The sequence below is a fragment of the Candidatus Omnitrophota bacterium genome (genome assembly GCA_026387175.1).
Lineage (GTDB): Bacteria > Omnitrophota > Gorgyraeia > 2-01-FULL-45-10 > 2-01-FULL-45-10 > CAIMPC01.
Genome location: JAPLME010000012.1, coordinates 1 through 57,671 on the forward strand (window position 1 = coordinate 1; position 57,671 = coordinate 57,671).

General features: G+C 47.7%; 61 protein-coding genes, 6 tRNA genes, 1 other RNA gene and 1 pseudogene (1 of these 69 running past the window's edge). 32 read left to right on the top strand and 37 right to left on the bottom strand.

Annotated features, from left to right (window positions below):
- A pseudogene (locus NTY76_07235) lies at window positions 1-147 on the top strand (triose-phosphate isomerase).
- An 891-nt stretch (window positions 148-1,038) separates the two neighbouring features.
- Here the strand turns inward: NTY76_07235 and arsB are convergent.
- From arsB to NTY76_07305, 14 genes are all read right to left on the bottom strand, one after another.
- Window positions 1,039-2,079, bottom strand: a complete 1,041-nt coding sequence (gene arsB, locus NTY76_07240) for an ACR3 family arsenite efflux transporter (GenBank protein MCX5678883.1) — start codon at window positions 2,077-2,079, stop codon at window positions 1,039-1,041.
- A 24-nt stretch (window positions 2,080-2,103) separates the two neighbouring features.
- Window positions 2,104-2,910, bottom strand: coding sequence for a hypothetical protein (locus tag NTY76_07245; protein ID MCX5678884.1), 807 nt, complete (start codon window positions 2,908-2,910; stop codon window positions 2,104-2,106).
- Window positions 2,911-2,917: 7 nt separating this feature from the next.
- A complete protein-coding gene (locus tag NTY76_07250) occupies window positions 2,918-3,607 on the bottom strand; it encodes an aromatic aminobenezylarsenical efflux permease ArsG family transporter (GenBank protein ID MCX5678885.1) in 690 nt (229 codons plus the stop codon).
- Window positions 3,607-4,032 (bottom strand): nitrophenyl compound nitroreductase subunit ArsF family protein, encoded by a 426-nt coding sequence (locus NTY76_07255; protein MCX5678886.1) that lies wholly within the window; start codon window positions 4,030-4,032, stop codon window positions 3,607-3,609. The genes NTY76_07250 and NTY76_07255 overlap by 1 nt, the downstream gene beginning before the upstream one ends.
- Before the next feature lie 15 nt (window positions 4,033-4,047).
- Window positions 4,048-4,407, bottom strand: coding sequence for a heterodisulfide reductase subunit A-like protein (locus NTY76_07260; protein MCX5678887.1), 360 nt, complete (start codon window positions 4,405-4,407; stop codon window positions 4,048-4,050).
- A gap of 1 nt (window position 4,408) precedes the next feature.
- The gene (locus NTY76_07265) at window positions 4,409-4,624 is read right to left on the bottom strand and encodes a ferredoxin family protein (protein ID MCX5678888.1); all 216 of its coding nucleotides are present in this window, start codon (window positions 4,622-4,624) and stop codon (window positions 4,409-4,411) included.
- Window positions 4,625-4,636: 12 nt separating this feature from the next.
- Complete coding sequence (locus NTY76_07270) at window positions 4,637-4,873, bottom strand: thioredoxin family protein (protein ID MCX5678889.1); 237 nt, start codon at window positions 4,871-4,873, stop codon at window positions 4,637-4,639.
- Between the two features lie 16 nt (window positions 4,874-4,889).
- Window positions 4,890-5,360, bottom strand: a complete 471-nt coding sequence (locus NTY76_07275; GenBank protein ID MCX5678890.1) for a universal stress protein — start codon at window positions 5,358-5,360, stop codon at window positions 4,890-4,892.
- A 1-nt stretch (window position 5,361) separates the two neighbouring features.
- Window positions 5,362-5,526: a hypothetical protein gene (locus tag NTY76_07280; GenBank protein ID MCX5678891.1), complete on the bottom strand. Its 165-nt coding sequence runs from the start codon at window positions 5,524-5,526 to the stop codon at window positions 5,362-5,364.
- A gap of 6 nt (window positions 5,527-5,532) precedes the next feature.
- Window positions 5,533-6,300 carry an arsenite methyltransferase gene (arsM, locus tag NTY76_07285; protein MCX5678892.1) on the bottom strand — a complete coding sequence of 256 codons (768 nt, stop codon included), beginning with the start codon at window positions 6,298-6,300 and terminating at the stop codon, window positions 5,533-5,535.
- 15 nt (window positions 6,301-6,315) lie between these two features.
- Window positions 6,316-7,620: a permease gene (locus tag NTY76_07290; GenBank protein ID MCX5678893.1), complete on the bottom strand. Its 1,305-nt coding sequence runs from the start codon at window positions 7,618-7,620 to the stop codon at window positions 6,316-6,318.
- Window positions 7,617-7,922, bottom strand: coding sequence for a DUF134 domain-containing protein (locus NTY76_07295; protein MCX5678894.1), 306 nt, complete (start codon window positions 7,920-7,922; stop codon window positions 7,617-7,619). Before NTY76_07295 ends, NTY76_07290 begins: the two co-directional genes overlap by 4 nt.
- 69 nt (window positions 7,923-7,991) lie before the next feature.
- Window positions 7,992-8,984: a hypothetical protein gene (locus NTY76_07300; GenBank protein MCX5678895.1), complete on the bottom strand. Its 993-nt coding sequence runs from the start codon at window positions 8,982-8,984 to the stop codon at window positions 7,992-7,994.
- The gene (locus tag NTY76_07305) at window positions 8,977-10,284 is read right to left on the bottom strand and encodes a replication-associated recombination protein A (protein MCX5678896.1); all 1,308 of its coding nucleotides are present in this window, start codon (window positions 10,282-10,284) and stop codon (window positions 8,977-8,979) included. The genes NTY76_07300 and NTY76_07305 overlap by 8 nt, the downstream gene beginning before the upstream one ends.
- A gap of 47 nt (window positions 10,285-10,331) precedes the next feature.
- Here NTY76_07305 and ssrS point away from each other — a divergent pair.
- Window positions 10,332-10,494, top strand: a non-coding RNA gene (gene ssrS, locus NTY76_07310) — 6S RNA.
- 2 nt (window positions 10,495-10,496) lie between these two features.
- On the opposite strand, the gene pheT is transcribed toward ssrS, so the two are convergent.
- The 22 genes from pheT to rpmH all read right to left on the bottom strand — a co-directional run bounded on the left by pheT (window position 10,497) and on the right by rpmH (window position 24,843).
- Window positions 10,497-12,536 carry a phenylalanine--tRNA ligase subunit beta gene (gene pheT / locus NTY76_07315; GenBank protein ID MCX5678897.1) on the bottom strand — a complete coding sequence of 680 codons (2,040 nt, stop codon included), beginning with the start codon at window positions 12,534-12,536 and terminating at the stop codon, window positions 10,497-10,499.
- On the bottom strand, window positions 12,536-13,564 hold the full coding sequence (gene pheS, locus NTY76_07320) for a phenylalanine--tRNA ligase subunit alpha (protein ID MCX5678898.1): 1,029 nt from the start codon (window positions 13,562-13,564) through the stop codon (window positions 12,536-12,538). Before pheS ends, pheT begins: the two co-directional genes overlap by 1 nt.
- Before the next feature lie 2 nt (window positions 13,565-13,566).
- Window positions 13,567-13,914, bottom strand: a complete 348-nt coding sequence (gene rplT, locus NTY76_07325) for a 50S ribosomal protein L20 (protein MCX5678899.1) — start codon at window positions 13,912-13,914, stop codon at window positions 13,567-13,569.
- 25 nt (window positions 13,915-13,939) lie between these two features.
- Window positions 13,940-14,140, bottom strand: a complete 201-nt coding sequence (gene rpmI, locus NTY76_07330; GenBank protein ID MCX5678900.1) for a 50S ribosomal protein L35 — start codon at window positions 14,138-14,140, stop codon at window positions 13,940-13,942.
- A 36-nt stretch (window positions 14,141-14,176) separates the two neighbouring features.
- On the bottom strand, window positions 14,177-14,686 hold the full coding sequence (gene infC / locus NTY76_07335; GenBank protein ID MCX5678901.1) for a translation initiation factor IF-3: 510 nt from the start codon (window positions 14,684-14,686) through the stop codon (window positions 14,177-14,179).
- A 20-nt stretch (window positions 14,687-14,706) separates the two neighbouring features.
- Entirely contained in the window at window positions 14,707-16,422 is a 1,716-nt protein-coding gene (gene thrS / locus NTY76_07340) for a threonine--tRNA ligase (protein ID MCX5678902.1), read from the bottom strand.
- Window positions 16,423-16,448: 26 nt separating this feature from the next.
- Window positions 16,449-16,535 (bottom strand) — tRNA-Leu (locus NTY76_07345).
- Window positions 16,536-16,617: 82 nt separating this feature from the next.
- Window positions 16,618-16,694 (bottom strand) — tRNA-Val (locus NTY76_07350).
- A gap of 45 nt (window positions 16,695-16,739) precedes the next feature.
- Window positions 16,740-16,814, bottom strand: a tRNA-Cys gene (locus NTY76_07355).
- A gap of 26 nt (window positions 16,815-16,840) precedes the next feature.
- Window positions 16,841-17,299 carry a DUF1559 domain-containing protein gene (locus NTY76_07360; GenBank protein ID MCX5678903.1) on the bottom strand — a complete coding sequence of 153 codons (459 nt, stop codon included), beginning with the start codon at window positions 17,297-17,299 and terminating at the stop codon, window positions 16,841-16,843.
- Window positions 17,300-17,318: 19 nt separating this feature from the next.
- On the bottom strand, window positions 17,319-17,975 hold the full coding sequence (locus tag NTY76_07365; GenBank protein MCX5678904.1) for a phosphopantothenoylcysteine decarboxylase: 657 nt from the start codon (window positions 17,973-17,975) through the stop codon (window positions 17,319-17,321).
- The gene (locus NTY76_07370) at window positions 17,972-18,517 is read right to left on the bottom strand and encodes a hypothetical protein (protein ID MCX5678905.1); all 546 of its coding nucleotides are present in this window, start codon (window positions 18,515-18,517) and stop codon (window positions 17,972-17,974) included. Before NTY76_07370 ends, NTY76_07365 begins: the two co-directional genes overlap by 4 nt.
- Window positions 18,514-18,717, bottom strand: coding sequence for a DNA-directed RNA polymerase subunit omega (rpoZ, locus tag NTY76_07375; GenBank protein MCX5678906.1), 204 nt, complete (start codon window positions 18,715-18,717; stop codon window positions 18,514-18,516). The genes NTY76_07370 and rpoZ overlap by 4 nt, the downstream gene beginning before the upstream one ends.
- Window positions 18,710-19,309: a guanylate kinase gene (gmk, locus tag NTY76_07380; protein MCX5678907.1), complete on the bottom strand. Its 600-nt coding sequence runs from the start codon at window positions 19,307-19,309 to the stop codon at window positions 18,710-18,712. The genes rpoZ and gmk overlap by 8 nt, the downstream gene beginning before the upstream one ends.
- Entirely contained in the window at window positions 19,306-20,184 is an 879-nt protein-coding gene (locus tag NTY76_07385) for a YicC family protein (GenBank protein ID MCX5678908.1), read from the bottom strand. The genes gmk and NTY76_07385 overlap by 4 nt, the downstream gene beginning before the upstream one ends.
- A gap of 12 nt (window positions 20,185-20,196) precedes the next feature.
- Entirely contained in the window at window positions 20,197-20,694 is a 498-nt protein-coding gene (locus tag NTY76_07390; GenBank protein MCX5678909.1) for a nucleoside-diphosphate kinase, read from the bottom strand.
- Window positions 20,695-20,746: 52 nt separating this feature from the next.
- Window positions 20,747-21,622: a ParB/RepB/Spo0J family partition protein gene (locus NTY76_07395; GenBank protein MCX5678910.1), complete on the bottom strand. Its 876-nt coding sequence runs from the start codon at window positions 21,620-21,622 to the stop codon at window positions 20,747-20,749.
- The gene (locus tag NTY76_07400; protein ID MCX5678911.1) at window positions 21,622-22,449 is read right to left on the bottom strand and encodes an AAA family ATPase; all 828 of its coding nucleotides are present in this window, start codon (window positions 22,447-22,449) and stop codon (window positions 21,622-21,624) included. Before NTY76_07400 ends, NTY76_07395 begins: the two co-directional genes overlap by 1 nt.
- Before the next feature lie 101 nt (window positions 22,450-22,550).
- Window positions 22,551-24,128, bottom strand: coding sequence for a membrane protein insertase YidC (yidC, locus tag NTY76_07405; protein MCX5678912.1), 1,578 nt, complete (start codon window positions 24,126-24,128; stop codon window positions 22,551-22,553).
- Window positions 24,129-24,134: 6 nt separating this feature from the next.
- Window positions 24,135-24,353 (bottom strand): membrane protein insertion efficiency factor YidD, encoded by a 219-nt coding sequence (gene yidD, locus NTY76_07410; protein ID MCX5678913.1) that lies wholly within the window; start codon window positions 24,351-24,353, stop codon window positions 24,135-24,137.
- Window positions 24,350-24,709, bottom strand: a complete 360-nt coding sequence (gene rnpA, locus NTY76_07415) for a ribonuclease P protein component (GenBank protein MCX5678914.1) — start codon at window positions 24,707-24,709, stop codon at window positions 24,350-24,352. The genes yidD and rnpA overlap by 4 nt, the downstream gene beginning before the upstream one ends.
- A complete protein-coding gene (rpmH, locus tag NTY76_07420; GenBank protein MCX5678915.1) occupies window positions 24,706-24,843 on the bottom strand; it encodes a 50S ribosomal protein L34 in 138 nt (45 codons plus the stop codon). Before rpmH ends, rnpA begins: the two co-directional genes overlap by 4 nt.
- A 239-nt stretch (window positions 24,844-25,082) precedes the next feature.
- On the opposite strand from rpmH, the gene dnaA reads away from it, so the two are divergent.
- From dnaA to NTY76_07515, 19 genes are all read left to right on the top strand, one after another.
- Window positions 25,083-26,456, top strand: coding sequence for a chromosomal replication initiator protein DnaA (gene dnaA, locus NTY76_07425; GenBank protein ID MCX5678916.1), 1,374 nt, complete (start codon window positions 25,083-25,085; stop codon window positions 26,454-26,456).
- Window positions 26,457-26,626: 170 nt separating this feature from the next.
- Entirely contained in the window at window positions 26,627-27,724 is a 1,098-nt protein-coding gene (gene dnaN, locus NTY76_07430) for a DNA polymerase III subunit beta (GenBank protein MCX5678917.1), read from the top strand.
- Window positions 27,696-28,040 carry a DciA family protein gene (locus NTY76_07435; protein MCX5678918.1) on the top strand — a complete coding sequence of 115 codons (345 nt, stop codon included), beginning with the start codon at window positions 27,696-27,698 and terminating at the stop codon, window positions 28,038-28,040. The genes dnaN and NTY76_07435 overlap by 29 nt, the downstream gene beginning before the upstream one ends.
- Window positions 28,037-30,517: a DNA topoisomerase (ATP-hydrolyzing) subunit B gene (gene gyrB / locus NTY76_07440; GenBank protein ID MCX5678919.1), complete on the top strand. Its 2,481-nt coding sequence runs from the start codon at window positions 28,037-28,039 to the stop codon at window positions 30,515-30,517. Before NTY76_07435 ends, gyrB begins: the two co-directional genes overlap by 4 nt.
- An 80-nt stretch (window positions 30,518-30,597) precedes the next feature.
- Window positions 30,598-33,195, top strand: a complete 2,598-nt coding sequence (gyrA, locus tag NTY76_07445; protein ID MCX5678920.1) for a DNA gyrase subunit A — start codon at window positions 30,598-30,600, stop codon at window positions 33,193-33,195.
- Window positions 33,196-33,201: 6 nt separating this feature from the next.
- Window positions 33,202-33,279 (top strand) — tRNA-Glu (locus NTY76_07450).
- Between the two features lie 113 nt (window positions 33,280-33,392).
- The gene (nagA, locus tag NTY76_07455; GenBank protein MCX5678921.1) at window positions 33,393-34,478 is read left to right on the top strand and encodes an N-acetylglucosamine-6-phosphate deacetylase; all 1,086 of its coding nucleotides are present in this window, start codon (window positions 33,393-33,395) and stop codon (window positions 34,476-34,478) included.
- 4 nt (window positions 34,479-34,482) lie between these two features.
- Window positions 34,483-36,345 (top strand): glutamine--fructose-6-phosphate transaminase (isomerizing), encoded by a 1,863-nt coding sequence (gene glmS, locus NTY76_07460; GenBank protein MCX5678922.1) that lies wholly within the window; start codon window positions 34,483-34,485, stop codon window positions 36,343-36,345.
- 5 nt (window positions 36,346-36,350) lie between these two features.
- Window positions 36,351-37,013: a 16S rRNA (cytidine(1402)-2'-O)-methyltransferase gene (gene rsmI, locus NTY76_07465; protein MCX5678923.1), complete on the top strand. Its 663-nt coding sequence runs from the start codon at window positions 36,351-36,353 to the stop codon at window positions 37,011-37,013.
- A complete protein-coding gene (locus NTY76_07470) occupies window positions 37,014-38,105 on the top strand; it encodes a glycosyltransferase family 4 protein (protein MCX5678924.1) in 1,092 nt (363 codons plus the stop codon).
- Between the two features lie 167 nt (window positions 38,106-38,272).
- Window positions 38,273-38,815 carry a bifunctional pyr operon transcriptional regulator/uracil phosphoribosyltransferase PyrR gene (gene pyrR / locus NTY76_07475; protein MCX5678925.1) on the top strand — a complete coding sequence of 181 codons (543 nt, stop codon included), beginning with the start codon at window positions 38,273-38,275 and terminating at the stop codon, window positions 38,813-38,815.
- Between the two features lie 15 nt (window positions 38,816-38,830).
- Window positions 38,831-39,784, top strand: coding sequence for an aspartate carbamoyltransferase catalytic subunit (locus NTY76_07480; protein ID MCX5678926.1), 954 nt, complete (start codon window positions 38,831-38,833; stop codon window positions 39,782-39,784).
- A complete protein-coding gene (locus NTY76_07485; protein MCX5678927.1) occupies window positions 39,784-41,079 on the top strand; it encodes a dihydroorotase in 1,296 nt (431 codons plus the stop codon). Before NTY76_07480 ends, NTY76_07485 begins: the two co-directional genes overlap by 1 nt.
- Window positions 41,076-41,873 carry a dihydroorotate dehydrogenase electron transfer subunit gene (locus NTY76_07490; GenBank protein MCX5678928.1) on the top strand — a complete coding sequence of 266 codons (798 nt, stop codon included), beginning with the start codon at window positions 41,076-41,078 and terminating at the stop codon, window positions 41,871-41,873. Before NTY76_07485 ends, NTY76_07490 begins: the two co-directional genes overlap by 4 nt.
- 2 nt (window positions 41,874-41,875) lie before the next feature.
- A complete protein-coding gene (locus NTY76_07495) occupies window positions 41,876-42,787 on the top strand; it encodes a dihydroorotate dehydrogenase (protein MCX5678929.1) in 912 nt (303 codons plus the stop codon).
- Between the two features lie 3 nt (window positions 42,788-42,790).
- Entirely contained in the window at window positions 42,791-43,504 is a 714-nt protein-coding gene (pyrF, locus tag NTY76_07500) for an orotidine-5'-phosphate decarboxylase (protein MCX5678930.1), read from the top strand.
- Entirely contained in the window at window positions 43,501-44,070 is a 570-nt protein-coding gene (gene pyrE / locus NTY76_07505; protein MCX5678931.1) for an orotate phosphoribosyltransferase, read from the top strand. Before pyrF ends, pyrE begins: the two co-directional genes overlap by 4 nt.
- A gap of 15 nt (window positions 44,071-44,085) precedes the next feature.
- Window positions 44,086-44,160 (top strand) — tRNA-Val (locus NTY76_07510).
- A 174-nt stretch (window positions 44,161-44,334) separates the two neighbouring features.
- Entirely contained in the window at window positions 44,335-44,577 is a 243-nt protein-coding gene (locus NTY76_07515; GenBank protein ID MCX5678932.1) for a GIY-YIG nuclease family protein, read from the top strand.
- Here NTY76_07515 and NTY76_07520 read toward each other — a convergent pair.
- Complete coding sequence (locus NTY76_07520; GenBank protein ID MCX5678933.1) at window positions 44,567-46,132, bottom strand: DEAD/DEAH box helicase; 1,566 nt, start codon at window positions 46,130-46,132, stop codon at window positions 44,567-44,569. The two genes, NTY76_07515 and NTY76_07520, sit on opposite strands and share 11 nt — an antisense overlap.
- Window positions 46,133-46,335: 203 nt before the next feature.
- On the opposite strand from NTY76_07520, the gene lpxD reads away from it, so the two are divergent.
- From lpxD to NTY76_07575, 11 genes are all read left to right on the top strand, one after another.
- A complete protein-coding gene (lpxD, locus tag NTY76_07525; GenBank protein ID MCX5678934.1) occupies window positions 46,336-47,334 on the top strand; it encodes a UDP-3-O-(3-hydroxymyristoyl)glucosamine N-acyltransferase in 999 nt (332 codons plus the stop codon).
- A gap of 53 nt (window positions 47,335-47,387) precedes the next feature.
- Window positions 47,388-47,464: transfer RNA gene (locus tag NTY76_07530), tRNA-Asp, on the top strand.
- A gap of 433 nt (window positions 47,465-47,897) precedes the next feature.
- Window positions 47,898-48,518 (top strand): hypothetical protein, encoded by a 621-nt coding sequence (locus NTY76_07535; protein MCX5678935.1) that lies wholly within the window; start codon window positions 47,898-47,900, stop codon window positions 48,516-48,518.
- Between the two features lie 78 nt (window positions 48,519-48,596).
- Window positions 48,597-49,691 (top strand): DUF262 domain-containing protein, encoded by a 1,095-nt coding sequence (locus tag NTY76_07540; GenBank protein MCX5678936.1) that lies wholly within the window; start codon window positions 48,597-48,599, stop codon window positions 49,689-49,691.
- Window positions 49,691-50,149, top strand: a complete 459-nt coding sequence (locus NTY76_07545; protein ID MCX5678937.1) for a HEPN domain-containing protein — start codon at window positions 49,691-49,693, stop codon at window positions 50,147-50,149. Before NTY76_07540 ends, NTY76_07545 begins: the two co-directional genes overlap by 1 nt.
- Before the next feature lie 166 nt (window positions 50,150-50,315).
- Window positions 50,316-50,861: a hypothetical protein gene (locus NTY76_07550; GenBank protein ID MCX5678938.1), complete on the top strand. Its 546-nt coding sequence runs from the start codon at window positions 50,316-50,318 to the stop codon at window positions 50,859-50,861.
- A 102-nt stretch (window positions 50,862-50,963) separates the two neighbouring features.
- The gene (locus tag NTY76_07555; protein MCX5678939.1) at window positions 50,964-51,317 is read left to right on the top strand and encodes a hypothetical protein; all 354 of its coding nucleotides are present in this window, start codon (window positions 50,964-50,966) and stop codon (window positions 51,315-51,317) included.
- Window positions 51,318-51,533: 216 nt separating this feature from the next.
- Window positions 51,534-54,554: an autotransporter domain-containing protein gene (locus NTY76_07560; protein MCX5678940.1), complete on the top strand. Its 3,021-nt coding sequence runs from the start codon at window positions 51,534-51,536 to the stop codon at window positions 54,552-54,554.
- A gap of 236 nt (window positions 54,555-54,790) precedes the next feature.
- Window positions 54,791-55,768: an omptin family outer membrane protease gene (locus NTY76_07565; GenBank protein MCX5678941.1), complete on the top strand. Its 978-nt coding sequence runs from the start codon at window positions 54,791-54,793 to the stop codon at window positions 55,766-55,768.
- 222 nt (window positions 55,769-55,990) lie between these two features.
- A complete protein-coding gene (locus tag NTY76_07570; protein ID MCX5678942.1) occupies window positions 55,991-56,998 on the top strand; it encodes an omptin family outer membrane protease in 1,008 nt (335 codons plus the stop codon).
- Window positions 56,999-57,068: 70 nt separating this feature from the next.
- On the top strand, window positions 57,069-57,671 hold the 5' portion of the coding sequence (locus NTY76_07575; GenBank protein MCX5678943.1) for an ABC transporter permease. 1,419 nt of this gene lie beyond the right edge of the window; the window shows 603 of its 2,022 coding nt (coding positions 1-603); it begins with the start codon at window positions 57,069-57,071; the stop codon falls past the right edge of the window.

Consider the following 57,671-nt stretch of genomic DNA (forward strand, 5'->3'; position numbering starts at 1 on the left):
GAAGAGTTTGCAAAGAAGATGAGGATCATGTATGGCGGATCGGTTACACCGGAAAGCGCTGAGGGACTCTTCAGTCAGCCTGACATCGATGGTTTCCTGATAGGCGGAGCGAGCCTTAGAATAGAAAGTTTTGCCAGTATAAGCCAGACTGTTAATAAGTCAGGCCCTAAAGAAGGCAGGACTCCTATCGTAGCGGCCAATTGGAAGGCAACAGCTCAAAAGCAGAGAGATTCGCTGGAAGAGTTTAACGCAAAGCTCTCCAGCCTCGACCTCAAGCAGGTCAATGTTGTTATGGCACTGCCTTCTGTATTGCTTGCTCAGGCGAAAGAGATGGTCAAACCTCAAAACTCTTCGGCCGTAAAAGCAGCACCTGATGTTGCAGTTGATGCTATTATAAAGGAAATCGCTGCAATGGATTCACTCGCCAAGATAGCCGGCGTGGAAGTTGCGCCGCCCAGCGAACGGTATAACCTGCTCGTTACCTCAGAGTTCTTCGCCTCAGGAGAGTTAGAAAAACATAGGCTAATGTATGGGGACAGGTTTGACCTTGATAAAATAAGCGGCACATCTCATAAGCAGCTTGTTAATAATATATTGGGAAAAGCCGGCAATAGAGGGGCTAAAACAATAGCTCTTATTCCGAATGATTTGCCGGACGAGGAGCTTAAAAGGTTAACAGATGCCGGAATAAGATTTATGGGAGTTAATACCGCAGATCTTGTAAAAGCTCAACATGCCCCTGACGCTGACCCTGCTTACAGGAAAAAATTCCAGGTCGATACTTATGCGATGATGCTGCTTTTACGGCATATCGATAAGAACACATCCGCGGACTCTTCTATTTACAGCCTATTAAGGTTCTATCTGAAATCTCATTTTACTTTGCCGGAAGGAGTTACGGTAGATGATTACATAAAGGCCATTATCGTTAATGATGATGTCAGATACCTTATTAGAGGATGTCTGGCATACAGGCCTATCGAGCAGTATGATCTGCCTGATTATAATAAGGTCGCGGCATCGTTGATATCGGCGTAATTAAAAATATTTATTTTTGAAATAGCGCGCCGCGTTCACCAGGCTGATCAATACCGGCACCTCCACCAGAGGGCCGATCACCGCGGCAAATGCCGGGCCTGAATTGATACCAAAGACCGCGACTGATACCGCTATCGCCAGCTCGAAGTTGTTGCTCGCAGCGGTGAATGCCAGTGTAGCGGTCTTGGCATAACCGGCCTTAAATCTCCTGCCCATATAAAAAGACACCAGAAACATCAGCACAAAATAGATGAGGAGCGGGAGGGCTATCCTGATCACATCGAGCGGAATCTTTATTATATACTCGCCCTTAAGAGAGAACATTACCACTATGGTGAATAAGAGAGCCGCTAAGGTTATCGGGCTTATTTTCGGAATAAATTTACCTTCGTACCATTCTTTACTCTTTAATTTTATAAGGACCAGCCGGGTTAACATCCCCGCAATAAACGGAATACCCAGATAGATAAAGACGCTCTTCGCGATCTGGGCAATGCTGACGTTTACCGCGACGCCCTTTAACCCGAAATATGGCGGGAGCACTGTAATAAACAGCCAGGCATACGCCGAATATAACACCACCTGGAATAAGGAGTTAAAAGCGACGAGCCCCGCGCAATATTCTGTATCGCCCCCGGCGAGTTCATTCCAGACGATCACCATCGCGATACAGCGGGCAAGTCCTATCATGATTAGCCCCACCATATATTCCGGGTAGGCTCTCAGGAATACCACCGCCAGTATGAACATAAGGATTGGGCCGATGATCCAGTTTTGAACGAGTGAGAGAATAAGGATCTTGGCATTCTTAAAGACTCTCCCCATCTCTTCATATTTGACCTTTGCCAGCGGCGGATACATCATCAATATAAGGCCTATCGCGATGGGAATATTGGTAGTGCCCACCTGAAACCTATTCCAAAAATTTACTACCTGCGGGTAGAGAAATCCGGAAACGACGCCGGCGGCCATCGCCAGAAATATAAGCGGGGTAAGAAACCTGTCCGATAGCGATAATTTCTTTATGTCTCTTTCCGGCATTGCAATCCTCCCCATTCAATATGATTAAACACCCAGTGCTGCTATCATTTCTTGCATGATATTTTTGTTTTCAGCAAATTTTGTGTCAGTAAATAAAAGCTTACAGTTGCTTAGCCTCTGCTCTCCCAGGAGCAATTTGACTGCAAATGCAAGACAAGTTGCCTCACTACAAACCCTACAATTTGTTTTGGGAAGCCAGCCGTAAATCTGAAGAGCGGTTACCTTAATCTTCTCTTCGTAGTTCGGTTTTATACTATCCCTACGGCTATGTATATCATTGATGAGCCTCTTAACCTCATCCAACACCATCCATGCATTGATAATGTCATCCGCCTTGGCAATGGTTACTTTAATGTTATATAGGTTGATAAGACGGCGTTCTTTGGCATAGGTCAGCGTAGAAGCATTTTTATTGTATGAGGCCCCTTTCATTACCGCGTTAATATAAGGTAAAAGCCCTGATATATCTCTATCAAAATACGCAATTAGCCGTATCTTTTTCTCATCGGCCATACATGGCGAGACATAACACAGGGTGATGCTCTTTAAAAATTCACCATCTGTATCCGGCGCTTTATAGTTCCGCGCCTTTTTAAAAAAATCTTCTTCGTAGTCCCGGTGTAGGAAATTATAATAACCGCTTATAGAGGCCCCTTCGTCGATAAGCGTCCGGCAGATTTTCTGGCGCTCGAGTTCAGGCACCACAACCGCCAAGGTAGAAATATGCTTAAAATCTATGGATCTGCCAACCAAGATTCTCTGCGCCTTTAGACCTTCACCCTGATTAGGAAAAATTATAATCTCGTAATCTTTGTCTTTTTCTATTTCCAAGCAAACCTCAGAAAAGCTTTAATATATAAATGCCGGTATAATATATTCCCACTAAAATGAATATCGCGCCAGTGATTATTCGCATGTAATATTCTAACCTCGTCAGGCCATGGAACCAACGGCTCAATGAGGTAACGCCTGCGGCAATCGCGATAGCAAGCGCTAGCACCGGCAGACCCGTTCCTATCCCGTAAATGAATGGCAGGGCTGCCCCGAATTTAGATTGAAGCGCAAGCGGTATTAGGCTGCCGAAGAAAAGCGCCGCCGACACGGGGCAAAAGGCCAGAGCAAATATCGCTCCCAATAGGAATGCCCCGGGAACACCGGCTTCGACAAGCTTATTATGATGTTTCTGGGAAAGCGATAATCCCGGAAAATTTATCTTGATCACGTCTAATAAAATTAATCCCGTGACGATCAGGATAGGCCCCAACGCTTTTACCATATACTTCTGCAGGAATTGCGCTACTTGAGGAATGCTTAGAATAGAGTTTATAAGAATAAATCCAAGTATCGCGTAAGTGACCATCCTCCCCACGGTATAAGCGATACCGGATAGTAAAACAAAAAACGGATGGGTTACCTTTTTAGCTAAAAATGATATGGCCGCTATATTGGTGGCTAGCGGACAGGGACTGATGGAGGTAAGTATGCCCAGCCACAGCGCGGTAATATATCCTGTAAGGATATCGGGCATTATAATTCCTTTAAATATTTTGAGACTTCGTCTTTAATATAAGCTTTGAATTTTTTGCCGTCCCCCAGATAATCCCATACCTTCGTAAGATTTGCGGACTTTGCCTCTTTTCCGTCCTTGATTAACGACAGCACGACGGACTTGGTGAATAGCTGATACTCGGCCGCGAAATGCTCATTACCTTTAACATCCAGATTTACCACCTGAAGATTCAGCGTGCCATTCTTCTCGTCATCTTTAAAATATTCGTCGAGGGCTTCTTTTGTCCACTTTTCCATGTTGTAACAATTGGCGCAGCGAAAATTCGTGTGAAAATAATAGGCAATAACACGATTAGCCGGCTCGTTGCCGGAACCTTGCGGGAAGGCGGAATTACTGCAAAGAAAAATCGCTAAAACAAGCAATAATGTGAAAATTTTACGCATCCAATCTCCTCTTGGTTATGGATTATTTTTTATCACTTCCTTTATGGCCGCTACCGCTTCTTCGGTGGTCTTATTCCTTATATCAAAGGCGATATGCTTGGCCTTATCAAAGCCAACCGCCTCAAATGCATCGCGGAACATCTTCTGCTGCATCAATGGATCGCAAGCCGCGACATATAGCTTATCTATATCCTTGTTATCCAGTAAAATCTTAAGATATTGGTCCCCGTCATCCGCACAGAGCTGGGGGTGTAAAGAAACAAAGTCCACGAGTTTTTCCCTGCGGACAGCGTTTAAAACTTCTATGGTATCCATTTTTTTAAATGACGGGCAGGTGCCCTGACAGACACAAAGAATTAAGCCTTTTTTAGCCATTCTATTTGCCTCCTTTTTTATCGCCGAAAAAAGTTATCGTTTTCTGATCGCATATTTTGCCGCATCCCTTGCACAATTCGACGCAGTTTTCAGGATGCGCTACTTTCGGTTTTCCATCCGGGCCTATTTCGAATACCCCGTGAGGGCAGAAATTATAACACTGCATGCATCCGGTGCATTTTTCATAAGCAATTATCGGATACCAGTTTTTTGCCATATTAACGCTCTCTTACTTTGTAGAAAGCCATTTCTTTATCTCATCCGGCGCGGGGACCCTGCCCGCGGTTTTAACTTCCCCATTTATAACAATCGCAGGCGTTGACATAAGGCCGTAATCCATGATTTTCTGTATGTCCTCGACTTTGACTATCTCCGCATTAACGCCCGATTCTTTCACCGCGGCCTGCGCGTTCTCATATAATTTTTTACATTTCGGGCAACCCATGCCCAATATCTCTATCTTCATATATTATCTCCCTCGCTTATAACGGTAAAAATCTGCACTTCTTATGCTTCACGATCAGGACGGCGCATTCGGCTTTCCGGGAAACCTTGTCAGCGGTGGAGCCTAAAAACATGTGTCTCAATTCGCTCCTGCCATGGCTGGAGATTACGATCAAATCCATGCTCTTATCTTTCGCAAACTTCACAATCTCCACAAAAGGATGCCCTTCCTTAATAATTGCCCCGGCAAATATTTTTTTTGGGATATATGATTTAAATCTCTCCAAATGTTCCTTTTTTTCAGTTACAAACTCCTTATGAAACCGGTCACAGTATTTCTCAAGGGACGGATGGTTTTTATGGAGTTGCTTCATGTGAAACATATCTTCTTCAATATGTAAAAGATATATCTTTCCTTTGCAACATTGCGCAAGCTCTATAGCCGCCTCTAAGGCCTTCTTGGAAAAATGCGAGAAGTCTATCGGAACCAATATCTTCTTAAATCTCATATTATCCCCTTTCCCGCCTCATCTTTGAGGCGTTATCTCTATCGATTTCTTTCTTTATTACTTCTTCGACAAAAGTCAGCGCTGCCGCTTCATCCCGGTCAACCACAATCTGCTCAACCCTAAGCAGATCTTTCTCGCCGAGACTGATGAGTTTCTTTTCCTTCATACGACCTTATGGTTTGCGCGCATATATTTTGACGCTTGTTATGGCCGAAATATCGATTCCGGCTTCGACCAGATAATCATCCTGGCTCATAACTTTTATATCCTGAAAACCCGCTTCTTTTATATGCTTAAGGTAGTCCTCTTTCTTTACAGCGCCTGCGATACAACCGACATATGCTTCAATCGATCCCTTGATTCCAGATGGCAGGTCTTTCACGAGCACAAGATCCGATACTATGAGCCTTCCGCCGCGCTTCAAGACACGGAATGCTTCCTTAAATATTTTTTCTTTATCAGGCGAAAGATTAATAACACAATTTGATATGACTACGTCTACGAAGTTGTCTTCTACCGGCAGGTTCTCTATATCGCCTAATCTAAATTCCACATTTACATAATTACCTTTTCGGGCATTTTCTTTGGCGCGCTCAACCATTTCGGGCGTCATATCTATGCCTATTACTTTTCCGCTTTTACCGACTTTGGCCGCTGCCAGGAATGCGTCAAACCCGGCGCCGGCGCCTAAATCAAGTACCGTTTCGCCTTCTTTTAAGGTCGCTATGGCGACTGGGTTACCGCAGCCAAAACCCAGATTCGCCCCTTCCGGAACAGCACTCATTTCAGAATCACTATAACCGACCTTTCTACTGATCTCTTTTGCTTGGTCTGTTCCGCAGCAACAAGAACTCGCAGGGCAACAAGATATGCTTCGTGACAATGCTTTCGCGTAACCATCCTTGACAATCTTCTTGATCTCTTCAGCTTTTCTTTTCATGTTTTCTCCTATATCTTAATGTATCATCAGCCCGAAAATATATCCAACTATGGTTGAAAATCCGATTGTGAGCGCGCAAAAAACGAAAGTCTTGCGCCACCCGATAATTTTGTTTATAACCAAAATACTCGGTAGCGACAATGCCGGGCCCGCCAGAAGCAGCGCAAGCGCCGGGCCCTTACCCATTCCCAGGCGCATTAACATTTGCGTAATCGGTATTTCGGTCAGCGTCGCAAAGTACCATAGCGCGCCTATAGTGGATGCGGCAAGGTTCGATAAGAATCCATTGCCCCCCACAAAAGTCGCAACGCCCTTCTCCGGAAGGATGCCGCCGATGAATCCCGTTACGAAGACACCTCCGAAGAGGAGCGGAATGATCATCATTCCAAAATCCCATGTCGCTGTCATCCACTCCTTGATCTCTGCGCGAGTAAACCATTTCTTGAGCATAATAAGTATGGCCAGCAGCATAAGCGCCGCCAGATACCACTTTATGGCATTGACCCTCATAACGAAATTATCCTCGGCTTTCGTTTGTGCGATATCTGACCGGTTGATGCGTATGCTATCGACGGCCATCTTTCCATCCGGCGCATAAGGCTTAACCTCGATAAAGTCCTGCGTAGAATACTGAACACTTGATTTCATCACAGCGCCATTCTTCAGCGTGATCGTAACTTCGTTTGTATTGTACCAGTCGCTGAAGACGAGGAACATTATCATGCAGAGAAAGTATAGTCCGGTCTTCCAGAGCGATCTTGCGGGTTTCGGCGCGCTCGGCATAGCAATAGCCGCTTTGTTACGAACGTGTTCCGACTTCCTGAATATAAATGCCATGGAAAGGCCTATAATAAAGGCAAAGCCGATTGCGCCTATCGCTCGGGCAAGCCCGATATCAAACCCTAGAACACGCGCTGAAAGAAATATCGCCATGATGTTTATGGCCGGGCCTGAATATAGGAAGGCGCTCGCGGGCCCGAGCCCCGCACCCATAGTATAGATACCGGCAAACATAGGAAGTACGCTGCACGAACAAACGGCGAGAACAACTCCAGAAACAGACGCTACCGTATAAGCCAGCGGACGATTCGCATCGGGCCCCAGATACCGCATTACGGAGGCCTGTGACAGGAACGTCGATATCGCGCCCGCAATGAACATGGCCGGCACAACACAAGCCAATGTATGGTTAATGATATACCACTGGAGAAGCTTAAATGCTTCAAAGATAGCATTAGATACCCTGGTATTACCCAGAGGCAAGAAATACATAATAATGAATATGCCGGCAATCCAGTAAAGCTTTTTTATGTCCTTCACCCTGTTCTCCCCTTTATTACTTTGCAGCATCCGCCCTCGATTCTGATGGCTTTAATATTGACTAAAGCATCAGCAATCTTTTTATGTGCGGATGCCTCTATTCTTGAAAATGTCGGCCTCGATATCTTAAGCCTTTTTGCAGCGTCTATCTGATGCATTCCTTCGAGAGATGAGAGGCGTATTGCCTCAAACTCGTCAAGCGTCAAATAAACATTTCTTAATTTACTCAACGGCTTGCATAACGGCTTAAAACATCTTTCCTGCGGTGCGCATTTGATCCATCTGGTCTTTTTTGGCCTCAAGTCAATTCCCCTTTATGAACGTATGTTCATTACTATGATAGCACATCGCGTATTAGTGTCAACAAATTTTTATATTCTTATTTTTTCGATCTCTTCAATTGGGGAGGCTTTAACTGTGAGGATTTGTATATCTTTTGATCCCTGATGCCAGCAGAGGACATTAAGGGCCTTTTCGTCTCGATACTTAGTGTGCTGGGAAACTATCCCGGCTGAACGCTTTATCATCTCTTCGCTGGATGGCCCCTTGAGGATCGAGAATGGCCCTTCATGGTCTTTCATCCTGAAACATATGTCATCTTTTTTTATAAGGCCGCCCAACTCGTTATTTTCTTTATCGTTTCTGCCTATTATGAGTTTTGTAGCTTCACCAAGACGGAAATGCCGGCCTATCTTAAGAAGCCTTAATCCATCCACAGTCAACCCTTCATGAGCTATAAGATCCCTGACGCGCTTTGTAAATCCGGGATCGGTGAGAAGACAGCCGCCGGAGGGATTCGGATACTCTTTGATCCCGAATTTTGCCGCCAGCGCGAATTGCGGTTTTCTGCTGCGCCCGCGGATATCGAAAAGCCTCTCCCTATCGATGATGCCTTCCTGCTCGGGAAGTGTCGGCGGAAGAAGCTTGGCGCTGAGCGGCCTGAGTAATATACCGCGGACCCCGGCGTTCTTCTCGATAATATTCAGAGCGTCTCTTCTCTGAGACATCGGCCGCTGGCCCAGGACCTCGCCTGTTACAAGAAACGACGCGCCAACGCTGGGCATATATTCTTTCGCCTTTTTAAGCATAAATATTTTACAGTCGATGCACGGATTTATATTCGCACCATAGCCATGCTCGGGTTTCTTGAATATCTCGAGATACTCGTCCGTTACGTCGAATACTTTAAGCGGGATGCCGAGCATCTCGGCCGCCTTCACCGCGGCGATGGGTCCTCCTCCGCACATGGCAAATTCAATAAAGTAGCTGACGCATATGACTTCGACGCTGAGCTCCACCATGAGCTTCGCCGCCAGTATACTGTCCAGCCCTCCCGACAATAGCGCAATAGCTTTCTTATTCATTTCCCTTCAGCTTTTCCAGCCACTCCTTGATCTTGGCTTCATAACCCATCGTCGTCGGGATATAATATTTCTTATCTGAGGGCTTGTACTCCTGTTTCACGTGATGGTCCTTAAAGTCATGGGCGTATTTGTAGCCCTTGCCGTGGCCGAACGCCTCTCCATCTAGTGACGCGTCTTTCAGGTGGTCCGGTACTTCGAGCACCTTGCCCTCTTCGACATCTTTGAGCGCCGTCTCTATGCCCATATACGCCGCGTTGGACTTTGGCGCGCATGCGACGTATACCGCGGCTTGTGCCAGAGGTATCCTCGCTTCGGGCATCCCGACGAACTCGGATATCTGCAGCGCCGCGTTCGCTAATATAAGCGCCTGCGGATCCGCGTTGCCTACGTCCTCCGCCGCGCATATCACAATGCGGCGGGCGATAAATCTCGGGTCCTCACCTGCATAGATCATCTTCGCGAGCCAGTAGAGCACGGCATCGGGATCGGAGCCGCGCATCGATTTAATGAACGCGGAGATGGTGTCATAATGCCCGTCTTCATCCTTATCGTAAACGACCGCCTTTTTCTGTATCGACTCCTCCGCCACTTTAAGCGTGAAATGTATCGTCTTCGATTTCCCCGCCGGAGTGGAGAGCGCGCCAACCTCCAGAGCCCCAAGCGCGCGCCTGGCGTCCCCTTCGGAAGTCTTGGCCAGATGCTTGAACGCATCGTCATCCATCTCGACGGGTATCTTGCCGAGACCCATCCCCGTGTCCTTGAGCGCACGTTTTATTATATTGATAACGTCAGTGTCCTGTAATTTTTTGAATTCAAATACCTGTGAGCGTGAAAGAAGCGCGCTGTTAACATAGAAGAATGGATTGTGGGTGGTGGTGCCGATAAGGACGGGATTGCCCGCTTCGACATCCGGCATCAGGACATCCTGCTGAGCCTTATTGAAACGATGTATCTCGTCGATCAGAAGGATGGTCCGCCCCTGGCCGAGCGCCTCTCTCTTCTTCGCGTTGTCTATGATCCGGCGCATGTCGGCAACGTTATTTGAAGCCGCGTTAATGCGTTCGAAATGCGATTTGGTCTTTTCGCTGATAATAAGCGCAAGCGTCGTCTTGCCACAACCGGGCGGCCCGTATAATATCAACGATGATATCTTGTCCGTTTCGATAAGGCGGCGGAGCAATTTACCTTTGCCGAGTATCGATTCTTGCCCGACAAAATCATCGAGCGTCCTCGGCCTCAACCGCGAGGCAAGCGGCTCATGACTCTTATCTTTAGGTTTAGTATTTTCGAATAGATCCATTGAGTTTGCTTTTACAGAATTTTGTGATATACTTTAATCGAACAAAAGAATCCCTGCGATCGGACGCGATTTCGATCGAATAATCTTGAACCTTTAGCATTAAATAAGGGAGCCTAACTAAGTGTACGCCTCGGCGTATGCGCGAGGGCACCCACCTGTTATAAACAGGATCAAGATAATTCATATCTCAACGCCGATTGCGGGGATTTTTATTACCTGAGTTTCGCGCCAAATTTCGCTTCAAGCTCGCCCAGCATCCTGCCGTGAACGTTCAGTATCTCTTTTTCTTCGAGAGTTTTGGCCGGGTCACAATATTCAAGCCTGTATGTAAGGCTCTGCTTTCCTTCGGGGACTTGTTTGCCTTCATATCTGTCTATTAGCCTGGCATCTTTCAGAACGACAGCGCCGGCGGCTTTCATCACCGACATAATCTCTGAATTCAATATTTCCCTCGCTACCACTATCGATATGTCCCTGTAGACGGATGGATATTTTGATAGCTCCGCGAAGCGTTTTTCCATTCTCACATGTTTTAATATGGCATCCAGATCGACCTCGAGCAGATAGACTTTATCTTTTATATCAAATTCATGAAGCACCTTCTGAGAGATCAGGCCCATTACGCCGACCGCCTCTCCGGCAATGTGGATTTGAGCGCATTCCGACCGTGAAAAGCCGTTATTTAACACTCTTGAAAACTCCACCGCCTCTATCCCGAGTTCCGAATAGAGCGTCTCTACGATCCCTTTCAGTTCGAAAAAGTCCGCCTGGACCGGTTTTACCACCCAGCCCGTAAAACTTTGCCCGGTGATCGCGATCGCGAGATTTTTTTTCTCGCCGAATTTTTCGTCTTTTTTAAAATATACGTTGCCGATCTCGAATAATTTTAAATCTTTTGTCTTTCTATTGATGTTCCACATGACAGCGTTAAGCATGCCGGGAATGAGGCTCGGTCTCATGGCTTCCTGTTCGGTCGTAAGCGGATTGGAAATGCTTACCAGCGAATCGGTCCGGACGCCGGAGGATATTATGGCCTTCTTGTTTAACAGGCTATAGGTCATGATCTCGTCGGCACCGAGAGCGGCCAGGCATTCTCTTACTCTGTTCCGCACTACCATATCCTGATCCATCCGCATCGGCTGCTCGACTATCTTGGGCAGCGTCACAGGTATTTTGTCATATCCATAGATCCTCGCGATCTCCTCTATAACGTCGACTTCCGTCCTAAGATCGCTCCTGAAATTAGGGGCCTCGAGTTTCAGCTTTTTTCCGGACGAGGATTTAACGTCCATCCCCAAAGCAAGGGCCGTCTTCTTAATAAGTCCTGCTGATATATCGGTCCCGAGGAGCTTGTTCACTCTGCCGGGCCTGATATCTATTATATTCTTCTTCGCCTCCCTGGCGCCTATATCTATAAACGCTCCAGCTTCGCCGCCGGCAAGTTTCATAATAAGCTCGAGTGCCCTATTGGACGAATAGACTATATTTTCAATATCTACCCTGCGCTCGAAACGGTAGCTGGACTCGGTCGCGATGGCAAGCTTTCTTGAAGTCCTTCTTACCGATACCTGATCGAAATATGCCGCCTCAAGCAATATATTTTTCGTGGAGCCGGTGACTTCGGTATTCAACGCGCCCATAACACCCGCTATGGCTATCGGCGACTTGCTGTCCGCTATCACCAGCATCGACTTATCGAGCGTCTTCTCCGCTCCGTCTATTAAAATTATCTTTTCGCCCTGAAGGGCTTTCCTGATTATAACCTCGGAACCTGTAATTTTATCGAGATCGAACGCATGCATCGGCTCGCCGGTCTCGAAGAGGCAAAAGTTCGTAATATCGACTATATTATTAACGCTCCTGAGGCCCATCGCCTCGATGCGGACTTTAAGCCATTGAGGAGACTCGCCGACCTTTACATTTTTTATAATTCTGGCCGTATATCGCGGGCATAGGCCCCTCTCTTCAACCCTTATCTTTGCGCCCCGGCCGCCGGATGCTTTGACCTTCACCTTTGGGATAGACGGGATATTAAGCTTTCCGCCGGTTAGAGCCGCTACTTCGCGCGCCACGCCTATCACGGAAAGCCAGTCCGGCCTATTCGCGGTTATCTCCAGCTCAAAGATATGGTCGCTCCCAAGGGCTTTAACGGACTCTACGCTTAACCCCGCCATCGTCAGCGCCTGGGCGAGCCTGTCCGGCTGAAGCCTCACATTCACATATTCTTTTAGCCAATTATATGAAATTCTCATTAAAATTGCCTCAGGAACCGGACATCGTTTTCGAAGAAGAACCTTATATCGGTCACGCCATATTTCAAAATAGCTATCCGTTCGACTCCCATGCCGAAAGCAAAACCCGTGACCTTCTCCGGATCATATCCTACCGCTTCGAATACCTTCGGGTTGACCATCCCGGCCCCCATTATCTCAAGCCAGCCCTTGCCGCCGCACATGGAGCAGCGCTTTTCGCGCGGTTTGCCGCCGCAAACTATGCATGAGATATCTACTTCGGCGCTCGGCTCCGTGAACGGGAAGAAGCTCGGGCGGAATCGCATACGCGCTTCGGGGCCGAACATCTGGCGCGCAAATGTTGTCAGGGTGCCCTTCAGGTCCGAGAACTTAATATCGTCCCCTACGACGAGCCCTTCCACCTGGTGGAACATAAATGAATGGGACGCGTCAGTAGCATCGGGCCTGAATACGCGTCCGGGGACAATTATAGCGAAAGGGGGCTTATTCTTCTCCATGAAACGCGTCTGGACCGGAGAGGTGTGGCTCCTTAAAAGCGTCTTCTTCTCGAAAGAGACGTAGAATGTATCAAAGGCGTCCCGTGAAGGATGCTCAAGCGGAATATTAAGCGTTTCGAAGTTATAATGTTCAGTCTCGATCTCCGGCCCCTCGACCACCCTGAAACCGAGAGAGATGAAGAGGGCGTTTATCTCGTTTATCGTTTTAGTTATAGGATGGATGCTGCCGATGCGCCGGGAAGCGCCCGGAAGCGTCACATCTATAGATTCTCCCGCTTCTTCAGCGCCTGAGGTAAGCGCAGCCTTCTCGTCGAGCGACCTCGTAACATCTTCTTTCAGAACATTTATGAGCCTGCCGACCTCAGGCCTCTCTTCGGCCGAAACAGAGCCCATCTGCTTAAAGAGCTCCGTTATTATGCCTTTTCGCCCAAGGTACTTCACCCTTAAGCTTTCAACGGCATCTTTACCGGCCTGGCAGGCGCCGATTTCTTTCAGCGCCTCTTCTGAGATCAGCCTTATTCGATCTTTCATGGCTAAATCTTAACGGCTTCTACCAATTTCGCGAATACCTTCTTATCGGTAACGGCAATGTCCGCAAGAACCTTCCTATCGAGAAGGACCTTTATCTTATTGAGGCCCGCTATGAACCTCGAGTATGATATGCCGTTCTCTTTACAGGCGGCATTGATCCTGGCTATCCAGAGTGACCTGAAGTCTCTCTTCCGCGCCTTGCGGTCCCTGTAGCTGTACATCATTCCCTTCGCCACAGATTCTCTGGCGCGTTTCTGGAAACGTGACCTTCCGCCCCACTGGCCCTCGGCTGCTTTCAATACTCTTTTCCTGCGCCGTCTTGCCGCGACAGCATGTTTGACTTTTGGCATTACTTATTCCTCCTGGTAATTACTGCTATGCTCCGTAAGGCAGTATCTTGCGTATCGACTTCATCTCGCCTTCCGCGATCGCCGCGGGCCTTCCCATATGCCTTTTTCTCTTCGGCGTTTTCATCATCAAGAGATGGCCCCTGCCAGCCCTGAAATGCTTTCCTTTACCTCTTTTTGAAATCCTTATTCTCTTCTTCGCGCTCTTGTTTGTCTTTAGTTTCGGCATCTCTTCTCCTTGCGCTATCTATATTAAATTTTAGCCTTACTTTGCCCTTATCACCATCCCGATGATGCGGCCCTCGAGCCTTGGGGCTTCTTCGATTTCACCTATCGCCGATATGTCGCTCGCCAGCCTGTCGAGAATCTTGCGCCCGAGATCTATATGGGACATCTCGCGGCCCTTGAACATCATCGTGACTTTGACCTTATCTCCGCGTTTCAGAAAGTCCTGCAGATTGTGGAGCTTGAACTGATAATCATGCTCGCCGATCTTCGGGCTCATCCTCACTTCCTTGATATGTATAACGCGCTGTTTCTTACGGGCTTCCTTCTCCCTCTTCTCCTGCTCGTATTTGTACTTAGAGTAATCTATTATTCTGCATACGGGAGGTACGGCAGTCGGCGCTACCTCGACGAGGTCGAGCCCGGCTTCCTCCGCGCACCTTATCGCATCCGGCGTGGCCATAACTCCCAGCTGCTCTCCGGCCTCGCCCACCACCCTAACTTCCCTTACCCGTATCCTGTTATTTATTCTAAGCTCTTGTCTTGCGATACCCGATCACCCTTCCTTTCTTATTTGACTTTCTCCTGCACCTCTTTCTTCATCATCTGAATAAACTCATCTATCATAAGGCGGCCCATCTCTCCCTGAGCTTTCGACCGCACCGAAAGCGATTCATCGGCTGCTTCTTTTTCGCCCACGATCAGCATATAAGGCACCTTCTCCACTTCCGCGTCGCGGACCTTTTTCTGGAGCCTTTCATTCCTGTGGTCGAGCTCCGCGCGAAAACCGTTCTCGGTCAACATCCTCTCCACTTTCTTCGCATAGCTGATCACTTTCTCCGAAACCGGTATTATGATCACCTGCGTCGGGGATAACCATAGCGGCAGCGCCCCGGCAAAATGCTCAATGAGCGCTCCGGTAAATCTTTCGAGAGAGCCCAGGATAACGCGGTGCAGCATTATCGGCCGGTACTCTTTTCCGTCCTCGCCTATATATTTGAGATCGAATCTCTCCGGCAGCGCGAAGTCACATTGTATGGTCGCGCATTGCCATTCACGCTTTAAAGCGTCTTTTAACTTTATATCTATCTTAGGGCCGTAAAAAGCGCCGTCGCCTTCATTAACGCTGTATCTTATGTATTTTTTCTTTAACGCGCTTGAGAGCGCGTGATGCGCGGCGTCCCAGTCTTCGTCGTTCCCGATCGATTTAGCGGGCCTGGTCGATAGCTCGACCACGAAATCCTCGAAACCGAAGACATTTAACGTGTCTATTACAAAATCTATCACCTTTATTATCTCATCTTCCACCTGTTCCCTGAGGCAGAATATATGGGCGTCATCCTGCGTAAATCCTCTTACGCGCAATAGGCCGTGCAGCACTCCCGATTTTTCATTCCGGTAAACCGTGCCCAGCTCAAAATATTTTATCGGCAGGTCCTTGTAGCTCCTTGTCTTGGATTTATATACGAGTATATGGCCGGGGCAATTCATCGGTTTTATCGCATACTCCTGCCCCTCTATCTTAAATGTATACATATTCTCTTTATAATATTCGAAGTGCCCCGACTGTATCCATATGTCGCTCTTCATCACATGCGGGCCGACCACTAACTGATAGCCGCGTTTTAAATGTTCTTTCCTTATATAATCCTCGATCAGGCACCGGAGCATCGCGCCCTTGGGATGGTAAAGGACAAGCCCGGGGCCCACCTCTTCATTAAAGCTGAAATATTCGAGCTGTTTGCCGAGAACCCTGTGGTCACGCTTGCGGGCCTCTTCCATAAGGGTCAGGTAGTTGCCGAGAGCTTCCTCTGTCTCGAAAGCCGTGCCATATATCCTCTGCAACATAGGGTTGGTCTCTATGCCGTGCCAATAAGCTCCCGCGATAGACAATAGTTTGAATGCTTTGACTTGTCCGGTCGACTCTATGTGCGGTCCGCGGCAGAGGTCAACAAAATTACCGTCTTTATAAATACTGACTTTCTCGTCCGGTATCTCTTTTATCAGTTCGAGCTTATACTTTTCACCCTTTTTCTTAAATAGCTTCGCCGCTTCTTCCTTGGTCAGTTCCGAATGTTCAAACTTATAGTCCGCCCGGATTATCTCGAGCATCTTCTCCTCGATCTTTTCCAGGTCCTCGGGCTCAAAAGGTTCCGCTTTATCGAAATCGTAATAGAACCCGTCGGCGATCGAAGGGCCAATGCCGAGCTTAACGTCCGGCCATAATACCTTCACCGCCTGCGCCATAATATGCGATGTGCTGTGCCTTAATATATTTAAGTCCATAAGTTCCTTGTCTTGGCAAAGTAAAATGGTGCCGGGAGAGGGGGTCGAACCCACATGGCCTTGCGGCCGAGGGATTTTAAATCCCTTGCGTCTGCCAATTTCGCCATCCCGGCTGACTTTTCCTGCGCAGTAGAGGACTCGCTTCGAGTCCTCCCGAGCTTACCATATAAAACAATTGTCAAACTACAGTTAATATGGTGGGCAGTAGAGGACTCGAACCTCTGACCCCCACGATGTCAACGTGGTGCGCTAACCAACTGCGCTAACTGCCCATGCTACACTTATTGATATGTCCCGCAGCAAACTCGGTGCAAAATTGGAGGCGGCTTCCGGATTCGAACCGGAGAATAGGGGTTTTGCAGACCCCTGCCTTACCACTTGGCTAAGCCGCCGTAAAGTTGTTTGGCGGACAGGCCCTCTAGCGTGCCGCGCCCGCCGCCCATTCGACGGAACCATCCACTCTCAATACGTTCCTGCCTCTTTTCTGGTGGTTCCCGTCGAGGTCTTCCACTATAATCTCTTTAAGCGGCGAAATCTCTGTGAGCCCGAATGTATATTTATATTCGGGTTTTTCTTTAGTGCCTATATTTTTAGTCGCGGGGCAATCGAAAACATTCTCCGCATCCACATATCGCGGATAAAGCTCACCCAGCGCGCCCGGAAAAGAATCATTATGGTCCGCGGCATATGCGTGAAGGCCCAGGCTTATCTTTCTCAGATTATTGGCGCAGCCAAACCTGCGCGACCTGGCCTTCGCCATATTCACAAATGGTGTAAGGGCCCCTATTATTAATAAAAATACCGAGACTACCGCGACAAGCTCTATAATGGTAACCCCTTTATTCTTAGTATGTTGTACCAATAAGACGCTTCTCATATAGTCCCCAAAATTTTTACTATATATTAAAACTTAATATCTTGTCAAGGATAATATGGGACAGCTCTCTCTTGTACCGATTGCGCACCCTGATCTTGTTGCCCAGCTTGTCTATTATCACTATATCCGATCTATTATCGCCGAATACGCGCGAACGCCTGTTTAAGGAGTTTGCCACAATTATATCGGCATTTTTACCCAGGAGCTTCTTCAAGGCGTTCTTCTCGAGGTTTTCTGTCTCGAGAGCGAATCCCGCCACCACCCTGCCAGCCTTATGAGCGCATATCTCGCTCAATATATCCGGGTTCTCTACCAGTTCGAGAGTAATTTTACCTAAAGAGCGCTTGATCTTGCGCGAGGAGGCTTTTTTCGGCCTCCAATCGGAGACTGCGGCGGCCATTATCACGTAATCCGCCCCCTTAAGCTCCGAGAGCGCCGCATTTCTCATTTCGAGGGCGCTCTCCACGCCTATGAGCTTAACTCCTTGCGGCGCTTTAAGATGCGTCGGACCGCTCACAAGTGTGACGCGCGCTCCCCGCCTTACCGCTTCACCGGCCAATTCATATCCGAAAATTCCTGTGGAATAATTCGATATGAACCGCACAGGGTCTATCTTCTCTCGTGTGGGCCCTGCGGTTATGAGTATGGAGGGTCTTTTTTTGACGATGGCGCTCACTTCGCCAGCCTTTTCGCTTCCGCCAGAATATCGGCTAAATCTGCTATATGGCCCATGGCTTCACATCCGCAGGCCAGATGCCCTTTTATAGGGCCTATAAAATGATACCCTATCTTTTTCAATTTCGCTATATTCTCCTGGACGATCCTGTGCTCATACATCTTATCGTTCATGGCAGGCGCTATCAAGACGGGGGCATCGGAAGCGAATACAGTGCATGTCAATATATCATCGCATATACCTGAGGCGAGCTTCGCTATTATGTTTGCCGTAGCGGGCGCTATCAATATGAGGTCCGCCTCTTCAGCCAGAGATGTGTGGACGGGATTCCACTCCTCGGGGCTTTCAAACATATCCATAATCACTTTATTTTTTGAAAGCGTCTGGAGCGTGAGCGCCGTTACAAACTCTTTTCCTTCTTTAGTAAGCAGTATCCTGACATTAAAGCCCTCTTTTTTAAGCAGGCTTGTCAGTTCGCATGCCTTGTAGGCGGCGATCGAACCTGTAACGCCAAAAATTATGGTCTTTTTATCTTTTTTCACTTGCCTGGATTTATTTTGTAGGATATTTTACCCTGTGATATCTCTTCTATGGCCACGTTCATCGCCTTGGCATTAGGCGGCGCATCTATGAGCCTTGCCGCGCCCTCGCTAAGCTCTATAGCCCTTCGGGAAGCCAGTATCACCAGCTTATAAGAGCTTCCTGTTTGATTAAAAAGATGCGCTATATCAACTTTATGCATTCTTCGTCTCCTCCAATTCCTTTATCACTATTCTTTTAAGGGTTTTGTAAGCGTCTTCCAGCTTATCATTTACTATCCTGTAATCGTATCTGCGCTTGTAAGCCATCTCTTTTTTGGCCAGCGACAGCCTTCTCTCCACGGCCGCAGGTGTTTCCGATCTGCGCAGATTAAGCCGGGTTTTCAATGCTTTTATCGACGGCGGTAATATAAATATCAGGACGCTGTTCTTCGGGTATGAGCGCCTGATCTTCATCGCGCCCTTAACATCTATGCTAAGGAGAACGGGTTTGCCTTTGGCGAGGTTGGCCTTTACGAATCTCGCGGGCGTTCCATAGAGGTTGCCGAAATTCTCTTCATGCTCCAGAAAGGCCCTCTTCGTCACCATCCCGAGGAAGCGTCTTCTCGAAACGAAGAGATAGTCGATGCCTTCTCTCTCCCCGGGCCTGGGATGCCGGGTCGTCATCGAAATCGAATTAGCGAGCCCGAACCCATCCCTTAGAAGCCTGTCGCAGAGCGTAGTCTTGCCGCACCCCGATGGCGCGGATATTACGAACACTTTGGCTTTGTGGCTTCGGATAGCAGATCTTCTCACTCTAGGTTCTTCGCCTGTTCCCTGATCTTTTCTATCTCGCTCTTTATCTCGATGACATTCTTTGAGATCTTGAAATCGCTCGCCTTGGAGCCTATCGTATTTATTTCCCTGTGAAGCTCCTGCGCTATGAAGTCCAGCTTCTTCCCGACCTCTTCGCCGGAGGATAGTGTCTTGCTGAAATTTTCCAGATGATTTTTAAGCCTGGTGATCTCTTCTGAGATATCGCAGTTCTTCGCGAATATAGCCACTTCCATCTCGAGCCTGCCTATATCGATATCGCGCCCGCCGGTCAGCGCCTTTACCCTCGTCTCAAATCTCTTACGGTATTCGTCGATATTAAGGTGCGCCCTTGACCTTATCGAAGCGAGCAGCTTCAGTATCTTCTTCACTCTCGTCGAAAGATCGATCGAAAGCGCCTTTCCCTCCTTGGCCCTGTCTATAACAAGGTTCCGCATGGCATTCTCGATAGCGGACTTTACCTTTGGCCAGGCTTTCGCGAGATCCCCTTCCCCTGCCTCATAATTCAGGACTCCGGGTAACGCCACTAATTCTTTTATTGTTATATCTCCGGAAAGGCCGAGATGCTTCTTCAGCTTAATAAGTTCGTCGTGATAATTTCTCGCGGCTTCCTTATTTATGGCGAAACGCTCGTCCTTTAACAATGTCCCGTCACATGTTAAATTAAGGCTGACCTTGCCGCGCATGATCTTTTTCTGAAGGACTTCCTTTATCTTCTCTTCGAAGACAGCCAGATTGCTCGGGAGTTTAATGGCCGCATCAAAAAATTTGTGGTTCACCGTCTTTATCTCGACGGAGATTTTACCGTTTTTGACTTTAACGGCTCCCCTGCCGAAACCTGTCATCGATCTTATCATCGTTTGTTCCCTTTAAGCCCAGACTCTTTTTTCGATCGTCGCTTTGACCTTTTTCGACGGGTAGAGGTCCGTTATTATCTCATCCGGTGAAAACCAGAGCTTTATTTCCCTCTCCGCTTCCTCGAGATTGGCCGACGCGTGGATAACGTTTTCGTAAACACCCTTCGTCGTGATGCGCCCGTAAGCGCCCCTTATCGATATGGGGTCTGCCTCTTCCGGGTTCGTGGCGCCGCAGATCTTCCTTACTTTCCCGATCGCGTCATCGCCCCAGTAGACAAGCGCCATCACTTTTTTCTTGTGGTAGGCCCCCATGATATATTTGATGAGGTCCGTGAAAAACGGCTTGTCTTTCAATAATGCGTAGTGCTGCTCCGCAAGCTCTTTAGATACCTGGACGATCCTGCACGCGACTATTTCGAGTTTCGTTTCGGACAGCCTGGTGAGCACGTTACCCGTAAGGGATTTACTCAATCCATCGGGCTTGATCAATACTAACGTCTGTTCTGCCATAATCTCCTCTCTATGTTTATTATTATATCTTAATCAATTTGAGGGGTCTTCGTCAAGGCTTTTTCGTGTTAAGCATATCCAGTATGCGGTTCATATCATCGGTCGAATAGTATTCTATCTGGATAACTCCTCGTTTTTTACCGTGGGTTATGCGGACGCGCGTCCCGAATAGCTGCTGCAACTGGCTCTCAATATCTATTATGCTCTGATCCTTCCTTATCTCCACCGCAGGCTTAGCCCCGCTCATCCTGCGGGCAACCAGGCATTCGGTCTCTCTGACCGAAAGGCCTTTTTTAACTATCAGGTTGCAGACCCTCAGCTGATCTGTTTCCGCCGGAAGCGACAGGATCGCTTTAGCGTGCCCGGCAGTTATAATGTTCTTTGAAATATAGTCCTGTATCTTCTTCGGCAAGCCCAATAGCCTTATAGTATTAGCTATTGTCGAGCGGTCCTTGCCGAGCGCTGTGGCGATCTTCTCCTGCGTGAAATTAAAATCCGTGATGAGTTTCTGGAAAGCGAATGCCTCTTCTACGGGATTTAACTCTTCGCGCTGTATATTCTCTATAAGCGAAATCTCCACCATATCGATATCGGTGACATTCCTCACTATAGCGGGTATCTTCTCTATCCCTATCGCCCGCACCGCCCTGAGACGCCTCTCTCCCGCTATCAGTTCATATCCATCCGCTGTCTTCCTGACCAGGACGGGCTGGATAACCCCTTTTTCTTTGATAGAGCTTATAAGCTCGTTTAATTTTTCCTGATTAAAATCCGTACGAGGCTGATATTTATTAGTTGTGATCCGCGCAGTATCTATATGCAGGATCTGTTCATTGCCTGACTGCTTCAGATTGGCAGAAGATGCTGATACAACTGCAGTCGGCGTCAATAGCGCATCTAAACCCCGGCCCAATGCTCTCTTTTCCATTATTTAACCTCCGCTTCACTAATATTCTGCAAGTTATTGCTACTATTGAAGTTATCTTTCATTTCTTTCTCAACGCCTAACAATTCATTTACAAAATCCTGATATTTCTGGGCACCAATAGAATGCTTATCATAAAGCGCTATTGGTTTGCCAAAACCAGGCGCTTCAGTAAGCTTAACATTTCTTGGTATAACAGTATTATAGACCTTGCCTTTGAAAAAATTCCTCGCTTCATTAATCACTTCATTTGTTAAATTTGTCCTGAAATCTGCCATTGTAAGCAGAACACCTTCGATATTTAAAGCAGAATTTATGTTTTCCTTAACAAGGTTTATTGTATTAACTAACTGGCTGAGGCCCTCCAAGGCATAATATTCACATTGTACCGGTATCAGGACAGAATCTGCTGCAGCAAGCGCATTTATCGTTAAAAGTCCAAGCGATGGAGGACAGTCTATTATTATGAAATCATATTCGGGGAGTATAGCCGCTATTGCTTTTTTCAGCTTGTATTCTCGCCCCATTATACCTACAAGCTCTACTTCCGCGCCGGTTAAACTCAATGTGGAAGGGATAATTGAAAAATGATCTATACCACTGCTTATTATAATAGATCTGGGGTCAGCATCTTCGATAAGCATTTCATATACACTTGCTTTGATATTATGCTTATTTATACCGAGACCGCTGGTGGCATTACCTTGGGGATCTATATCTATAAGTAGGGTTCTTTTGCCTGAAAAGGCTAAAAATGTGGCAAGATTAATAGCAGTTGTCGTCTTCCCGACACCGCCTTTTTGATTGCATATAGCGATTGTTCTAGACATTCGTATTAATTTTCCACGTGGAACAATAATAACTTATTGGAAATTTTTATACTCTATTTCTCAAAAGTCTACACTATATTAGCTAAAAAGTCAAGGTTATGCTAACTATTCTTAGCTAACGAGGCCTGCTCGGTTATTGTTAATAAAGTGTTAACAACCCAATATAAAACAAGCCCCGATGGCATACTGTAAAATATAAAGCCGAATACTATCGGCATGATAATCAACATCATCTTTTGCTGCTCTTTTTGCTCAGCCGTAACGGCACTGCCCATCGTCTTAGTGGAGATCTTCTGCTGCATAACCATGGCCGCTACCATTATGATAGGAAGAATATTTATGCTATTGCCGATTAAGGGCAGAGTAAAGGGCAGCCTGACCGCATCCGGGGAGGACAGATCTCTTATCCAGAAGAAACTTGCATTACGCAGCTCTATGGATTTCATCAGCGCTGAATACAAAGCTATGAATATCGGCATCTGGAGCAGTATTGGCAGACAGCCGCTCAATGGGTTAATCTTATATTTCTTATATAACTCCATTATCGCCTTATTCAATTTATCCGGGCTATCCTTATACTGCTTCTTCAGCTGTTCCATTTGAGGATGTAATTCTTGCATCTTCTGCATGGACTTAAAGCTTTTTACAGTGAGGGGGAATAGAATGATATTCAAAAACACCGACAGCAATATTATCGAAAATCCCCAGCTGCGTGTTACAAGATGAAAAAATCCCATTACAGTTATCATTACTTTGCTTATTCCGCCGAAGAATCCATAATTAACCGTTGTCTCAAGCCCATAATTCAGTTCCTTCAATGCGGGTATACTGCTTGGCCCTGCATATAGAACAAACTTATTATCTATGAAAGAATTTGGCTGAATAGTAACAGCATCTGTATCTATCCCCATCACCAGGGCGCCGCTTTTACCCTCGCTATAAAATTGGGATTTGGTGGATATGAATGGTTTCAGCACGAGCGAAAAATATTTATTTTTAAGAGTTGACCAGCCTACGATCCCTAAATTAATTATACGCTGGCCCGGCTTCGGCCTTTTAAAGCCCAGTGTCTTACCGTTTATATCAGCAGTGACTTCAACAAATCTCTTATCCTGATTATTAACTTCGGATATGCCGGCGCCTCCTATTATCCTATAACTAAATTGTTTTGACGATCCCGAGATATTTTTTACTAAAATGTCTAAACCTATGCCGTGCTTAGACTTATATAATGTGTACCTTTTTGTTATTTCAAGATCGCCCGTTCTAAGAATATAAGTCACCGTCTCTCCGGAGACCTGTGATGAGTAAAGAGCATTATCTATATCGGTATTAGTTACGCTACTGATATTTAGCAAGTATTCTGCCGGGTTAGTTAATTTTACCAAATCTAAGTTTTCAGTTGAATTAGATGCTTTAAAGTCTTTAAGCCTGATCTTCTTTATCGCGCCGCCTATATTACTGAATGTCAATATGTAGGTGCCGGTTTCGGCTTCGAGCTCTTTTTCCTCGACGCTAGGAGTAACTTGCTGTATAATTCCGGCATCTTTGGCAGGTTCTGCCGCTACCGGACTGGCTGCTTCGCGTGGCGGCACAGTAACTGGTTTGGGCGATAGAAATTGGAAGGTCACAACGATAAGAACCGATAGTGCTATGGCTAATATCAGCCTTTTTTCCATTTTAGCTTACCTTACTGGATCGTAGCCGCCTTGTGAAAATGGATGACAGCGCAGTATCCTTTTTAATCCCTTAAATGATCCGGAGAATATTCCGTATTTTTCGATCGCTTCTATAGTATATTCTGAGCAGGATGGGTAGAACCTGCAACATTGTATGTTCATGGGCGACAAATACTTACGATAAAACTTCAAAATAGAAATTGCGCCGATTTTTAAATATCTCATAGCAGAATCCCGGCTTCTTTCGCCAATGCTAAAAAAACACAACCGATCTCCTTACGCAAAAACTTCTTTTCGGGGCCCTTCCTTACGATCACTACCATATCAAAGGCCGGTTTGAAGATCGGTTTATTTTTTCTATAAACTTCGCGGAAAGACCTGCGGATGCGATTGCGAATGCAGGCTCGCCTTACATTCGCGGAACTTATCGAAAAACCCATACGGTTGTAGGCTAAGCCGTTGGGCATTATCGACAGAATGAAACCGTTTTTTCTGAAAGACCTGCCTTTTTTATATACCGCCCTGAACTCCCTCGACTTTAAAATATGCTCTTTTTTCCTGAAAGTCTCGTCGGAGATCATACGGTAAGCTTATGGCGGCCTTTTCTCCTTCGTCTCTTTAATACTTCCCTGCCCCAGCGGTCCTTCATTCTTTTTCTAAATCCGTGTTTTTTCTTTCTCTTGATATTGGATTTGGGCTTTAGGCCATATTTCATTTTACGTTCCTCTCTTTCGCTGTTTTGATGTTGTTAGATTATATCATAAAGGCCCGCCCAGTCAATCATTTAATTTCACTTTATCAATTTTCCTTGCAATGCGGGCCATACTTTTATATAATAGCGCATGCTGTGCCGTATTAACGGTTAAAAACCATTGTGCACAACATGTGCATAACTTGTTATTTTGTGTGGGACTGGCTTAATATTATTGTGGATAACTGCAGATTGGCGGACAAATGAGCGATTCCGGCAGCGTCTGGACAAAAGCACTGGATATTATCAGAAAAGAGCTCGATAATGAGCAGACGTTCAATATCTGGTTCAGCCCTATCAAGTGTTCCTCGTGTACGTCGGAGAAAATGATCCTGGAGGTGCCAAACAAGTTTTTCCAGGACTGGTTATTGAACAGATATATGGATGTCCTGAATTCCGGCGCCAGGAAAGCCTGCGGCGCGGAAATCAAGATAGAATTTATCTTCGGTGCCGACGAGTCGGCCAACACGGAAATCGAGGCGGCAAAGAAAGAGGAGACGAAAAAAGAAGTTAAAGGTTTTTGGCCGTTTTCGAAACACGCTCCGGACCACGCCAGAGAACTGGGGCTCGACCCCAAGTATACATTCGATAGTTTTGTTATCGGGTCTTCCAACCGCTTTGCCCATGCCGCGGCCATGGCGGTCTCCGATTCTCCGGCGAAAGCCTATAATCCTCTCTTTATATACGGCGGCACAGGGCTGGGTAAGACGCATCTTATGCACGCCATAGGGGATCGTGTTCTCGCGAAGAGCCCAAAGACAAAAGTCCTGTACATTTCGAGCGAGGACTTCACCAACCAGATGATAAGCGCCATCCAAAACCGATCGATGATCAAGTTCAGGGAGAAGTACCGCAGCGTCGATATCCTTCTGATAGACGATGTGCATTTCATCGCCGGCAAAGATTCCACGCAGGAAGAGTTCTTCCATACTTTTAACACTTTATACGACGCGCACAAACAGATCGTCGTGACGAGCGACCGCCCCCCGAAGGAGATAAACAAGCTGGAGGAACGGCTCGTATCCAGGTTTTTGTACGGACTCGTGACGGATGTCCAGCCGCCTGATTTTGAGACGAGGATAGCTATATTAAAGAGGAAGTCCGAAATAGCGGCATTGACTCTGCCTGAAGATGTTTTTTATTTTCTTGCGGAAAAGGTTAAGACCAATATCAGGGAGCTGGAGGGCGCGCTTATACGTGTGGTCGCATATTCGAAGCTTATAGGAAAAGAGGTCTCCGTCGACCTCGCTAAGGAAGTGTTGAAGGACATGATCATAGAGGGTGAGAAGAAGATCACCATAGACCTTATACAAAAGAAGGTGAGCGAGTATTTCGATATAAAACTTTCCGATATGAGAGCGAAGAAGCGCTCGAAGGCAATAGCATACCCGCGTCAGGTGGCGATGTATCTCGCCAGGCAGCTCACTGATTATTCACTTCCGGAGATAGGAGACCAGTTTGGGGGGCGCGACCATACTACGGTAATACACGCCTGCACTAAAGTGGAAGGTGATTTAAAGAGTAAAGACGGTTTTAAGGTTTTGTTGGGGCGATTAATAGAAAGTATTAAAGGATAAGCCTGGGTATCCTGTTTGGCGTGTTGATAAGTTTTTTGGTTTTGGGTAGCGGTGGGTTTTTATAATATATTGCGGTGTAGATAGTTAACACGTTATACACTTATCCACAGGTATTACTACGGCTATTGCTATTTTTTAATTTAGTATAATAATCGAAGGGAGTAGAGGGAATGAAATTTACCGCGCCTAAGGATGTGCTGTTAAAAGGTATACAGAGCGTGCAGACGGTGATAGATTCGAAAGCGGTACAGCCGATACTGTCACATATACTGATAAAAGCCGCAACAGACAACTTAATATTAACAGCAACGGATTTCAATGTGGGGATAATAACCACGATCCCCGTAAAACCATCGATAATCGGGGCGATAACGGTGCCGGCGAAAAAATTTTCGGAGATAATTAAGGAGCTGCCGGACGGCGAGGCTATTTCGATATCGGTAAAGAAGAATAATATCATCAACATAGAGTGTGGCAATAGCAACTTCAAAATAATGGGGCTGTCGGAAGAGGAATTTTCCAAGCCGCCCGAATTCAAAGACAAAAATTATGTAACATTAAAACAATCCAGGTTAAAGATGATGCTCCGCAGGACAGGTTTTGCGACGGGCCACGACGAGATAAGGCACGTGTTGAACGGGATATTGTTTGTGTTGAAACCCTCAGGTTTAAGGCTCGTGGCGACCGACGGAAGATGCCTTGCCATGACGGAAGAAAAGATGCAGCTTCCGAAAACGCTCGAGGGGAAATTTATATTACCGTCGAAAGCTGTAGCTGAGCTCGACAGGATCCTGGCCGACGACGGAGAGGTGAGGATGTCGGTGGCGGAGAAGCAGGTGATGTTCGATACCGGGGTGACGAAGCTGGTCTCCAGGCTCATCGAGGGCGACTTTCCTAACTATGAACGCGTGATCCCTGAAGAGACGAAAGAAAAGATAACCGTCTCCAGGCAGGCTCTTCTGGCGGCCATAAAACGCGTCGCGCTCTTCACAAGCCCCGACTCGATGTTCGTCAGGGTGGATGCGGCCAAGGACAAGATGGTTTTATCGAAGAGTGACCCTCATACGGGAGAAGCTCGCGTAGAGTTAACGGCGCAGTATAAAGGAAAAGAGCTGTCGATCGGGTTCAACCCCGATTATCTTATAAGCTTATTGAAGAATGTGGACCAGGAGACGATAGCCCTGGAGCTCGTCGACGCAGAGAAGCCGGGCGTTGTGAGGATCGCGGATGAGTATGTCTATGTGGTCATGCCCAGACAGCCAAGCTAAGGGCGGCAACAAAGGCGCGGAACATTTCAGCCAGCTCATAAATAAAGTTATAGAGGGGCTGAGCGGTAAAGAGCGCCTCGGCGAAGAGGAGATAGAGGCCGCCTGGAGAAGAGCCGCCGGGGATGCGGCCGCCAGGCATTCGAAGCCCGTCTCGTTTAAGAAAGCGAGCCTTATCGTGAGCGTGGCAAGCTCCAGCTGGCTGTACGAGCTGACCGTACGGAAAAAAGAGATAATGAAGATGCTGGAAGCGGAATTAAAAGGGAAAAAAATTAAAGAATTAAGGTTTCGAATAGGCGATATAAAGGATACCAAATGAAAGAGAAGAAGATGAAGAAGACGGAAGAAAAAAATTCACAAGGCAGCAAGGAAAAAGCCGCCGCGGTAAAGAAATACGATGCTACCACAATAACGGTCTTGGAAGGCGTGGACGCCGTAAGGAAGCGTCCGGCGATGTATATCGGCGACACCACCCAGCGCGGGCTCCACCATCTCGTCTACGAGGTAGTCGATAACTCCATAGACGAATGCATGGGCGGTTACGCGACGACCATAGATGTCATCGTGCATGCGGACAATTCCGTTACCGTGATCGACGACGGGCGCGGCATCCCCGTCGACATCCACAAGACCCAGGGGAAGCCCGCGGTCGAGGTAGTGCTGACGACTCTCCATGCCGGCGGCAAATTCGACCACAGGGTATATAAAGTCGCCGGGGGCCTTCACGGCGTCGGAGTCTCGTGCGTCAACGCGCTCTCCGAATGGCTCGATGTCGAGGTGAAGAGAGAAGGCAAGATATACCACATAGGTTTTGAGAAGGGGAGAACGTCCGAGAAGCTGAAGACCATAGGAAATACGAAAGAGAACGGCACCCGCGTCACGTTTAAGGCGGACAAGGAGATATTCGATAAAGGCGGGATCGTCTACAGTTTCGACGCCCTCGCGAACCGCCTCAGAGAGCTCGCCTTCCTCAATAAGAACGTGAAGATAACGCTGAAAGACGAGAGGGCAAAGGATAAATTCGAGGAGTTCCAGTTCTCCGGCGGTATAATCTCGTTCGTCGAATTTCTAAATAAAAATAAGAACGTGCTGCACAAGAAAGTCATATATTTCGAAAAAGAGAAGGACGGTATCCAGGCGGAGGTCGCCATACAGTATAATGACGGATACGGCGAAAATATATTCACGTTCGCCAATAATATCAATACCATCGAGGGCGGGACGCACCTGACCGGCTTCAAGTCGGCGCTCACCAGGACGATAAACCAATATTGTAAGTCACGTAAACTTTTAAAAGAGAGCGACCCGGCGATGTCGGGGGAGGACGTGAGGGAAGGGTTGACCGCCGTAATAAGCGTGAAGGTCCCGAACCCTCAGTATGAGGGGCAGACCAAGACGAAGCTGGGCAATTCCGAAGTCGAAGGAATAGTCGAGGCGATAGTGAACGAGGCGCTCACCTCATTCATCGAGGAGAACCCGCCCATCGCCAATAAGATAATCGAGAAGGCAGTGCTGGCCTCAAGAGCGCGCGAAGCCGCCAGGAAAGCGCGCGAGCTCACCAGGCGTAAAGGCGCGCTGGAAGGGGCGGCCCTTCCGGGCAAGCTGGCGGACTGTCAGGAGACTGATGCCGCGGTATGTGAGCTGTACCTGGTCGAAGGAGACAGCGCCGGAGGTTCGGCCAAGCAGGGGCGCGACAGGCGGTTCCAGGCGATATTGCCGTTAAAAGGCAAGATACTGAACGTAGAAAAATCGAGACTTGACAAGATCCTCAACAACGAAGAGATAAGGACCATAATAACCGCGATAGGCACAAGCGTGGGTGAGGAGTTCAACCTCGAAAAGCTGAGATACCATAAGATTATAATAATGTGCGATGCCGATGTCGACGGTTCGCACATAAGGACGCTTCTATTGACATTTGTATACAGGCAGATGCTTGCGTTATTGGAAAAAGGTTATATATATATCGCCCAGCCGCCCTTATATAAGATAAAGAGAGGCAAGAGAGAGGAATATATACAGACCGAAGATACTCTTAATAATCTGTTATTAGAATTGGGCGCGGAAGGGGCTACGCTTGTAAGGGCTAAGGATAAGAACGAATTCACGGATAAGCAGCTAAAAAGCGCGTTGGATGCCCTGGTAGAGCTTACCAGTCTAACTAACGCAGTAGATAGACATGGAGTAAGTTTCTCAAAATACCTTAGTTTTAGACATAAGAAGACCAAAAAACTGCCACTTTATATGGTCAAAGTGGAGGGAGAAGACCAGTTTTTGTATAATGACGACGAATTGGCCAAGTATGTTCAATTGGAAGAAAAGGGGTCGAAGAAAAAGGAAAAAGAAGCCCCGCCTGCGGAAGAGCTGCAGGTAAAGACCCCGAAATATACGGAGTTTTATGAGGCGAGGGAGATAGAGAAGATAATAGAGAGGATCGAAAAGCTGGGGCTGGACATCGAGGATTATGAAGCCGGCGAGGGGGCCAAGCACAAGTATTTCATAAAGACCGAAAATGGTAAGCACAGTTTTTGCGATCTTAAGGAGATCTTAAGGTTTATAATAGATACGGGCAAGCAGGGAATGAGCATACAGAGGTATAAAGGGCTCGGAGAGATGAACCCGCACCAGCTCTGGGAGACTACGATGGACCCGGAGAAGAGGACTCTATTGCAGGTTACCCTGGAAGATGCCGTAGCCGCCGATTCTATGTTTACGATATTGATGGGTGAAGCGGTCGAGCCGAGGAGAGAGTTCATCGAGAAGCACGCCCACGAAGTCAAGGTATTGGACATATAATTAATTTATAGCTATTACAAGGCCGATATCAGGGATATCGGCACTTAGCATACAAGAAGGCTTAATAAACTAGGAGTGATATGTACGCGCTTAATGAAAAAGTAACGCCCAGATGTATAGAAGAGGAGATGAAGGATTCGTATATAAATTACGCGATGAGCGTAATAGTCGGCAGGGCCCTGCCCGATATACGCGACGGGTTGAAACCCGTGCACAGGAGAGTGCTTTACGCTATGAGAGAGTTGGGGCTCGAACACAACAAGCCGCACAAGAAGAGCGCCAGGATCGTCGGAGAGGTGCTCGGTAAATATCATCCGCACGGAGACGCCTCCATCTACGATACACTTGTCCGCATGGCGCAGAGTTTCAGCCTGCGTTACCCGCTTGTCGACGGCCAGGGAAATTTTGGATCTATCGACGGAGATTCCGCGGCGGCGATGAGGTACACTGAGGCCAGGCTCGAACATATCACGGACTGGATGCTTCTCGACATCGACAAAAACACGGTCGATTTCGCGCCAAACTTCGACGGGTCTCTGGAGGAGCCGACCGTGCTGCCGTCATGCCTGCCCAACCTCCTGGTAAACGGCTCGAGCGGTATCGCCGTCGGAATGGCGACGAATATCCCCCCGCATAATTTAAAAGAAGTGGCGGATGCCATAATACATATAATAGAGAACCCCGCATGCGAACCCAAGGAACTATTGAAGAAGATAAAGGGACCCGACTTTCCGACGGGCGGGATAATAAAAGGATACGAGGGTATAAGGAACGCTTACCTGACGGGCCGCGGGCTCTTAAGGATACACGCGAAGGCCTTTATAGAGGAGATGAAGAGCGGGAAAGAGGCCATTATTATTAAAGAGATCCCGTACATGGTCAACAAATCAAACCTCATCGAATCGATCGCCGATCTCGTCCAGGAGAAAAAGATAGACGGTATCACGGACCTGAGAGACGAATCCGATAAAGACGGAATGCGTATCGTTATAGAGCTGAGGCGCGGGGCTATCGCGCGGGTGGTATTGAACCTGCTCTACAAGCATACCCAGATGCAGCAGACATTCGGCGTCATTATGCTGGCTCTCGTCGACGGGCGTCCCAAGGTCCTGAACCTGAAAGACATGCTCGTCGAATTCATAAAGCACAGGAAAGATATCATTGTGAGGAGGACGCGGTTCGATCTTGAGAAAGCGCAGGACCGGGCGCATATCCTGGAAGGCTTGAAAATTGCGCTCAAGAACCTCGATAAGATAATAAAGCTTATAAGGGAATCTAAAGATCCCCAGGTCGCGAAAGCCGCCCTTATCGAAAAGTTTGATCTTTCGGACAAGCAGGCGCAGGCGATCCTGGAGATGCAACTGCAGCGTCTCACAAATCTGGAGCGCGAAAAGATCGACAAAGAGTATCTCGAGCTTATAAAGAAGATAGAGTATTATAAGTCGATACTCGACAGCGAGAAACTGGTATTGCAGATCATCAAAGACGAAACTAAGGAGCTTGCGGAGAAATTCGGCGACGAGAGAAGGACTGAAATCGCTCCGGAGGCGGAGGAGCTCGAGATAGAGGATCTGATAACAGAAGAAGACGTTGTTATCACGATGAGCCACGGCGGCTACATTAAGAGGCTTCCGATCTCCAGCTATCGCAAGCAGCACCGCGGCGGCAGGGGCGTGGCCGGGGCCGATATAAAAGAAGAGGATTTTATAGAGCACTTATTCGTGGCCTCGACCCATGACTCGCTGCTCTTCTTTACCGATAAGGGTGTGGTGCACTGGCTTAAAGTTCATGAGATACCCGAAGCGGGGCGCAGCTCTAAAGGTAAAGCGATCATAAATCTTCTGGCAATCGGCCCCGGCGAGAAGATAAGCGCCTTTGTGCCCGTGAGAGAATACAAGGATGGGCACTTTCTCGTTATGGCGACAAAGACCGGTTCGATAAAGAAAACGGATCTTCAGGCCTATTCGAACCCACGCAAGGGGGGCATCATAGGTATGGGGTTGGAAAAAGGGGATGAGCTCATCGGCGTCAAAATGACCAACGGCTCCAATGAGATACTGCTCGCCACTCGCGAAGGCAAAGCCATACGCTTCAAGGAAGAGCAGGTGCGCGATATGGGCCGCTCCGCGAAAGGCGTGCGCGGAATAAGGCTGGGCAAGAAAGACGCCGTTATAGCCATGGAGATAGTGGACCCCGACCAGACGATCCTTACCGTCACGGGCCTGGGATTTGGGAAGAGGACCTTATTCAAGGAATACAGGTTGCAAACCCGAGGCGGGAAAGGTATTATAAATATTAAAGTTACGGGTAGGAATGGCGAGGCCGTGGGCTTAAGGACCGTTTCGGATAAAGACGAGCTTATGCTCGTCACCGAAAAGGGAATGGTGGTCCGCTGCCCGGTGAAAGACGTTCGTACCACAGGCCGTTCCACTCAAGGGGTCAGGCTGATGAAGCTTGACGCTCATGACGTGGTGGCGTCGATGGCTAAGATAGTGCCTGAAGAGGAAACGGAGAAAGTGGTAGAGGCCATTCCTGCCGCTATTCCTCAAGATAGCGTAAAAGCGCCTGAGCCGCAAAAAGCCGAAGTGAAAGAAACGAAAAAAGAGCCTGTCAAGGAAGCGGCTCCGGGAAAGAAGCCCGCGGCAAAGCCAAAGGCTAAAAAAATCAAAAGAAAATAATTCAGCGTCCCCATCGTCTAGTCTGGCCTAGGACATCAGATTTTCATTCTGACGACCGGGGTTCGAATCCCCGTGGGGACGCCATTCTACACGATGGGGCCATCCCAAAAAGGGACACCCTGCAATCTCAACCCCCGCCCCTTTAAGTTTATTTATTACAGGGTGTCCCTTTTTGGGATGGCCCCCGTGGAGCCAGGATGCAGATTGTAAATGGACAAATAATTTTACAAAGCGCCATAGTAAAAAATACCACCCTTCTTATCGAAAACGGCAGGATAAAACGCCTCGGCAAAGCCGCCGCATTTCATAATGCGGATACGATCGACGCGAAAGGTTTTTTCATCTCGCCGGGCTTTATCGATTCCCATATTCACGGCGATCCGGCGAAAATATTCCCATACGAAATAAGATACGGCACCACGGCGATAGTCCCCGCCATATCATGCGGCTTGCCCGGAGACATCGCGAGGTCGGTAAATTCGATCAAACATTTTAGAGATACCGACGCGCTTGGCCCTTCTGCGCTGGGCTTGAGGCTCGAAGGGCCATTCATCAGCAAAGAGAAATCGGGCGCTCAAGATAAAAGATTTATAAAGCCGCCCTCTCCGCGTGAACTCCGCGGGATAATTAAAAGATGCGGGGGTCTTCTAAGGATCGTGACTCTTGCGCCCGAGCTCAAAGGCGCCGGAGAGCTGATACGGATTTTAAGGAAAAACGGTATAATAGCGTCGATGGGGCACACAAATGCCGGTTATGAAGAGGGGATCAAAGGCATAGATGCCGGCATGACTCATGCCACGCATTTGTTTAACGGGATGCGCCGTGTTTCCAGCAATGAAGACAGCGCCGCGATCGCATGCCTGGCCGATAAACATGTCTGGATCGAGATCATATGCGATTTAATACATGTTCGGGCGGCATTATTGCGTCTGGCGATTGCCGCAAAGCGCAAAAATATAATATTAATAACCGACTCGGTGCGGGCTGAGGCGCATGGCTGCGGGATAAGCGGGGGAGTATACAGGCTAAAGGACGGCACCATAGCAGGCTCACGCCTTACGATGATAGAAGCAGTAAAGAACGCGGTGCGATCCTGTGGAGTCCAGCTCAAAGACGCGGTGGCTTTCGCGACGATAAATCCGGCCAGGCTCCTGGGCATTGACGCTTTTAAAGGATCCATCGCGCGGGGGAAAGATGCCGATATCGTAATATTCGACAAAAATTTTGATGTAAAAATGACGATCGCGCGTGGTAAAATAGCCTATCGGAAAAGAGGTTTTTGATAGTATGTGCGGAATAGTAGGATATGTGGGAAGCAAAAAGGCCCAGGATGTGATTCTGAAAGGCCTGAGCCGTCTTGAATACAGAGGCTATGATTCCGCCGGCGCGGCGATACTCAATACCGCCGGCAAGGTAAGCATAGTGAAGAAGCAGGGAAAATTGAAGGTTCTTGCCTCAGAACTTTCCGGCAACCCTATCGAAGGCAGTGTCGGAATAGGTCACACCAGATGGGCCACCCATGGCGTTCCCAGTGATGCCAATGCCCACCCTCACCGCGATTGCGCCGGAAAGATAGCGGTGGTGCATAACGGTATAATCGAGAACTATCTCAAGCTTAAGAACGAGTTAAAAAAGAGAGGGCACAAATTCGTCTCGGAAACGGATACCGAAGTAATACCTCATCTCGTGGAGGAGCTTTATAAGAATGACCTGGAAGAAGCGGTGCGTAGAGCCGTCAAGATGCTGAAGGGCTCTTATGCCATCGCGGTGATCCATAAAGACGAGCCGTGGAAAGTGGTAGGGGCCAGGCTCGATTCGCCTCTCATAGTCGGGGTCGGCAAAGACGAAAATTTCCTCGCAAGCGATGTGCCGGCTATCCTGGACTACACGCATGATGTCATATATCTCGATAATTACGATATAGTGACGATCACGAAGGAGTCCGTGACCGTGAAAGATACGGCGGGCCGTATTGTACAAAAGAAACCTTCCAGAATAAAATGGGATATAAGCCAGGCGGAAAAGGCCGGCTATAAACACTTTATGCTGAAGGAGATATTCGAACAGGGAGATGTAGTAGAAAAGATCATAGATGAAAGGATAAAGGACGGCAGAGTCGAATTCGACGAGCTTAAGATAAAAGAAGCGGATTTTAAACGTTTTAAGAATATAGCGATAGTGGCGTGCGGCACCGCCTATCATGCCGGGCTTACCGGCAAATATATGATAGAGGAGTATGTGAAGGTCCCCTGCCTCGTCGATACTTCAAGCGAGTTCCGCTACCGGAGCCCGGTGGTGGATAAAGATACGCTCGTCATCATAGTATCGCAGTCGGGCGAAACGGCGGATAGCCTTGCGGCCCTCAGAGAAGCCAGGAAGAAGGGATGTAAGGTGCTCGCGATCTGTAACGTGCTGGGCAGTTCGATCGCTCGAGAAGCTCACGGCGTCATATATACGCATGCTGGCCCCGAGATAGCGGTGGCGTCTACCAAGGCCTATACCGCGCAGCTTGCGATATTCTATCTGATCACGCTGTATCTCGCGTGTATCAAAAGGACGATCTCTCCACCCGGGTTAAGGACGCTTATCAAAGAATTTAAAAAATGCGCCGCGCTGATGAACGGGCTCCTGGACGAATACAGGTCCGATTATAATATACTGGCGGCGTATGCCCAGGAGTTTAAAAAATATTACCACTCGAAACACAATAAATCGTATTTCTTATATATGGCGCGCAATATAAATTATCCAAACGCGCTTGAGGGCGCGCTGAAACTGAAAGAGATATCTTATATCAGCGCCGAAGGGTATCCTGCCGGTGAAATGAAACACGGGCCGATAGCGCTTATCGACGAGAACCCGTGGGTCGTCTGTATCGCGGTAAAGTCAAAGACCTACGATAAGATGCTTTCGAATATACAGGAGATAAAGACGCGCGGCGGCATAGTGATAGCTATGGTTACCGAAGGCGACAAAGAGATAATGCACCATAATGTGAACTACACTATCGAAATACCATCGGTAGAAGAGCTCTTCTCGCCGCTTCTGGCGGTGATCCCGCTTCAGCTTTTGGCCTACTATGTGGCGTTTGAATTCGGGTATGATATCGATCAACCCAGAAATCTCGCCAAATCCGTAACGGTAGAATAGCGGTTATGCCCGGGACTCTCTACATAGTCTCCACCCCCATTGGTAATCTGGCCGACATGACACTTCGCGGGATCGAGACATTAAAATCCGTGGATCTTATAGCCGCGGAGGACACTCGCCACACCAGGATACTGCTGGGCCACTATCAGATAGCCACCGGGATGACCAGCTACTTCGAATACAATAAGATCCAGAAGACAGAATATCTCTTAAAGATTTTACAGGAAGGGAAGTCGGTCGCCCTTGTCTCCGACGCCGGCACCCCCGGTATTTCAGATCCCGGATACAGGGTGATCCGGATGTGCATAGATAACAAGATACCGGTCGTACCGATACCGGGTGCGTCGGGCCTCTTGACGGCTCTCGTCGTATCGGGCAAACCCACCGATAAATTCACATTCGAGGGATTCCTGTCTAATAAACCCATAAAGAGAAAAAACCAGTTGAAGAAGCTTAAAAGCGAAGAGAGGACCGCGGTGCTCTACGAGTCGCCTCACAGGATACTTAAATTACTGGCGGATATACTTGAGGTGTACGGCGACATCGAGATTGTCGTAGCGAGGGAATTGACCAAGAAATTCGAGGAGCTCAGGCGAGAAAAGGTGACGGACGCGCTCGGGCATTTTAAATCCGCTTCGCCCCGGGGCGAATTTATAGTGATAATTTAAATGGCGACGACAAAGAGAAATATAAAAGCGCTATTTTTAACGAAATATTCGCGCGAAGGCGCCAGCACCAGATACAGGTTTCTGCAATACTTCCCTTATCTGGAGGCCGAAGGCGTACGGTGCACCTTCTCATCGCTTACGGACGCGTCGTATTTAAAAAACCTCTACGCTATTAAAAGAGGAACGCCCGGTGATTATACTAGAGCGTTTTTCCGCAGGGTGAAAGCGTTCCTGGGCGTCCGTAAATATGATATAGTGGTGATAGAATATGAGATTTTGCCTTATTTCCCGCCGGTCCTGGAAACGGCCCTGAAGGCATTAAAGATCCCCTATATCGTCAATTACGATGACGCGGTATTTTACAGGTACAGCCAGAGCCCGAAGCCATGGGTGAGAGCGCTCCTGGGCAATAAGATAGACGTGGTGATGCGTAACGCGAACCTTGTCATTGCCGGTAACCAATATTTGGCTGACTATGCCGCGAAAAAAGCAGGGGCTCCCCATGTCGAGATACTGCCCACGGCAGTGGATATAAAAAGATATCCGCTTATCTCCCCGCGCAAAGAGAACCCGATATTCACGATCGGCTGGATAGGATCGCCGTCCACAGCGAAGTATTTAACCGATATCGCTCCGGCGCTTGCCAGAGTATGCGAGGGAGGTAGAGGCAAAGTGGTTTTAATCGGCTCAGGCCCTGTGAAGCTTGAAGGCCTCCCGGCTGAGGTTAGGCCATGGAGCGAAGAAACCGAGGTGCGGGACCTTGAGTCGTGCGATGCGGGGATAATGCCGCTTTACGACGGATTATGGGAGAAGGGCAAATGCGGGCTCAAGACCATTCAGTACATGGCGTGCGCTCTTCCCGTAGTCGTGTCCCCTGTAGGCGTAAACAGGGAGATCGTTGAGGATGGCGCGACCGGCATTCTGGCGTCTAGTAACGACGAATGGGTTCGCGCCCTTACAACGTTAAGAGATGATAAGGCATTAAGAGGCCGACTGGGACTTGCCGGGCGTAAAAGGGTGGAGGAGAGGTATTCGGTGCAGGTGGCTGCGCCAAAATTCGCGAAACTCATCATAGAAGCGTCTGGAAAATAAAAGTTGACACCGGCGTGAGATATGGTATAATAGAGTCCGGTTCAGATCAAAACCTTTTAAAGATCGGTCCTTGAGAGGCCGGAAAAGGAGAAGAATAAGATGAGACTGCCCATTTATCTGTTTAAGGTAAGTGGGATTTTTTATGCCCGGGGAAGGGAGATATGGCTGTGAAAGAGAAATCCAAAGTAATGGATAAAGAGGCGATCGATAAAGCGCTCGAGCGCATAGCCCACGAAATCATCGAGCATTTCGAGGATCTGGACGATATAGCGGTGATAGGAATAAAAAACCGCGGAGCACACCTGGCCCAGCGCCTTGCATTAAAAATAGGGCGTATCACAAAGAAGAACCCGCCCGTCGGAGCGCTCGATATAACTCTTTACAGGGACGACCTTACGCAGGTAGCGGAACAGCCGGTTGTCCATGCCACGGAAATAGATTTTACCATAGAGGGCAGGAATATAGTCCTGGTCGACGACGTTCTCTTCACCGGCCGTACGATAAGGTGCGCCCTTGACGCTCTGATAGATTTCGGCCGCCCGGGCTGTATACAGCTCGCCGTGCTCGTAGATAGGGGGCATAGGGAGCTTCCGATAAAAGCCGATTATGTAGGCAAGAATGTGCCGACATCCGCCGATGAGCTTGTCGAGGTAAGGCTTGCGGAGACAGACGGCAAAGATGAGGTTGTGCTTTGTCAGAAGACGTCCTAAAGATGAGGTTGTTCTATGAATAATAAGTTTGTCTGGACCAAAAAGGACCTGCTGGGGCTCGAATATCTTTCAGCTGAAGAGATAAAGTTCATTTTATATACCGCCGGAAGCTTTAAAGAAGTGACGACCAGGCAGATAAAAAAAGTGCCCGCGCTTCGGGGCAAAACGGTCGTGAACCTGTTCTACGAACCGTCGACGAGGACCCGCGCTTCGTTTGAGCTAGCGGCAAAGAGGCTGTCGGCGGATGTTTTAAATATAGCAGTGGAATCGTCCAGCGTGAAGAAGGGCGAGACGCTGATGGACACCGGAAAGAATATAGAGGCCCTCAAGATAGATATAATAGTGGTGCGCCATAACTGCAGCGGCGCCCCGCAGATACTGGCGCGTTCGGTCTCCTCCAGCATCGTGAACGCGGGTGACGGATGGCACGAACACCCGACTCAGGCGCTCCTGGACATTTTTACGTTAAAAGAGAAACTCGGTAAAATAGAGGGCTTACGGGTCAGCATAATAGGCGATATAGCGCACTCCAGAGTCGCGCGTTCGAATATCTGGGGGCTGACCAAATTAGGCGCCAAAGTCACCGTCTGCGCGCCGGAGATGCTGATCCCCGAAGGTATAGAGAAAATGGGCGTTAAGACCACGACGAACCTCGATGAAGCATTAGAAGGGGCGGACGCTATAAATGTGCTCAGGATGCAGTTTGAGAGAGATGCGGCCGTGGCCTTTCCGTCAAAACTCGAATATTTAAAGAATTACGGTATCACCACAGAGAGGCTCGCCAAATGCAAGAAAGATATAGTGGTTATGCATCCAGGGCCCATCAATAGAGGTGTGGAGATGTCGAGCGAAGTGGCTGATGGTAAAAACTCGGTCATATTAGAGCAGGTGACCAACGGGATAGCGGTCAGGATGGCGGTCCTCTATCTTGTCTCAGCCGCCAAGGATAAACCCGGAGGCTTAAAGTAGTGAAATATCTCATTAAGAACGGCAGGGTGATAGATCCCGCTAATAAGATCGATGGAGAATTTGATATACTGGTCTCCGGTGATAAGATCGAAAAGATCGGCCCGCGCTTAAATGAGAAGTGCGGCAAGGTTATAGACGCTAAAGGCAAGATAGTCGCCCCGGGCTTTATCGATATGCATACGCATCTGAGGGAGCCGGGCAGGGAAGATAAGGAAACTATCGCCAGCGGCACCCGAGCCGCCGTGCGCGGCGGATTTACCACTATCTGCTGTATGCCGAACACGGAGCCCGCCATAGACAATCCCAAGACCGTAAAACTCGTCAAAGATATTATTAAGAAGGACGCTTTATGTAATGTCCTGATAGTCGGAGCCATAACGCTTTCGCGTCTGGGTAAAGAGCTTGCCGATCTTGCCGGTATGAAAAGGGCAGGCGTTATAGCCCTTTCCGACGACGGTTCATCGGTAGAGGATAGGGACCTTATGCGGGATGCGTTTAAAGAGACAAAAATAAACGGCATGCTCGTAATGGACCACTGTGAGGATCCTGCGTTATCGGCTCTCGGCGTGGTCAACAAAGGTTTTATCTCTACGAAGATGGGGCTCAAAGGAATAGCTAAAGCCGCGGAATACGAGATGATAAAGCGTGATATAGAGCTGGCTGAACGAGCGGCCGCGCGGATCCATATAGCGCATGTGAGCTGCGGCGAATCTGTGGAGATAATAAGGAAAGCGAAGAAGCGGGGGGTGAAGGTGACGGCAGAGACAGCGCCTCACTACTTCACGCTTACGGAAGAGTGCTGCGTGACGTATGATACAAATACAAAGATGAACCCGCCTCTTCGGACGAAAGAAGACGTCGAAGCCATAAAGAAGGGGCTCTCCGAAGGCACGATAGACGCCATAGCTACGGATCATGCGCCTCATACAGACTCGGAGAAGGACGTTGAATTCGATTTTGCTCCATTCGGGATAATAGGCCTCGAGACTGCGCTCGGCCTGGCTGTGACGGAACTGGTCGAGAAAAAAATTCTATCATGGGACGAACTTATCGAGAAGATGTCCATTAACCCCGCGAAGATCCTGGGCGTCGAGGCCCTCGGCCTGAAAGAGGGCGCTCCGGCGGATATCGTAATAATAGATCCTGCGGAAGAATACACGTATGCCAAAGGCTCCATAGAATCGAAATCGAAGAACTCGCCTTTTGTGGGCTGGCGGCTTAAAGGAAAAGTCACGGACGTTTTTGTCAGAGGCGAACCTGTGATGGAAGGAAAGTCGATCAAGGCGGACAGATGAGACAGTTAAAAGCGGAGATATTATCGAATAAAAAAGTCGGCAGCGGCTTTTATAGAATGAAGCTCGGTGAAAACTATCTGGCAAAAATCACGCGGGCCGGGCAGTTCGTTGAAGTAAGATGCTCGAGCGGCGCGGAAACGCTTCTTCGCAGGCCGCTCGGCGTGCATAGGATATGGCCCGACGGTATCGAGATGCTGTATGAGGTGGTGGGGAAGGGTACTGCGCTTCTCTCCGAAAAAAAAGCCGGCGAAAAACTGGATATGATCGGGCCTCTGGGGAACGGTTTCGATACGGATCTCGCGTCTGATATCAATATACTGGTAGCGGGAGGGATCGGCGTGGCGCCTCTTACGGCGCTCGCGGAGAACTTACGCGCAAGACAGAATAAAAAAGTGCATGTCATGATCGGCGCCAGGACGAGATCGCATATAATGTGCAAAGAAGAGTTCAAGTCTCTGGGATGCAGCGTCAAGATTTCCACGGATGACGGGTCAAGGGGCTATAAGGGCTTTGCGACGGAGCTTCTCATTAATTTACTTGCAACCTGTAAGCCTGAGACCTATTTGCCCCAATTCAGGCGCGTGATGGTCTACGCTTGCGGCCCGATGGAGATGCTGAGGGCCGTAAGGGCGATTACGCTAAAGCGCGGCATCCCGTGCCAGGTCTCGCTCGAAGAGCGCATGGCATGTGGAGTAGGAGTTTGCCTGGGCTGTCCCGTAAAGATGAAGACGGGCGGCTACAAGATGGTCTGTAAGGACGGCCCGGTTTTTAACACGGAGGATCTCGCCTGGTGAAAATGAATCTAGGAGTTAAGATAGGGAAGCTGAAACTGAAAAACCCGGTGATGGTGGCCTCCGGCACATGGGGCGCCGAATACGGGGAGCTCTACGATATCAATAAGCTCGGCGCGATCGTGCTTAAGACTATTACTCTCGAAGAGCGCACGGGTAACCCGTCGCCGCGCGTATGTGAGACAGCGTCCGGCATGCTTAACTCGATAGGCCTTGAGAATAAGGGCGTCGAGGATTTTATCAATAACAAATTGCCTAAATTACGCGGCGCCAAGACGCATGTGATAGCAAGCATCGCAGGTAGCGGCAAGAATGAGTTTAAAGAGCTTGCCAGGCGCCTTTCCAGATGCGAACGAGTGAATGCGCTCGAACTTAACCTCTCATGCCCCAATATCAGCTATGGTTCAGGAGAAGACCTTATCGCGCATAATGAGAAAGCGGTCTATGAAGTCGTGAAAGCCGTAAAGCGCTCGACAGGGCTCACGATAATAACGAAGCTCTCTCCCAATGTTACGGATATTAAGGTCTTCGCGAAGGCGGCCGAGGCGGGAGGTTCCGACGCCATCGCGCTCACCAACACATTCATAGGCATGGCGGTGGATATTAATACGAAGAAGCCGATGCTCGGCAATGTCACAGGCGGATTGAGCGGACCGGCGGTAAAACCACTGTCATTAAGGGCCGTCTGGGAGGCGAGCAAAGCTATCGACATCCCGATCATCGGCATCGGCGGTATAATGGATTATAGGGATGCCGTGGAATTTATGCTCTGCGGGGCGAGCGCTATCCAGGTTGGGACAGCTAATTTCGTTAACCCCAGGGCACCGGTGGAAATAATCAAGGGCCTGGAAGAATATTTAAAGAAAAAGAATATAAACAGCGTTAGTAAATTAATCGGAGCGGTAAAACTAGGATAACTTATGGATCCGAAAGAGAAGCTGATAATAGCGCTTGACGTGGATACGAAAGAGAAAGCGTTGTCGCTCGTCGATATGTTAAAGAGCGATGTAAAGTTTTTCAAGATCGGCCTTGAGCTCTTTTCATCATGCGGCCCGTCAATCGTCGGAGACGTAAGTCGAAAGAGCTGTCGGATATTCCTGGACCTGAAGTATCATGATATACCCAATACCGTATCAAAGTCTGCGGTAAGCGTAACCAAGCTGGGCGTCTTCATGTTAAATCTTCATGCGCTTGGCGGATATGAAATGATGAAGAAGGCCGCGTCGGCTGTCAGGCAGGAGGCCGATAGATTAAAGATAACAAGGCCGAAGGTCATCGCCGTCACTATCCTTACAAGCATGGATGAAACGGCCTTGAAGAAAGCGGGTATAAATGATACTATGGACGCCGCGGTCTTGAGGCTGGCGAAGCTGGCAAAAGAGGCAGGACTCGATGGTGTTGTCGCCTCACCGTCCGAGATCAAGTTATTGCGAGAAGGCCTCGGCAAGGATTTTCTGATAGTCACTCCCGGGGTGCGGCCTGAATGGGCCGCGGCAGGCGACCAAAAGAGGATCGCGACGCCTGCTCAGGCGATTAGGGATGGTGCCAGCTTTATCGTAGTCGGCCGCCCTGTGACGGAGGCCAAAGACCCGCGGGAAGCGGCAAGAAAAATATTGAAAGAGATGGATCTGTGACCGACAAAGAGGTAATTGGGCTATTCGAAAAAAACAATGCTCTTCTGAGCGGGCATTTTAAACTTTCCAGCGGCCGGCATAGCGAAAAATACCTGCAATGCGCTCTCGTGCTCCAATATCCGGATATAGCCGAAAAGCTCGCGAAGGAGCTGGCCGAGAAATTCGCCGGCACCAAAATCGACCTTGTAGTAGGGCCGGCACTCGGCGGAATGACATTTGCGTATGAAGTCGCCAGGGCGCTCGGTGTACGCGGAATATTCACAGAGCGGGATGGGGGTAAGATGACCTTGCGTCGCGGCTTCTCGATAGCTTCCGGAGAGAAGGTCCTTATAGCGGAAGATGTTGTGACGACAGGCCTGTCCACTAAAGAGGTGATGGATGTCGTAAGGGCACATGGCGGTGCAGTAGTGGCCGTGACGAGCATAATAGACAGGAGCGATGCAGCTCCCGACTACGGAGTCAGGTTTGAGTCTCTCGCGAAGATCAAGGTAGAGACATATGAGCCGGAAGCGTGTCCGCTCTGTAAAGCAGGAAGCCCGGCGGTAAAGCCCGGTTCCAGGAAATAAGAAAAATAATTTTGTGGGCAAGTAGCTCAATGGCGGAGCACTCGGTTTACATCCGAGTGGTTACAGGTTCGAGTCCTGTCTTGCCCACCATAATAAGTCAATCTACCTCTGTGTTTTAAGGTTTAGCGTAGGGACTTGAAGCTTGCGAGCGCCGACGAATAGGAGGAAAAGGTCTCCGACCGGCAGCGAGCAAGCTGGCTACGCAGGTGAGCTCTGCGAACCGAAGTAGCCGAGTCCTGTCTTGCCCACCATCCTTCATCTATTATGAGCAACTGGACCCTATATATACTCAAATGTTCCGACGGATCTCTGTATACCGGGATAACGACGGATCTCGGGAAGCGCTTTAAATGCCACAATGAAGGCAAGGCCTCGAAGTATACGAGATCCAGGCTTCCCGTGAAACTGGCATATAAAAGATCTCTGAAGGATGAATCTTCCGCAAGAAAAGAAGAGGCCCGAATTAAGGGCCTCTCCAGAAAAGCAAAACTCGATATTATATCTTAGGGCGCCTAAACTTAGCGAACGGAATGTTGCTGTGAGGTTTGCTGTAAGGTACCTGGCCGTGGCTGTGTTTCTCGCCGGTGTTTGGGCTAGCGTGTTGGCTGCCCTCGCGCCTTGGGCCGTATTCCGGCCTCGGAGCGTATGCGCGTTTTTCGCCATAGCTGCTTCCACTACTACTTCCGCCGCTGCTATGTTCGCGATTACTGCTCTTATTATATGAGTGCCTCGGCTGGCCTCCGCCGAAACCGCGCGGCTTGCCATAACTACTGCCACCGCCGGACCCCCTGCCACCGAATCCGCCGCCACGGTTACCGCCACCACCGTATCTCGGCCTATATCCTGATGAGCCATGGCTTGAACCTTGAACGAATGTCTCTTTCGGAAGCTCTGGATGTTCCGATATAGGAATTGCAGCCTTAATGAGTCTTTCTATATTCTTTACGTCCGGGCCCTGATCCGGCGTGGCGAATGATATCGCGCGGCCTTCCAGTCCGGCTCTCGCGGTGCGGCCTATGCGATGAACATAATTCTCCGACTCTTCCGGAAGGTCAAAGTTAATGACCACCTCTATGCCCGCCACATCTATTCCGCGGGCTGCGATATCGGTCGCTACGAGTATCCTGTATCTGCCGTTCTTAAAACCCTCTAGCGCTTCCTTGCGCTGTCCGAGCGTACGATCCGAATGTATCTCGGCGGCTTTATGGCCCATATCCCTGATAAGGCGGGTCGTCTTCTTAGCTCCGATCCTTGTCCTGGTGAATAAGAGGACCGAACCATGATACTGGGCGAGGATCTTTTCGAGAAGATGCCTCTTCGATTCCTTCTTTACGATGAATAATTCCTGAGTAACGAGTTCTACGGTAGTTCCTGAGGGAGCGACCTCCACGCTTACGGGCAGTTTCATGTGCGCCGTGGCGATCTTCATGATCTCGGCCGGTATGGTCGCCGAGAAGAGCAGCGTCTGCCTGTTGCGCGGTATCGCTTTTATTATCTGTTCGATCGATGGCAGAAATCCCATGTCGAGCATGCGGTCGGCCTCATCGAGCACCAGTATATTCACATCGGCCATCATTATAGTGTGCCGTTCCATGTGATCGACCAGTCTTCCGGGTGTGGCGATGAGAATGCGCGGGTTCTTTCTCAGAGCCTGTATCTGCAGCCCCATAGCCGCTCCCCCTATCAGGACGGCGGTCTTTATGCCGAATATGGGAGCGATCTTGCGGAATGTCTCATCTATCTGTATCGCGAGTTCGCGTGTCGGCGCGAGAACGAGGCATCTGCCCTTGCCTTGCGCGAGCCTCTGTATCACGGGGATCGCGAAAGCGAGCGTCTTGCCGGTTCCTGTCTGGGCTATGCCTATCATATCTTTGCCCTCGATAGCCTGAGGGATAGCCTTGTGCTGTATCGGCGTAGGAACGGTGAACGAAAGCTTGCTCAATGTTTCGAGTATCTTTGGAGCTATGCCTAAACCGTAAAACGATCCGCCCGCCTGCTGAGGCTGTTGAGGTTGTTGCGGTTGCTGCGGTTCGATGCTTGAAGCGTCAAAATGCCATGCCATATTGAATTTTACCTTTTTGTTGTGGTTTTCAGACCATATAAAAACAAAAAAACCGCTAGGTTAGTGATCTTTCTACCTTGCGGTTACAGATTCTAATCTCCATGTCGAGCCTCATCGTACCACAGCAGTTGCTATTTGTCCAGACATTTCTTAAAATACCCGAAAGTTTACTTTTTCATAAGTTTTATGTTATAATATCGTTCATGAAGATATCAGAACTGGCGCGCCTAATCGGCGGCGTTGTCGAAGGCGATGGCAATATTGATATAAAAGGTCTGGGCGGAATAGAATCTGCCAAGGCGGGCGAGCTCACATTCGCTACAGACGAAGAGAAGCTCTCATATGCCGAGCGCTCGAACGCTTCATGTGTTTTGACCGCTAAAACCGTCAGAAGCTCCACAAAGCCCCTGATAAAGGTCGATAATCCGAAACTTTCGTTCCTGATCATATATAATACCCTCAATACCCCTGAGCGGAGGGGAGAGTTTCGGCATCCTACGGCTACAGTGGAGAAGTCCGCGCGGCTCGGGAAGAACGTCTGGATCGGGCCCCATGTTTCGATAGAGGACGGGGTCGAGATAGGCGATAACGCTATAATCGAGTCCAATTCCGCAATTAAGAAGAATTGCCGGCTGGGGCCATCCTGCCGGGTCTATCCGAATGTAACATTATATGAAGGTATGGTGCTGGGGCGCAATGTCATACTTCACAGCGGAGTGGTGGTAGGCGCCGATGGTTTCGGATACGTTAGAGAGAAAGATAAGATATATAAATTTCCTCAAGCCGGGAAGGTTATTATAGGAGATGACGTAGAGATAGGCGCCAATACCACCATCGACAGGGGATCCATGAATGATACCGTCATAGGCGCCGGCACTAAGATAGATAACCTGTGCCAGATAGCGCATAACGTCAGGATAGGCAAGAATACGATAATAGCCGGCCATAGCGGCGTTTCCGGGTCGACCGTGATCGGCGATAACGTCACCATCGCCGGAAAAGTCGGCATAGCCGATAACCTTACGATAGGGTCTAACGCGATTGTAGGCGGAGGAACCTCCGTCATCGGGGATATCAGGGAAGGCGAAGTGGTCTGGGGATTTCCCGCAAGACCTATACGCGAGATGAAGCGGCAGCTGGCGACCCTCTCATGGCTGACGAAGCATTTTGGGGCTCTTTCCAAACTCCTGCACAAAGAATAAAAATCTTGCCATGCGTGGCAGAATAATTATATAATACCGCTGGCAAATTTACCGGGGACGTAGTTCAGTTGGTTAGAACGTCAGATTGTCGATCTGAAGGTCGCGGGTTCGACCCCCGTCGTCCCCGCCACTTTAGGAAATGCCTTACAAAATAACTGTAGGGCATTTTTATTGGTGGCGGGGATATAGGGGGTCGAAGCTCGCGAGCGCCGACGAATAGGAGGAAAAGCGCTATGCGCGACAGCGAGCGAGCTGGCTACGCAGGCGAGCTCTGCGAGCCGAAGTAGCCGACCCCCGTCGTCAAATCCTCTTGACTAATCCTAATTCCAAGAGTAGCATATTCTTTAACTGGTTATTAGGCAGTTACTTAAGGAGCCGAAGCGACGTTCGACTCCCCTCGTCCCCGCTGGAGTTTGACATATGTGCAGAACCCATAATTAGATATCCGAGTTTCTCAGCTGCCCCTAAAGGCAGCTTTTTTATTTCATGGAATAGACGGCACAAAAACGGCACAGTCTTAAGGGAGGGGTTAAGCCTATCCCCTAGTATCTTTAAAGGATAAAATGAAAACAAGAGATTGGTTAGAAAAAAATAAAATCTTTTTTGAAACCGTTGCTGCCATAGCCCTCTCGCTCATGGCTTTGTTAGTTTCCTGCACGCAATCCGAAATAGCCAGAAATCAATTAGTCCTTTCTGGAAATCCTATAATTTTAATCGAGCCTTCAGACACTGTGAAAGGATCCATCGGTGAATTCAAAATATCCGTTAAAAATATCAGTATGGCAGAACTATACGATATTCGTATTTATGAGGATTACTTTGTCACTATGGCACAAGAAAATGGTTCAATTAACTTAGTAAGTGTAGGGGCGTTTATAACTAAACCAAATTTGGTTATCCCACAATTAAAACCGAATAATAGGGAAGATATTACGATTAATTGTAAATTAATAATTAAAAATATGAAGGAGCTTTACCGCGAACACAAAGGGGTAGAAATGCGAATTGCCCGGATAAGAATTAAATATTGCAGAAAACTAGATGGGAAAGAATTTATGCAAACCAAAGCATATATTATTGCGGGACAGGGTGATTTTCTTATTGATTACGATGAGCGTGGCATAAGAACTCCTATGACTCCCAGTTTTGAGGATATCAAAAATATACTCGGGGCTGAAAATTAGTGCTATCATTAGAAAAGATAGCACAGTATCTATTAATGAGTCTTATTACTAAGTCGCATAAGAAAGATAGGAGGAACGATGGCAAAGCTCAATGAGGATATAGAGCAATTAAAGGAAGACCTCGAAGCAGTTACTGCCGTGGATGATGAAACTTCAAACGAAAATGTTCCCATAAAATATGCAATTAGTTCTTATGGGGCAGATTATCCAGTTGATGGATTGGTTAAAAGATTGCAGGCCAAAGATGTTATAATTCCCGAATTTCAAAGAGAATATGTATGGACACTTAGACAAGCATCTAGGTTTATAGAATCCCTTCTTTTGGGTCTTCCCGTTCCCGGCGTTTTTCTTTCAAAAGAACAAGAAACGGGCAAACTCTTAGTCATCGATGGTCAGCAGAGATTAAAAACATTGCAGTTCTTTTTTGAAGGCGTTTTTCGTGGAAAAGAATTTCGACTTACTGAAGTACAAGATGAATACAAAGGACGATTGTATAAAGAACTCGAAGACATAGATAAGCGACAATTACAAAACTCTGTTATTCATGCCACGGTATTAAAACAAGACACCCCAAAGGATGACCAGAGCAGTGTATATCACGTTTTCGAACGATTAAATACGGGCGGGTCTATTCTTTACCCACAGGAAATAAGAGCTTGTATATATCATGGGCCCTTTAACAACGTTTTATCCGAAATCAATAACAATACGCACTGGCGAAACATTTTTGGAAAGATAAATAAACGACTAAAAGACGAAGAATTGCTATTGAGATTCTTCGCTTTATATTATGACAAGGCTACGTATACAACGCCTTTCAAATCTTTTCTTAACACTTTTATGGAAAGTAACAGAAAAATGGAAAGGTATTCTAAGGCTAATCTTGAAAAACTATTTTCTCCGGCAATGGAAGTGGTATATAAATGTATTGGCGAGAAAGCATTTAGATTAGATAAAGCTATTAATGCCGCTGTTTTTGAATCAGTAATGGTTGGTCTAGCGACTAGACTAGAGAAAGGAGCTATTAATAACGCAACGCAAGTTAAATCAGAATACGAAAAATTAATAAAAATTCCAGATTATTTGGCAGCATGCAAAACAGGAACTTCTGATAAGGGAAAAGTCGAAAAAAGGCTATCTTTAGCCATTGACGCGTTTAGTCGGATTTCATAATGCTTAGTCATGTTACTTCGGAAATAGACAAGATAGACGCTCTTTTTAAGTTTGAAAACGACATCATTAATGATGAAGTAAGAGCTTATTGGGCCGAATATCTTTGTGTGCGAGTTGCTGGATTAATAGAGGCCGTTCTAAGAATAATACTATTTTATTATGCTAAGAATAAATCGCATGAGAACGTTGCGCGTTACGTATCCAAGAAGGTAGAGGGTGTTACAAATCTTAATTCAGAGAAAATTGAAAACTTGTTAGGAGATTTTAGCGAGGTTTGGCAAGAGCGCTACGTTCAAAATATTACGGATTCTCAAAAAGCAGCAATCGGCAATATTTACATAAATAGAAATAGAGTTGGTCACGGACGCAATTCCGAATTATCTTATTATAGAGTAAAAGAATATTATAAGGAAATAAAAGGTGCGTTATTAGCTATTTTGAAAATCGTTGAAGCATAAAAACTTTTACTTATCCAGAAAAATAGGAAAATAGGGGGGGCCGGTCCAGAAAGTACCACTCTATAAGCTAATGGGCTGGCACCAAAAGAGCCGTCCCCGTAAATACGTATGAGATCCGATCCTCATAATATTTTTTACAAGTATCAGATTTTCAAGGAGGTTTGTTATGTCGCTTTTAGGAGAAGAGTTAGTAGAAGAATGGTTAAATAGAAAAGGCTATTTCACAATCCGCGGTGCAAAAATCGGAAACGGAGAAATAGACTTGCTTGCTGTTAAATATACAAGCAAAGGAATTGACTGTTGGCATTATGAGGTTCAGGCCTCCCTTCGACCAGTAAGTTATATTTGTTCAGCGCCTCAAGAGCTTCGTAAATTAGGTAAGTCCGCTCACAATGCTAAGAAACGTCCTATGTCTGAAATCGAGACTGCGGCGAAAGAATGGATTTATAAAAAGTATTTAGATCCAAAGAAAGAAAATATTAGAAGGAGTCTTTGGCCAATGAAATGGAGCTTTGGTCTTATTGTGGGGAATGTTAAACACTCAGAAGAATTGGAAATTATTGCTAAAAATAATATCACCATTGTTCGAATTGCGGATATTATTAAAAACCTTTCGCCAAAATCTCAAACTAATAGCAAGGATTTTAGAGTTGGAGCAGCAAGTGGTGCTGATTTAATTGATTTGGTTTTTGCTCACTCCCAACTTGCATAAGCGGGGCCATCCCACAAAGTGCCACCCTGCATGACAAGAGAAGATCCTAGGCTGTCCCCAAAACAGGATGGCACCAAATATTCTTAGTGAAGGAGAAATGAGATGTTTGAACATAAGCATGAAAAAATAGCGTCGGTTTCAGTCTTCATAAAAAGGCTGGTCGGGTATATCGCAGCCGCTATTCTATTGATTTTACTCTCCTTATTTGTTGGAATCGCCGGATATCATTGGCTAGCCGGCTTTAGCTGGATCGATTCGCTCTTAAACGCATCTATGATCTTAGGCGGTATGGGGCCGGTGAACTTGCTGACCAATCTCGGCGCAAAAGTCTTTGCGTCCCTGTACGCGCTTTTTAGCGGACTTGTATTCATTGCGGTAATGGGAATAGTTTTCTCTCCGATCATACATAGAATGCTTCATACATTTCATATCGACGACAAAGATTTACATAAATGATAACCTTGAGATTCGGTCAAAATAGGAAAATAGGGGACAGCGCCCTATTTCCGAAAGTAATGAGGCCATCTCATAAGGGGACACCCTGCATAATAAGCAAGAACCGGGGCCATCCCACAAAGGGACGCCCTGCATGATAAGAGAAGCTTCTAGGCTGTCCCCAAATAGGATGGCCCCAAAACACCAGAATACAAATCATATGAAAGAAGTGGCGCAATGAAGAATTTGCTTTCCATGATCATAATTATTTCAGTAATCTCTCTTATCAATCGACCAACCATGGCGGACTCGTGGAACTTTGCCGTATTTGGCGATGACCGTAGTGACAATACGACTGGCTCCGCAGTAAATACAACCGCTGTTACTGCTATCGCAACTGATATTACAAACAACAGGAATGCATCCTTTGCTATAGTCCTCGGCGATCTTGTACATGGAAAAGAAAATGATACTCCCATTGCCACCCAGTTCAATACCTTCAAAACTGCTGCGACAAGCGGCGGATTTAAGGTAGCAGGCGAAGCCGGCGCTGGGGTTCCATATTATCCCGTCCGTGGTAATCACGACAACGATGTTGTCGATCCTTTAGGCGTAGCATGGAAGGCGGCATTCCCCACATTGCCTCAAAATGGACCTACCACAAATACATCCGGAGGCGGCAATAGCGAAGTGGGGATGACGTATAGTTTCACTAATGGCAATTCCCTGTTTTTAAGTTTAGATGAATATGTGAACACAGACACTTATCCAAATCAAGTCAATCAGACTTGGGTGAATACTCAATTAAGCAGCTCTACTGCCGCTCACGTGTTTGCTTATGGGCATTTGCCTGCATATTATACGGTTGCCGGGGAATCCCTGTCTATTTATGCGGCTGCAAGAGATGCTTTTCTGACCAGTCTTTATGATAAAAACGGCCAAATCTATTTCGCAGGGCACCAACATTTTAGTGCTATCGCAAGTGCGAATATAGACGGGAACGCATCAAAGGTGTTCTATCCGATCATTGATGGCGCAGGTGGCGCTCCAGGAACTCTATGGGACGGCACATACACAGATCCTAATGTAACAGGTCTCTACTACAATAGCACTAGCAGCACTCCTTACTATTACACATATTCAATAGTTACCGTTGATGACGACCTTGTATGGTTAAGGTTGTATGGGACGACAAGCGTGACGACGCCGACTTGGCTGAACCTATATGCGCTTGTTATCAGTGGAACTCTTACAACTGATACTAATACTCTGATAAGCGACGTTGCGAATTATTCAACGATTGATTTTAAGCAAGCTTCTAACGGTACCTATTCGAAAGTAATCATCGGCACAGGCAACATAGTAAAAAGTGGCGCTGCTGAACTGACCCTGAGCGGCGCCAATACCTACACAGGAGCCACGACAGTCAACGCCGGAACGCTCAAAGCCGGAGTGGCAACTCACGCCTTTGGTGTGGGCTCAGCCGTGACGGTTGCGACCGGAGGGACACTGGATTTGAACGGCTATTCCCAGACTATCGGTTCACTCGCAGGTGGCGGCACAGTCATTAACGGTGATACAATCGATACGATCTTGACGACAGGCGATACTGCCTCGACCACATTTTTCGGGATTATCCAGGACGGTACTCACAAATTGGGATTCACCAAGGCTGGAACTGGGACACTTACTCTTACCGGCGCCAACGCCTACACCGGTACTACAACGATCAGCGCTGGTACGCTGCAAATAGGAAACGCCAGTGCTCTCGGTACAGGAGCCGTTACGAACAATGCTACGTTGGATGTCGGCACGACCAATCTTGCAGTTACCGGCGCCTATAAACAAAACGCAGGTTCAACTTTAAAACTTACCGCAAATTCTTCCTCCAGTTTTGGCAAGATCACGTCCGGCGTTGCTGCGACGGTAGATGCCGGAAGCACTCTTAACGTTACGGTCGGAGGCTTTATTCCGAATAACACAACTCTTACAATTATAGATACAGGAGGAAAGGGTATAGGGAGCGTCCCAACTACAATTATTTCAAGTAATTCTTTCATGACATTCTCCATCGAGAACTCCGGTAACAACCTTGTTCTTACCGTGAACCGTTCCGGAAGTAACAGCTTCAGCGGTGTCGCAGCCAATTCCAATGCGGCTACTGTCGGCGCCGCTCTCGATAATATCACCAGTCCGTCCGCAGACATGCAGAGCGTTCTTACGGCGCTCGGCAATTTATCGCCGAGCCAGGTCGCATCTTCTTTAAATAGCATGACTCCTACCGTTGACGGCGCGGTGACACAATCGGCTCTATCCATGCTTAGCCAGATAACGGGCTCGACCGTAACGCATCTTGAAAATGTAAGCACGGGAGGTGTAACCGGTATCTCAACAGGCGACGATTATTTACATGGTTTAGATATTTGGGCGCAGGGCTTAGGTGATTATGCTCATCAGGATCCCCGCGGGTTTAGTAACGGTTATAATGCGACGTCGTGGGGCGTTTCGGGCGGCGCGGATATCCCGCTTAATATAGGCGATGATTTGCTGCGTATGGGTATAGGTTCCGGTTATGGCCAGACCTTTGTCCGCTCAAAGGATAGTTCCGGAAGGAATGATATCGACAGCATTCCGGGAACATTATATTGTGCTTATGAAAATAATAAATATCCTCTTTATTTGGATATCACTTTCACTTTTATATATAATCTCTATCAAGCCTCTCGCGCAGTTACGGTCGGCACGTTAACCGAGCGTACCGCCAATGCCGATTATAACGGCCAGCAGTATTCGGGCTATTTTGAGGGCGGCTACAGCTTTTTCTATAAGAATCTCCGCATGACGCCTCTCGTTTCATTTCAATACATGCATCTGCATACAGGCAGTTACACCGAAACCGGCGCCGACGCGCTTAACTTAAGTGTCAATAGCCAGGATTATGACATGGCCATGACGGGTTTCGGCGCTAAAGCAGCGTATCCATTAGAGTTTAAATACGGGACCATCATGCCGGACCTGCATGCCAAGTGGCTCTATGATTGGGCCGGCGATAATCAGGCTGCAACTGCGTCTTTTGCCGGTGGCGGAACAGCATTCGGTACAAACGGTTTTAGGGCTGCGCGATCGGGATATGATATGGGCACAAAGATTAGCTTTAAGACAAAATACAATATTTCGCTCGATTTGGATTACGATTTTCTTCTCAAGGCTGATTATTATGAGCATTACGGAAGCGTGACTGTAAGATACGGCTTCTAAACTCGATACGAATAACCGGGGCCATCCCACAAAGGGACACCCTGCATGACTAGAGAATATGCTAAATCAATAACGGAGGTGTAAGATGAAGAAGTTATATCTATCCGATACTGACCGTAAGATTGGCGGCGTTTGTGAAGGTGTTTCTAATGCGTAAATCGGCCATAGCGTTAATATTTTTCTTTATATTATCAATTTCTTCTACCATGGTGTGGGCCGAAGAGAAATCAACAGATATGCAGAAGACAACCTGGGGAGATATTTTTGCAGATGTTATTGGTCATTACCCTTTAGCGGACAGCTTGACCACTGATAATACTATCAAGCAGAAAAATAAGTTAAACACACCAAAAAATTGGGAATTCGGCATAGAAGCAAAGCGTTATATCGCCAGTAATACCTCGTATGAATTTGGTGATCCGGGCGGGGCCTTTACAAAACCTCTCAGCCGGCTGGAATTTCCGATAAATACGTGGTGGTTAAATTTTGATCTTCGTCGGACCTGCCCGCGATGGTCGGTTGGGGCAAAGGCGGGTTTTAGCATGAACCGCAATTCAAACGGTTGGATGGAAGATTCGGACTGGGCTACATCCGGCAGCGATAATATTTTAACCAATTATTCAAGAAGCTATTGTGATATAAGAAAAGCTTTCCTCTTTCGCGGAGATGTAGATGTTAATATCTCGGATTGGCTGAGGCTGCCTTCATCATTAGAGATACGACCGTTATTCGCATTCCAATTTCAACGATTCAATCCCGTAGCGCATAACGGCGTGCAGTGGAATTATGATGATGGAAGCGCGATGTCCCTTGATGGTAACGCTATAAGCTTCAGACAGGACTGGTATACATATATGATCGGGATGAGAGGGGCATACAGTTTAGACCTGAATAAGCATATAGCGATTAAATTGAAGACAGAGGCCGACTGGGGACCAGCCCTCGGCCATAATGAAGACCATCACATACTGCGCGGGGATAGGTGGACATACGAAAACACATCAGGCAATGCCCTTTACTTTTTAGCCGGAGTTGATATGACCATTTCAAAAACTATAACGATAGGCGCCGGCATAGATTATCTGTGGATACAAACTTTCGGAACCCATCGATGGCGGGATCCTTCTCTTCCTGTCGATCAATCGTGGTCTGACGGCGTCAAGGCCTGGTCTGATCAATTGGGCTTAACAATGCATGCATCTTACGCATTTTAGTAAATCTAATGAAAATTTCTGGGCCGATTCTCGCCGTAATCCCAGATCCGTCCCAAAATACCCATAAGGATGATTTGCCAAAACCCTACCCTTAGAGTATACTTTTACAAAAAGAAAGGATGGGATATGAATAGATCTATTGTTTTGTTTTTAGCATTAATCCTTATGTTATCTGTTTCACCAACAATGTCATGGGCCGGTGAAAAAACATCAGATATAAAAATGACAACATGGCAGGATATCTTTTCAGATGTAGCCGGACATTACCCGCTAAACATTGGCCAGGCTAATACCTATGCGGAACAGAAAGGTAAATTGAATCAGCCGAAGAATTGGGCATTCGATCTCGGCGTTCAGTATTTCCTTATGAGCCATACTTCATATCAATTCGCTAATTCAGGCGCGGTTTTTCAAAATCCACTTAGTAAACTGCAGTTTCCTTTAAATACATGGTGGCTGGAAACTGAACTGCGCCGCACTTGTCCGAGGTGGTCGGCCGGGATCCGCGCAGGCTTAAGCGTCGCCAAGAATGTAGACGGGCGGTTCAAGGATTCGGACTGGCTGAACCCGGGAAACACCAGCATGTTAACAACATATTCAGAGAGCGCAATGCGGTCGGAAAACAGTTACCTCTTTCGCGCAGACGCCGATGTGAATATCTCGGACTGGTTGGGGCTTCCGCCGTCATTCGAAATACGGCCTCTCTTCGCTTTCGAGTTTCAGCGATTAAAGCTCATGGCGCACGATGGTGTGCAATGGGAAGTCGGTTCATACGATCCTGATGAAGGGAGAAGCCTTGATGGATATGCGAGCGCCCAGGCGCTCGCCGGAAATTCAATACATTTTCGACAGGACTATTATATGTATCAGATCGGGCTAAGAGGCGTGTATGATGGTTTCAAGATCGGAAAGTACATAACTATTAAAGCGCATGGCGAAGCTGACTGGGGCCCTGTCGTAGGATACAACGAAGATAATCACCTCCTGCGTGATCTCTTCGGTTATATTAGGTCATCCGGTAATTCTTTATACTTTTCAACCGGCCTGGACATGGTCTTTGCGAAAACCATTACAGCCGGTATTTCAATGGATTACCTGTGTATAAGAACTACCGGCATGCTGCACGATCGAGATCTGGCGCATGGCGGCGTGGAGGCGTGGAATGATGAAAGTGTCAAAGTCTGGTCCGATCAGACGAGCTTAATAGCGCATGTGTCTTATGCATTTTAGCACAGTTTGATTTTCAGTTTTTGTAACTCATTGCCATATCATTAGATAGCAATCCCTATAATACTTCCCCATGAAAACAGCTACAGAAAAGACGGCCGCCATTGAGATAAAGAACATCGCGCACTCCTACATAATGGGAGAGCATGAGCTAAAGGTTCTCAAGGGGGTCTCGCTTAAAATTGAGGAAGGGGAGTTTGTCGCAATTGTGGGTCATTCCGGATCCGGGAAATCGACTTTGATGCAGATCATGGGGTTACTGGATAGGCCCACTTCAGGACAGTATTTCTTATTAGGCCGGGATGTGTCGTGTCTCTCGGATGATGAGGGAGCGGTTCTGCGCTCCAAAACAATCGGCTTTGTCTTTCAGGCGTTCAATTTACTGGCTAGAACGAGCGCATTAGATAATGTTATACTTCCAATGGTCTATTCCGGTCAAAAACATCGCGGGGAACGTGGACAAGAACTTTTACGCGAAATGGGGCTGGAAGGCCGCACGCAGCATAAACCCAACGAACTTTCCGGCGGCGAGCAGCAGCGGGTGGCTATCGCCAGGGCGCTTGTCAATAAACCCCGAATCATTCTAGCGGATGAGCCGACCGGAAATGTGGATTCCCGCCAGGCCGACGAAATCTTGCACCGCTTAGTTAATTTGAATAAACAGGGTATTACCGTC

Bases quoted from the DNA above. Each gene is read 5' to 3' on its own strand.
- arsB (MCX5678883.1), bottom strand. From the start codon at position 2,079: ATGCCGGAAAGAGACATAAAGAAATTATCGCTATCGGACAGGTTTCTT.
- NTY76_07250 (MCX5678885.1), bottom strand. From the start codon at position 3,607: ATGCCCGATATCCTTACAGGATATATTACCGCGCTGTGGCTGGGCATA.
- NTY76_07255 (MCX5678886.1), bottom strand. From the start codon at position 4,032: ATGCGTAAAATTTTCACATTATTGCTTGTTTTAGCGATTTTTCTTTGC.
- NTY76_07260 (MCX5678887.1), bottom strand. From the start codon at position 4,407: ATGGCTAAAAAAGGCTTAATTCTTTGTGTCTGTCAGGGCACCTGCCCG.
- NTY76_07265 (MCX5678888.1), bottom strand. From the start codon at position 4,624: ATGGCAAAAAACTGGTATCCGATAATTGCTTATGAAAAATGCACCGGA.
- NTY76_07270 (MCX5678889.1), bottom strand. From the start codon at position 4,873: ATGAAGATAGAGATATTGGGCATGGGTTGCCCGAAATGTAAAAAATTA.
- NTY76_07275 (MCX5678890.1), bottom strand. From the start codon at position 5,360: ATGAGATTTAAGAAGATATTGGTTCCGATAGACTTCTCGCATTTTTCC.
- NTY76_07280 (MCX5678891.1), bottom strand. From the start codon at position 5,526: ATGAAGGAAAAGAAACTCATCAGTCTCGGCGAGAAAGATCTGCTTAGG.
- arsM (MCX5678892.1), bottom strand. From the start codon at position 6,300: ATGAAAAGAAAAGCTGAAGAGATCAAGAAGATTGTCAAGGATGGTTAC.
- NTY76_07300 (MCX5678895.1), bottom strand. From the start codon at position 8,984: ATGAATAAGAAAGCTATTGCGCTATTGTCGGGAGGGCTGGACAGTATA.
- NTY76_07305 (MCX5678896.1), bottom strand. From the start codon at position 10,284: ATGGATCTATTCGAAAATACTAAACCTAAAGATAAGAGTCATGAGCCG.
- pheT (MCX5678897.1), bottom strand. From the start codon at position 12,536: ATGAGAATTTCATATAATTGGCTAAAAGAATATGTGAATGTGAGGCTT.
- pheS (MCX5678898.1), bottom strand. From the start codon at position 13,564: ATGAAAGATCGAATAAGGCTGATCTCAGAAGAGGCGCTGAAAGAAATC.
- rplT (MCX5678899.1), bottom strand. From the start codon at position 13,914: ATGCCAAAAGTCAAACATGCTGTCGCGGCAAGACGGCGCAGGAAAAGA.
- rpmI (MCX5678900.1), bottom strand. From the start codon at position 14,140: ATGCCGAAACTAAAGACAAACAAGAGCGCGAAGAAGAGAATAAGGATT.
- thrS (MCX5678902.1), bottom strand. From the start codon at position 16,422: ATGGACTTAAATATATTAAGGCACAGCACATCGCATATTATGGCGCAG.
- NTY76_07360 (MCX5678903.1), bottom strand. From the start codon at position 17,299: ATGAGAAGCGTCTTATTGGTACAACATACTAAGAATAAAGGGGTTACC.
- rpoZ (MCX5678906.1), bottom strand. From the start codon at position 18,717: ATGCATAAAGTTGATATAGCGCATCTTTTTAATCAAACAGGAAGCTCT.
- NTY76_07385 (MCX5678908.1), bottom strand. From the start codon at position 20,184: ATGATAAGATCGATGACAGGTTTCGGCAGGGGAGCCGTTAAAGTCAAA.
- NTY76_07390 (MCX5678909.1), bottom strand. From the start codon at position 20,694: ATGGCAGAACAGACGTTAGTATTGATCAAGCCCGATGGATTGAGTAAA.
- NTY76_07395 (MCX5678910.1), bottom strand. From the start codon at position 21,622: ATGGAAAAGAGAGCATTGGGCCGGGGTTTAGATGCGCTATTGACGCCG.
- NTY76_07400 (MCX5678911.1), bottom strand. From the start codon at position 22,449: ATGTCTAGAACAATCGCTATATGCAATCAAAAAGGCGGTGTCGGGAAG.
- yidC (MCX5678912.1), bottom strand. From the start codon at position 24,128: ATGGAAAAAAGGCTGATATTAGCCATAGCACTATCGGTTCTTATCGTT.
- yidD (MCX5678913.1), bottom strand. From the start codon at position 24,353: ATGAGATATTTAAAAATCGGCGCAATTTCTATTTTGAAGTTTTATCGT.
- rnpA (MCX5678914.1), bottom strand. From the start codon at position 24,709: ATGATCTCCGACGAGACTTTCAGGAAAAAAGAGCATATTTTAAAGTCG.
- rpmH (MCX5678915.1), bottom strand. From the start codon at position 24,843: ATGAAATATGGCCTAAAGCCCAAATCCAATATCAAGAGAAAGAAAAAA.
- dnaA (MCX5678916.1), top strand. From the start codon at position 25,083: ATGAGCGATTCCGGCAGCGTCTGGACAAAAGCACTGGATATTATCAGA.
- dnaN (MCX5678917.1), top strand. From the start codon at position 26,627: ATGAAATTTACCGCGCCTAAGGATGTGCTGTTAAAAGGTATACAGAGC.
- NTY76_07435 (MCX5678918.1), top strand. From the start codon at position 27,696: ATGTGGTCATGCCCAGACAGCCAAGCTAAGGGCGGCAACAAAGGCGCG.
- gyrB (MCX5678919.1), top strand. From the start codon at position 28,037: ATGAAAGAGAAGAAGATGAAGAAGACGGAAGAAAAAAATTCACAAGGC.
- gyrA (MCX5678920.1), top strand. From the start codon at position 30,598: ATGTACGCGCTTAATGAAAAAGTAACGCCCAGATGTATAGAAGAGGAG.
- nagA (MCX5678921.1), top strand. From the start codon at position 33,393: ATGCAGATTGTAAATGGACAAATAATTTTACAAAGCGCCATAGTAAAA.
- glmS (MCX5678922.1), top strand. From the start codon at position 34,483: ATGTGCGGAATAGTAGGATATGTGGGAAGCAAAAAGGCCCAGGATGTG.
- rsmI (MCX5678923.1), top strand. From the start codon at position 36,351: ATGCCCGGGACTCTCTACATAGTCTCCACCCCCATTGGTAATCTGGCC.
- NTY76_07470 (MCX5678924.1), top strand. From the start codon at position 37,014: ATGGCGACGACAAAGAGAAATATAAAAGCGCTATTTTTAACGAAATAT.
- NTY76_07480 (MCX5678926.1), top strand. From the start codon at position 38,831: ATGAATAATAAGTTTGTCTGGACCAAAAAGGACCTGCTGGGGCTCGAA.
- NTY76_07490 (MCX5678928.1), top strand. From the start codon at position 41,076: ATGAGACAGTTAAAAGCGGAGATATTATCGAATAAAAAAGTCGGCAGC.
- NTY76_07495 (MCX5678929.1), top strand. From the start codon at position 41,876: ATGAATCTAGGAGTTAAGATAGGGAAGCTGAAACTGAAAAACCCGGTG.
- pyrF (MCX5678930.1), top strand. From the start codon at position 42,791: ATGGATCCGAAAGAGAAGCTGATAATAGCGCTTGACGTGGATACGAAA.
- NTY76_07515 (MCX5678932.1), top strand. From the start codon at position 44,335: ATGAGCAACTGGACCCTATATATACTCAAATGTTCCGACGGATCTCTG.
- NTY76_07520 (MCX5678933.1), bottom strand. From the start codon at position 46,132: ATGGCATGGCATTTTGACGCTTCAAGCATCGAACCGCAGCAACCGCAA.
- lpxD (MCX5678934.1), top strand. From the start codon at position 46,336: ATGAAGATATCAGAACTGGCGCGCCTAATCGGCGGCGTTGTCGAAGGC.
- NTY76_07535 (MCX5678935.1), top strand. From the start codon at position 47,898: ATGAAAACAAGAGATTGGTTAGAAAAAAATAAAATCTTTTTTGAAACC.
- NTY76_07540 (MCX5678936.1), top strand. From the start codon at position 48,597: ATGGCAAAGCTCAATGAGGATATAGAGCAATTAAAGGAAGACCTCGAA.
- NTY76_07545 (MCX5678937.1), top strand. From the start codon at position 49,691: ATGCTTAGTCATGTTACTTCGGAAATAGACAAGATAGACGCTCTTTTT.
- NTY76_07550 (MCX5678938.1), top strand. From the start codon at position 50,316: ATGTCGCTTTTAGGAGAAGAGTTAGTAGAAGAATGGTTAAATAGAAAA.
- NTY76_07555 (MCX5678939.1), top strand. From the start codon at position 50,964: ATGTTTGAACATAAGCATGAAAAAATAGCGTCGGTTTCAGTCTTCATA.
- NTY76_07560 (MCX5678940.1), top strand. From the start codon at position 51,534: ATGAAGAATTTGCTTTCCATGATCATAATTATTTCAGTAATCTCTCTT.
- NTY76_07565 (MCX5678941.1), top strand. From the start codon at position 54,791: ATGCAGAAGACAACCTGGGGAGATATTTTTGCAGATGTTATTGGTCAT.
- NTY76_07570 (MCX5678942.1), top strand. From the start codon at position 55,991: ATGACAACATGGCAGGATATCTTTTCAGATGTAGCCGGACATTACCCG.